At 60.8% G+C, this 57,494-nt stretch carries 41 protein-coding genes and 3 pseudogenes; 21 read left to right on the forward strand and 23 right to left on the reverse strand.

Going from position 1 to position 57,494, the window contains the following annotated elements:
* Positions 1 to 77: 77 nt before the first annotated feature.
* The 3 genes from YA0848_RS01220 to YA0848_RS01230 all read right to left on the reverse strand — a co-directional run bounded on the left by YA0848_RS01220 (position 78) and on the right by YA0848_RS01230 (position 6,191).
* Positions 78 to 3,749, reverse strand: coding sequence for a translocation/assembly module TamB domain-containing protein (locus YA0848_RS01220; protein WP_169903442.1), 3,672 nt, complete (start codon positions 3,747 to 3,749; stop codon positions 78 to 80).
* Positions 3,749 to 5,476 carry an autotransporter assembly complex protein TamA gene (locus YA0848_RS01225; protein WP_034098793.1) on the reverse strand — a complete coding sequence of 576 codons (1,728 nt, stop codon included), beginning with the start codon at positions 5,474 to 5,476 and terminating at the stop codon, positions 3,749 to 3,751. Before YA0848_RS01225 ends, YA0848_RS01220 begins: the two co-directional genes overlap by 1 nt.
* 64 nt (positions 5,477 to 5,540) lie before the next feature.
* Positions 5,541 to 6,191: a GNAT family N-acetyltransferase gene (locus tag YA0848_RS01230; protein ID WP_034098795.1), complete on the reverse strand. Its 651-nt coding sequence runs from the start codon at positions 6,189 to 6,191 to the stop codon at positions 5,541 to 5,543.
* Positions 6,192 to 6,361: 170 nt separating this feature from the next.
* Between YA0848_RS01230 and xthA the strand changes: the two genes are divergently transcribed.
* On the forward strand, positions 6,362 to 7,174 hold the full coding sequence (gene xthA / locus YA0848_RS01235) for an exodeoxyribonuclease III (protein ID WP_034098797.1): 813 nt from the start codon (positions 6,362 to 6,364) through the stop codon (positions 7,172 to 7,174).
* 109 nt (positions 7,175 to 7,283) lie between these two features.
* Positions 7,284 to 8,618: a substrate-binding domain-containing protein gene (locus YA0848_RS01240; RefSeq protein ID WP_040268751.1), complete on the forward strand. Its 1,335-nt coding sequence runs from the start codon at positions 7,284 to 7,286 to the stop codon at positions 8,616 to 8,618.
* 110 nt (positions 8,619 to 8,728) lie between these two features.
* Here YA0848_RS01240 and YA0848_RS01245 read toward each other — a convergent pair whose 3' ends face one another.
* Entirely contained in the window at positions 8,729 to 9,958 is a 1,230-nt protein-coding gene (locus YA0848_RS01245; RefSeq protein ID WP_034114234.1) for an acyl-CoA dehydrogenase, read from the reverse strand.
* A gap of 151 nt (positions 9,959 to 10,109) precedes the next feature.
* Between YA0848_RS01245 and YA0848_RS01250 the strand changes: the two genes are divergently transcribed.
* From YA0848_RS01250 to YA0848_RS01260, 3 genes are all read left to right on the forward strand, one after another.
* On the forward strand, positions 10,110 to 11,045 hold the full coding sequence (locus YA0848_RS01250) for a LysR family transcriptional regulator (protein WP_169868479.1): 936 nt from the start codon (positions 10,110 to 10,112) through the stop codon (positions 11,043 to 11,045).
* A 135-nt stretch (positions 11,046 to 11,180) separates the two neighbouring features.
* Positions 11,181 to 11,573 carry a MerR family transcriptional regulator gene (locus YA0848_RS01255; RefSeq protein ID WP_034098804.1) on the forward strand — a complete coding sequence of 131 codons (393 nt, stop codon included), beginning with the start codon at positions 11,181 to 11,183 and terminating at the stop codon, positions 11,571 to 11,573.
* Positions 11,574 to 11,589: 16 nt separating this feature from the next.
* Entirely contained in the window at positions 11,590 to 12,489 is a 900-nt protein-coding gene (locus YA0848_RS01260; protein WP_034114236.1) for a hydroxymethylglutaryl-CoA lyase, read from the forward strand.
* A gap of 548 nt (positions 12,490 to 13,037) precedes the next feature.
* Here the strand turns inward: YA0848_RS01260 and YA0848_RS01265 are convergent.
* Positions 13,038 to 18,221 carry an NEL-type E3 ubiquitin ligase domain-containing protein gene (locus tag YA0848_RS01265; RefSeq protein WP_169903440.1) on the reverse strand — a complete coding sequence of 1,728 codons (5,184 nt, stop codon included), beginning with the start codon at positions 18,219 to 18,221 and terminating at the stop codon, positions 13,038 to 13,040.
* Between the two features lie 81 nt (positions 18,222 to 18,302).
* Positions 18,303 to 19,937 carry an AMP-binding protein gene (locus YA0848_RS01270; protein ID WP_034098807.1) on the reverse strand — a complete coding sequence of 545 codons (1,635 nt, stop codon included), beginning with the start codon at positions 19,935 to 19,937 and terminating at the stop codon, positions 18,303 to 18,305.
* Positions 19,938 to 20,087: 150 nt separating this feature from the next.
* Between YA0848_RS01270 and YA0848_RS01275 the strand changes: the two genes are divergently transcribed.
* From YA0848_RS01275 to YA0848_RS01290, 4 genes are read left to right on the forward strand one after another with little or no spacing between them, the layout of a single operon-like run.
* A complete protein-coding gene (locus tag YA0848_RS01275) occupies positions 20,088 to 21,251 on the forward strand; it encodes an isovaleryl-CoA dehydrogenase (RefSeq protein WP_169903438.1) in 1,164 nt (387 codons plus the stop codon).
* A gap of 11 nt (positions 21,252 to 21,262) precedes the next feature.
* A complete protein-coding gene (locus tag YA0848_RS01280; RefSeq protein ID WP_169903437.1) occupies positions 21,263 to 22,870 on the forward strand; it encodes a carboxyl transferase domain-containing protein in 1,608 nt (535 codons plus the stop codon).
* Positions 22,871 to 22,885: 15 nt separating this feature from the next.
* Positions 22,886 to 23,692 (forward strand): gamma-carboxygeranoyl-CoA hydratase, encoded by an 807-nt coding sequence (locus YA0848_RS01285; protein WP_169903436.1) that lies wholly within the window; start codon positions 22,886 to 22,888, stop codon positions 23,690 to 23,692.
* The gene (locus YA0848_RS01290; RefSeq protein WP_169903435.1) at positions 23,689 to 25,614 is read left to right on the forward strand and encodes an acetyl/propionyl/methylcrotonyl-CoA carboxylase subunit alpha; all 1,926 of its coding nucleotides are present in this window, start codon (positions 23,689 to 23,691) and stop codon (positions 25,612 to 25,614) included. Before YA0848_RS01285 ends, YA0848_RS01290 begins: the two co-directional genes overlap by 4 nt.
* Here the strand turns inward: YA0848_RS01290 and YA0848_RS01295 are convergent.
* A complete protein-coding gene (locus tag YA0848_RS01295) occupies positions 25,611 to 26,246 on the reverse strand; it encodes a LexA family protein (protein WP_169903434.1) in 636 nt (211 codons plus the stop codon). The two genes, YA0848_RS01290 and YA0848_RS01295, sit on opposite strands and share 4 nt — an antisense overlap.
* Before the next feature lie 131 nt (positions 26,247 to 26,377).
* Between YA0848_RS01295 and YA0848_RS01300 the strand changes: the two genes are divergently transcribed.
* Positions 26,378 to 26,728, forward strand: a complete 351-nt coding sequence (locus YA0848_RS01300; protein WP_034098818.1) for a DUF6124 family protein — start codon at positions 26,378 to 26,380, stop codon at positions 26,726 to 26,728.
* A 152-nt stretch (positions 26,729 to 26,880) separates the two neighbouring features.
* Here YA0848_RS01300 and YA0848_RS01305 read toward each other — a convergent pair whose 3' ends face one another.
* Positions 26,881 to 27,093 carry a hypothetical protein gene (locus tag YA0848_RS01305; RefSeq protein ID WP_144419320.1) on the reverse strand — a complete coding sequence of 71 codons (213 nt, stop codon included), beginning with the start codon at positions 27,091 to 27,093 and terminating at the stop codon, positions 26,881 to 26,883.
* Positions 27,094 to 27,193: 100 nt separating this feature from the next.
* Here YA0848_RS01305 and YA0848_RS01310 point away from each other — a divergent pair, with 100 nt between their 5' ends.
* Positions 27,194 to 28,345, forward strand: coding sequence for a M14 family metallopeptidase (locus YA0848_RS01310; RefSeq protein WP_034138627.1), 1,152 nt, complete (start codon positions 27,194 to 27,196; stop codon positions 28,343 to 28,345).
* A gap of 18 nt (positions 28,346 to 28,363) precedes the next feature.
* Here the strand turns inward: YA0848_RS01310 and YA0848_RS01315 are convergent, their stop codons facing one another.
* The 3 genes and pseudogenes from YA0848_RS01315 to YA0848_RS01325 form a co-directional block, all read right to left on the reverse strand.
* The gene (locus tag YA0848_RS01315) at positions 28,364 to 28,903 is read right to left on the reverse strand and encodes a cytochrome b (RefSeq protein WP_034098823.1); all 540 of its coding nucleotides are present in this window, start codon (positions 28,901 to 28,903) and stop codon (positions 28,364 to 28,366) included.
* Positions 28,900 to 29,982 (reverse strand): catalase family peroxidase, encoded by a 1,083-nt coding sequence (locus tag YA0848_RS01320; RefSeq protein WP_169903433.1) that lies wholly within the window; start codon positions 29,980 to 29,982, stop codon positions 28,900 to 28,902. The genes YA0848_RS01315 and YA0848_RS01320 overlap by 4 nt, the downstream gene beginning before the upstream one ends.
* Before the next feature lie 122 nt (positions 29,983 to 30,104).
* Positions 30,105 to 30,492: pseudogene (locus YA0848_RS01325) on the reverse strand (AMP-binding protein); the annotation flags it as partial.
* Positions 30,493 to 30,768: 276 nt separating this feature from the next.
* Here YA0848_RS01325 and YA0848_RS01330 point away from each other — a divergent pair.
* From YA0848_RS01330 to YA0848_RS01345, 4 genes are all read left to right on the forward strand, one after another.
* Positions 30,769 to 31,275, forward strand: coding sequence for a sigma-70 family RNA polymerase sigma factor (locus tag YA0848_RS01330; RefSeq protein ID WP_034114253.1), 507 nt, complete (start codon positions 30,769 to 30,771; stop codon positions 31,273 to 31,275).
* Entirely contained in the window at positions 31,272 to 32,009 is a 738-nt protein-coding gene (locus YA0848_RS01335) for an anti-sigma factor family protein (RefSeq protein WP_034098830.1), read from the forward strand. The genes YA0848_RS01330 and YA0848_RS01335 overlap by 4 nt, the downstream gene beginning before the upstream one ends.
* Positions 32,010 to 32,119: 110 nt before the next feature.
* Positions 32,120 to 33,214 carry a cell division protein ZapE gene (gene zapE / locus YA0848_RS01340; protein WP_169868488.1) on the forward strand — a complete coding sequence of 365 codons (1,095 nt, stop codon included), beginning with the start codon at positions 32,120 to 32,122 and terminating at the stop codon, positions 33,212 to 33,214.
* A gap of 39 nt (positions 33,215 to 33,253) precedes the next feature.
* A complete protein-coding gene (locus YA0848_RS01345; RefSeq protein ID WP_047882702.1) occupies positions 33,254 to 34,561 on the forward strand; it encodes a protein kinase in 1,308 nt (435 codons plus the stop codon).
* Positions 34,562 to 34,723: 162 nt separating this feature from the next.
* Here the strand turns inward: YA0848_RS01345 and YA0848_RS01350 are convergent, their stop codons facing one another.
* Both YA0848_RS01350 and YA0848_RS01355 read right to left on the reverse strand, forming a co-directional pair.
* The gene (locus tag YA0848_RS01350; protein ID WP_034098834.1) at positions 34,724 to 35,431 is read right to left on the reverse strand and encodes a YebC/PmpR family DNA-binding transcriptional regulator; all 708 of its coding nucleotides are present in this window, start codon (positions 35,429 to 35,431) and stop codon (positions 34,724 to 34,726) included.
* A gap of 100 nt (positions 35,432 to 35,531) precedes the next feature.
* The gene (locus YA0848_RS01355; protein ID WP_047882689.1) at positions 35,532 to 36,389 is read right to left on the reverse strand and encodes a LysR substrate-binding domain-containing protein; all 858 of its coding nucleotides are present in this window, start codon (positions 36,387 to 36,389) and stop codon (positions 35,532 to 35,534) included.
* A gap of 110 nt (positions 36,390 to 36,499) precedes the next feature.
* On the opposite strand from YA0848_RS01355, the gene YA0848_RS01360 reads away from it, so the two are divergent.
* From YA0848_RS01360 to YA0848_RS01370, 4 genes and pseudogenes are all read left to right on the forward strand, one after another.
* The gene (locus tag YA0848_RS01360) at positions 36,500 to 37,630 is read left to right on the forward strand and encodes a 2-aminoethylphosphonate--pyruvate transaminase (protein ID WP_169903432.1); all 1,131 of its coding nucleotides are present in this window, start codon (positions 36,500 to 36,502) and stop codon (positions 37,628 to 37,630) included.
* A pseudogene (locus YA0848_RS35830) lies at positions 37,627 to 38,034 on the forward strand (HAD family hydrolase); the annotation flags it as partial. The gene YA0848_RS01360 and the pseudogene YA0848_RS35830, both read left to right, overlap by 4 nt.
* Positions 37,962 to 38,453, forward strand: a pseudogene (locus YA0848_RS35835) (HAD-IA family hydrolase); the annotation flags it as partial. The pseudogenes YA0848_RS35830 and YA0848_RS35835, both read left to right, overlap by 73 nt.
* A gap of 114 nt (positions 38,454 to 38,567) precedes the next feature.
* Positions 38,568 to 39,125 carry a cytochrome b gene (locus tag YA0848_RS01370; RefSeq protein WP_034098839.1) on the forward strand — a complete coding sequence of 186 codons (558 nt, stop codon included), beginning with the start codon at positions 38,568 to 38,570 and terminating at the stop codon, positions 39,123 to 39,125.
* On the opposite strand, the gene YA0848_RS01375 is transcribed toward YA0848_RS01370, so the two are convergent.
* Positions 39,115 to 40,005 (reverse strand): 1-aminocyclopropane-1-carboxylate deaminase/D-cysteine desulfhydrase, encoded by an 891-nt coding sequence (locus YA0848_RS01375; RefSeq protein ID WP_034098840.1) that lies wholly within the window; start codon positions 40,003 to 40,005, stop codon positions 39,115 to 39,117. The genes YA0848_RS01370 and YA0848_RS01375 overlap by 11 nt on opposite strands.
* Before the next feature lie 57 nt (positions 40,006 to 40,062).
* Positions 40,063 to 42,102: an NADPH-dependent 2,4-dienoyl-CoA reductase gene (locus tag YA0848_RS01380; protein ID WP_034114262.1), complete on the reverse strand. Its 2,040-nt coding sequence runs from the start codon at positions 42,100 to 42,102 to the stop codon at positions 40,063 to 40,065.
* Positions 42,103 to 42,313: 211 nt separating this feature from the next.
* Between YA0848_RS01380 and YA0848_RS01385 the strand changes: the two genes are divergently transcribed.
* Positions 42,314 to 43,444, forward strand: coding sequence for a carbon-nitrogen hydrolase family protein (locus tag YA0848_RS01385; protein ID WP_040268774.1), 1,131 nt, complete (start codon positions 42,314 to 42,316; stop codon positions 43,442 to 43,444).
* Between the two features lie 4 nt (positions 43,445 to 43,448).
* On the forward strand, positions 43,449 to 44,483 hold the full coding sequence (locus YA0848_RS01390; protein ID WP_040268775.1) for an AraC family transcriptional regulator: 1,035 nt from the start codon (positions 43,449 to 43,451) through the stop codon (positions 44,481 to 44,483).
* A 313-nt stretch (positions 44,484 to 44,796) separates the two neighbouring features.
* On the opposite strand, the gene YA0848_RS01395 is transcribed toward YA0848_RS01390, so the two are convergent.
* From YA0848_RS01395 to ltrA, 8 genes are all read right to left on the reverse strand, one after another.
* Positions 44,797 to 45,609, reverse strand: coding sequence for a DUF2242 domain-containing protein (locus tag YA0848_RS01395; RefSeq protein ID WP_034098847.1), 813 nt, complete (start codon positions 45,607 to 45,609; stop codon positions 44,797 to 44,799).
* Positions 45,610 to 45,777: 168 nt separating this feature from the next.
* Complete coding sequence (locus tag YA0848_RS01400) at positions 45,778 to 47,652, reverse strand: SurA N-terminal domain-containing protein (protein WP_034098848.1); 1,875 nt, start codon at positions 47,650 to 47,652, stop codon at positions 45,778 to 45,780.
* A 230-nt stretch (positions 47,653 to 47,882) separates the two neighbouring features.
* On the reverse strand, positions 47,883 to 48,155 hold the full coding sequence (locus YA0848_RS01405) for an HU family DNA-binding protein (RefSeq protein WP_003174819.1): 273 nt from the start codon (positions 48,153 to 48,155) through the stop codon (positions 47,883 to 47,885).
* Positions 48,156 to 48,303: 148 nt separating this feature from the next.
* The gene (lon, locus tag YA0848_RS01410; RefSeq protein WP_034114270.1) at positions 48,304 to 50,700 is read right to left on the reverse strand and encodes an endopeptidase La; all 2,397 of its coding nucleotides are present in this window, start codon (positions 50,698 to 50,700) and stop codon (positions 48,304 to 48,306) included.
* A 161-nt stretch (positions 50,701 to 50,861) separates the two neighbouring features.
* Positions 50,862 to 52,145, reverse strand: a complete 1,284-nt coding sequence (gene clpX / locus YA0848_RS01415) for an ATP-dependent Clp protease ATP-binding subunit ClpX (RefSeq protein ID WP_034114271.1) — start codon at positions 52,143 to 52,145, stop codon at positions 50,862 to 50,864.
* Between the two features lie 112 nt (positions 52,146 to 52,257).
* Positions 52,258 to 52,893 carry an ATP-dependent Clp endopeptidase proteolytic subunit ClpP gene (gene clpP / locus YA0848_RS01420; protein WP_034098854.1) on the reverse strand — a complete coding sequence of 212 codons (636 nt, stop codon included), beginning with the start codon at positions 52,891 to 52,893 and terminating at the stop codon, positions 52,258 to 52,260.
* Between the two features lie 91 nt (positions 52,894 to 52,984).
* The gene (gene tig, locus YA0848_RS01425; protein WP_034098856.1) at positions 52,985 to 54,295 is read right to left on the reverse strand and encodes a trigger factor; all 1,311 of its coding nucleotides are present in this window, start codon (positions 54,293 to 54,295) and stop codon (positions 52,985 to 52,987) included.
* Between the two features lie 127 nt (positions 54,296 to 54,422).
* Positions 54,423 to 56,126, reverse strand: coding sequence for a group II intron reverse transcriptase/maturase (gene ltrA, locus YA0848_RS01430; RefSeq protein WP_057711249.1), 1,704 nt, complete (start codon positions 56,124 to 56,126; stop codon positions 54,423 to 54,425).
* Between the last annotated feature and the right edge of the window lie 1,368 nt (positions 56,127 to 57,494).

Here is a 57,494-nt window from a genome sequence, read left to right on the forward strand (position 1 = left end):
ACCACAGCAAGCCCGCTCACTACAGAAAAACCGCTCACCACAGCAAGCTCCTTCTTATATTTCTATCCCCGTTGGGTTTAGAAATCGCGCTTGTAGAAGATATCCAGGGAGCTGGCCACGCCGCTGGCCACTTCCAAGTAGACCTTTTTGCTCAGCAGGTAGCGCAAGGCAATGGTGTTGGCCGGTTCGAATACCCCAACCCCATAGCGCAGGCTGAGTTTCTCGGTGATTTTGCCGCTGGCGACCACGGCGGTGTTGTTGCCGCTGCCTTGGGTGTCGAGGTCGAAGTCGCGGATGCCGAGCTTGTTGGCGATGTCCGAGGTCACCCCGGCGCTGCCCATCAGGCCAAGGCCCAGGGCGGCTTGGGCGAGCATATTGTTGTCTTCGCCGGTGGTGCTCAGCGGACGCCCCAGCACCAGATAGGACAGCGCCTGTTCCTGGCTCATGGCCGGTTCCGAGAAGATTTGCGTCGTAGGTTGCTCGGCGCTACCGCTCAGGCGAATACCGGCGGTCACGTCGTCGGTCTTGCGGATCGCCTCGATGTCCAGGTACGGCTGGTCCAGCGGCCCGGCGAACAGTAGGCGTGCACGCCGCACGTCGAGTTTCTGCCCATAGGCGCGGTAGCGGCCGTCGTTGAGCCACAGCTCGCCCCGAGTGTCCAGGTTATCGCCGATATGCACCTGGCCCTGCACCTTGGCGGTCAGACCAAAGCCGGAGAAATTCAGGCGGTCTTCACCCACCACCACGTCGATATCCATGGCCATGGCCATCGGCGGCTTGCCCTCCTCGGTCTGGCTGCCAATGATCACGGTGTCATCCGACACCTTGACCGTCGACGGCGGCAGTTCACGCACGGTGATATCGCCGCGCGGAATCTGCACCTTGCCGGCGATGGCCAGCCGGTCGTTCTTGAGGCTGATCGTCAAGTCGGGCGCTACTTCCAGCTCGGCATAGGGTTCGACGGTGACCGGCAGTTGCGCGCCTTGCAGGTGCAGGTCCACCGCCAGGGCCTGGCCCCAGTCGATCTGCCCCTTGAGGCTGCCCTGCCCGGCTTTACCGCTGCGCCAGCCGCCATTCAACTGCACACTTTCACCGGCAATCAGCGCCTGCACGTTCAGCCCTTCGAGGCTGATGGGCAGTTCGGGCCCGGACACTTCGCCGCCCACCAGGTTGACGCTGCCGTTGACCTGCGGTGCCAGCAGGCCACCGCTGATGCGGCCGTTGCCGTTGAGCTTGCCGCTGAGTTTTTCCACCATTGGCACGAATGGCCGCGCCACGGCCAGATCCAGCCCCATGAGGCTGAACTGGCCGGTGATCGGCTTGTTTTTCGGCAATGGATTGATCTGCGCTTGCAACAGCAACTCACCGAGTTTGCCGCCATGGAAGTTCAGCTGCGTGTCGATGCGCCGGGGGTTGAGGGTGGTTTCCAGCTTGAGGGTGTCGTAGGGAAAGTCCAACCACTGGGCCTTGTCCTTGACGCGCAAGGTGCCACCGCTGGCATCCACCGACACCACCCCTTTGGGGCCACTGGCGGGCAGGTCCAGTTGCAGGTCGGCATTGAGTCGGCCCTGCCAGGCGAAATCCTTGGGCAAAAACGCCGCCAGGCTGTCGATGGGGAACTGCTTGAGGTGGTAGCGCAACTTCGGCTCGGGCATCAGCCGCTGGTCTTCGCCGCACAGGCTCGAGGCTCCGGAGACCCAGCAGTGCGCCGCAAATGTCAGTCGGCCATCGGCCAGGCGTTCGATTTTGGCCGGGGACTGCAGCCGCCAGTCCTGGCCACCGGCCTGCACATCGCCGCTGGCCAGACGCCCGCGCCAGTTGCCCTTGTCGAGAGTGCCGTCCAGGGCCAGAGCCAATTTGACCAGGGGCCCGGCCAGGTCGAGCTGGACCTTTTGCTGGCGGATGTCGCCCTGGGCGCTGGCGGTAAGCGTGCCGACCTGGGTGTCACCGCTCTGGATGCCGCTGCCCTTGAGGTCGATTATCGCGCGCTGGGCGCTATCCAACCTGGCATCGAGGCTGAGGGCTTGCAGGCGGTTGTCGGCGAACGCCAGTTGCTGGCCCTTGAGGCCGAGCTTGCCCTGGGGCGCCTTGAGCGTACCGGCCACGTCGAGCCGGCCGTTGATCTGACCGCGCAACTGCGGCCACAACTGAGCCAGGCGTGCGAGCTTGATATCGATCTGCCCGGCCAGACGCTGTTGAAGGCTGCCGCTGCCCTGGATGCGGTTGTCGCCCAGGCGCAAGTCGAGATTGGCCAGGGTCCACTGCTCGCCGGCGCCATCGGCCTTGGCCGCCAGCACCGCAGTTTGCCCGCGCAGGCGGCCTTTGAGGTCGAGGTCGGCGTTGAGTTTGAGCTGCTCGTTCTTGAATTCGCCCTTGCTGCGTAGCGGGCCGGCCAGGGTGCCGGGCAACTCAGCCACCCAGTACGCCGGGTTCAGCGCCGACAGGTCCAGCGCAGTGTCCCAGGCGATGCCATCGGCGAATTGCAGGTTCAAGTGACCTTCGGCCTTGCCCTGGCCGGCGCTCAGTTTCAGCTCCGGCAGGAACACCTGCGTAAGGTCGCCGCTGAACGGCGTGACCACCGAAAATGGGCCGGCCGGGCCATCGAGGTCGGCCGTGAGGTTGCCGAGGTAATTACCATCTTTATAAGCAACCTCGCCATTGAAGGTACGCAACGTCACCTGGGGCTCGTCGATCAGCGGGTACAGGCGATGCCACGGGAAATCCAACCAGGCGATTTTGGCATCGGCGCTGAAGCCTTGCTGCCAGTCCAGGTTGGCGCTGAGTTTGAGGTTCTGCTTATCGCCGGCGTTTATCTCCAGGCCGGCGATCTGTGCACCCTTGGCATCCACCTGGCCTTGCAGCAACAGATCAACCGGGCCTTTTTCCGCCGGCAACACAGCCTTGCCTTGCAGTTGGTAGCCACGGCTCAAGTCGCCCTTGGCGGTAAGGTCCAGTTGATTGAGCTGCAGGGTGTCGGGCAAATCGGCGCTGGGCTTGAAGCCATCGGCGGTGATGTGTAATTGGGCGGGCAGGTTTTCCGCCAGGGGTTGCAGTTCGCCGCTGAGTTTGGCCGGCAGGTAGCCGCTGCTGTCGGCGTCGAGTTTGAGGGTTTTGAGCAGGTCGCCGTCGACCTTCAGCGCCACTGTCCAAGGCGCACCGCCGGGTGCGTAAGGCAGGCTCAGGTTGCCGCTGGCGGTCAACGGCCAATCACCGCTGGGCTGCAACAAGCCGCTCAGGTCCAGTACCAGATCGTCGCGCTGCAGGTGCACGGCGTCGATCTGCATGCCCGCCGCCGTCCAGTGCGCCGCCAGTTGCAGGCCCTTGAGCTCCTCGCTGCCGTTAAACAACAGGCGACCGACGCGAACCTCGCCCAATTGCAGGGCTATCGGTAGTTTCAAGTCCGGCAGTTGGATCGGTCCGCTGCCCTCGTCGCCACTGGGGGGAAATTGCAGGCTGACCTGTTCCACCTCCAGTCGGTCGATGCACAAGGTCATGCGCAGCAAGCAAGCCGGCGACCAGGCAAACGTCGGCGCCTGGAGTTCGACGCGGCTGCTGCCCTGCTCCCAGAGCAGATGGTCGGCGCGCCATTGGCCGCCCAAACGGCCCTGGAAATTCTCCACGCTCAACCCCGGCACACGCGCCAGCGCCCAACGGCTGCCGGCCTGGGTGCCGAGTATCGCCCAACCCGTCAGCACCCCTATGGCGAGGACGGCCACCACGGCCAGCCCGGCTATTTTCACACCACGCATCACAACTCAGGCCCCATGGAAAAGTGCAAACGAACGCCGCCCGGATCTTCCAGGGCATGGGCCAGGTCCAGACGAATCGGCCCGACCGGCGAGACCCAGCGGATGCCGACGCCGACGCCGGTCTTCAGGCTGGGCAGCTCCAGGTTGTTGAAGGAGTTGCCCTGGTCGATAAAGGTCGCGATCCGCCATTTTTCGGCGATGGAATATTGATACTCGGCACTCAGCGCCACCATGTAGCGCCCACCGATGCGATCGCCGCGGTCGTTTTCGGGGGACAAGGTCTGGTACTCGTAGCCGCGCACGCTTTGGTCGCCACCGGCAAAAAAACGCAGCGACGGCGGCACTGATTTATAGCCATTGGTGGCACTGCCGCCCACTTGGGCACGGGCGAGGAAGCGATGGTTGTCCCACAAGGTGGTCAGGCCTTTGACCATTGCTGTGCCGTACAGCAAATTGGTGTCTGAACCCAGCCCTTCCTTGGCCACCTTGGTGTCCAATTGCAAGCGATAGCCATGGTGCGGGTCTATGCGATTGTCACTGCGCAGGTAGGAATAACTGACGCCCGGCATCAACAGGTTGCTCAGACCCGAATCGTCACCCAGGCGATACTCTTCGCGCTGCCATTTGAGCGAGATCACCCGCGTCCAACCGCTGGGCAGCTTGCTGTGCCATTCCGGGCCGAGGGTGAGCAATTTACTCAGGGTGTCGGTGTTGGCGATTTCTTCGTTCTGGTAGCCGCCGGCAAAGCGCAGTTTGTCGGTGAGCGGCGGGTCGAGGGGAATGTCATACCAGAGGCCAACGTTCTGCCGCGGCGCCGACAGTTCGGCTTCCCAGCCATAGCTATGGCCCTGAGGGTTGACCCAATGTCGCGTCCAGTTGGCCTTGCCGCGCGGGCCTACGTCGGTGGAGTAACCCAGGCCCAGGCCCATGGTGCGCGGCTTGCGTGTGTCCAACTGCACGGCTACCGGGATCACATCATTGGTGGAGGCGGCGGGCGCGGCGTCTACGCGCACGCCTTCGAAAAACCCGCTGGCCTGCAAGTTCTGGTTGAGTTCGGCAATAAGTTCGGAGTCGTAAGGGTCGCCGCTTTTGAACGGCACCATGCGGTGCAGCAGGTCTTCGTCGAACGGCGTATCGCCGGCGAAACTGACTTTGCCGAGGGTGTAGCGCGGGCCGCTGTCATACACCAGTTCGATATCGGCGACGCCGGCCTGGGGGTCCACCGCGAGTGTCTGCCGGGTAAAGCGCCCGCTGAAAAAGCCGTACCGCGAAGCCTGGTTCTGGATCAGACGCTTGGCGTCTTCGTAATGACCGTGGTTGAGAATGGCGCCGGATTTAAGGTCGTCGCTGGCGGGTACGCGAAACGCTTTGAGGTTCGCCGCCGGGCCGTCGACCCGAATGGTCACATCACGCAAGTGCACCGGTTCGCCGGGGTCGACGTTGAGGATCAGGCGCGGGTTCTTGCCCCCCTGCACGTCGCTATCGATGCGCGGTTGATAAAAGCCCAGCGCCTGAGCGGCTTTGCGCGCCTGCTCCTCGGCACCACGGCTGAACCGCAGCAGGGCCTCTTCATCACGATCGCCCACGCCGCCGATGTAGCCTTCAATATTGGCTTTCAACGCGTCGTTGGCGGGTTTGATGCGCACGTCCAATTCGCTTTGCGCCAGCGCGCCGCAGCTTGTAAACAGCAGAATCAAGCTGCTGGTGAATCTTCCTGGAAACTTCATAGGCGCGGATGCTACACGAGCGGGCGAGAAACGTAGAACTCGGAAAGTTCTGAAAAAATCTGCATCACGCCGTGGCGGCCTGCAATACCTGGGGGTTGGGGTGAAAAAAAACATGTTCCAACACCGGCCCCACTGCCACTTCACCGATTTCCTCATAACCCTGGCGTTTATAAAACTCCAGGTAACGCGAATTGCCCGTGTCGAGCACCACGCCGGACGAATGCGGGTCTTCGGCGCACCAGTTATGCACCGCCTGCAACAACTGCTCACCGTAATGCTTGCCCTGGAACTGCGGATGAATCCCCAGCAGCGGCAGCATATGCACCGACTCGCTGGGCAAGCACGCCAGCACGGCATGATGATAATCCAGATAACGCCGCGTGCCGCGCACCCCGGTGCTCAGCCACATGCGCAATTGCCAGGCCCAGCTCTCGGTGATTCCCAGGCGCCGTTGCGGCGGCGCAATCAGCGCGATGCCGATCAGACGGTCATTCACAAACAGGCCAATGGCCGGCAGCTTCTGGAAGAAGTGCTGCTTGACCAGCTCACGCACGGTGGCGCGCACCCGCTGTTCATAGCCGGGACGCTCGGCCTCAAAGATATAGGCGAATGTCGGTTCGTGGCGGTAAGCCTGGTACAACAGGGAACGGGCTTCGCGGGAATAGCCGCTGTTGAGCACACGGATGTCGGCGATGGCAGTCGAAGTCTCAGGCATACAATCAATCTCAGTGGGCGCCACTCAAAGGATGGCGTTCTTATGGGTACGAACCTACGCAGCACCAGTCGTTCCCAGACATTAGCAGCGCATCTGCCCTACCGCCACGCTGGCCCCCGTCTGACTTGTCGGCTAGCATCGCCCTTTTTGCCAAGACCGGACTGCCGACCATGAAAATCGTCTCCTTCAATATCAACGGGCTGCGCGCCCGCCCTCATCAGTTGGCGGCGCTGATTGAAAAGCATCAACCGGATGTGATCGGCCTGCAGGAAACCAAGGTTCACGACGACCAGTTCCCCCTCGCCGAAGTGCAAGCCCTTGGCTATCACGTGTACTACCACGGGCAGAAAGGCCACTACGGCGTGGCCCTGCTCTCGCGTCAGCCAGCGTTGAGCGTGCATAAAGGCTTTGCCAGCGATGAAGAAGACGCCCAGCGCCGCTTTATCTGGGGCACCTTTGCCGACGAGAACGGCCAGCCGGTCACCATCATGAATGGCTACTTCCCCCAAGGCGAAAGCCGCGACCACCCCACTAAATTTCCGGCCAAGCAGCGCTTCTACGAAGACCTGCAGCAGTTGCTGGAAAGCCAGTTCAGCAACGACCAGGCGCTGGTGGTGATGGGCGACGTGAATATTTCCCCGGAAGACTGCGACATCGGCATCGGCGCCGACAACGCCAAACGTTGGCTCAAGACCGGCAAATGCAGCTTCCTGCCCGAGGAGCGCGAGTGGATGGCGCGCCTGAAAAACTGGGGCCTGGTGGACAGTTTCCGGCACCTGAACCCGGACGTGAGCGATCGTTTCAGCTGGTTCGACTACCGCAGCCGCGGCTTTGAAGATGAGCCCAAGCGCGGCCTGCGCATCGACGTGATCATGGCCTCCACGGGCTTGCTGCATCGGGTCAAGGATGCGGGGGTGGATTACGAATTGCGTGGTTTGGAAAAACCCTCGGACCATGCGCCGATCTGGCTTGAATTGAGCTGACGGGTTGTCGGGCTTGATCAGATCTGGGCGTGTCCGCCAGCCAGTCATATTTATGCAACCTGACTGACTTAATCTCGCGGCACTCCCTTTGGCTTGAGAAGGTGCCGGCATGACGCTGCGCGTTCTGTTCCTGTTGTGTTGCCTATTGCCCCTCGCCGCCGTGGCCGCTCCACTGCCTGTTCCCGATCATGGCCCAGCCTTGCGCATCCAAGGTTCCAACACCATTGGCGCGGCATTGGGCCCGGCACTGGTCAAGGGGTTGATGGCGCAGCAGGGTTTGCAAGACGTACACAGCGAGCCGGCCGACGGAGCCAATGAACAGCGGATCGTCGGCAAAACGCGCCAAGGCAAGACGGTGACCGTCGAGGTGGCGGCCCATGGTTCCAGCACCGGTTTTGCAGCGCTTAAAAAAACCAGCGCGGACCTGGCAGCTTCGTCCCGTCCCATCAAGGACAGCGAACTGGTGGACCTCGAACCCCTGGGCGACCTGAAAAGCCCCGACGCCGAACAGGTGATCGCCATCGATGGCCTGGCCATCATCCTTAACCCGCGCAACCCGCTGACGACGTTGAACACCGTGCAACTGGCACAGATCTTCAACGGCGAGATCAGCACCTGGGAGGCGCTGGGCGGGGTCGGCGGGCCGATCCATGTGTATGCGCGGGATGATCAGTCGGGCACCTACGACACCTTCAAGGAGCTGGTACTGCGCCTGCGCGGCAAACCGTTGGTGGCGAGCGCCCAGCGTTTCGAATCCAGCGAGCAGTTGTCCGACGCGGTCAGCGGCGATCCCCAAGGCATCGGCTTTATCGGCCTGCCCTACGTGCGCCAGGCCAAGGCGGTGGCGGTTGTCGATGGGGATTCGCAACCGATGCTGCCGTTGAACAGCCTGATCGCCACCGAGGATTACCCGCTGTCACGCCGTTTGTACTTTTACTTGCCACCGTCGAACCGCAACCCCTGGGCCGATGCGCTGGTGGACTTTACCCAGAGCCCCAAGGGCCAGGCGATCGTGGCGGCCAACGGCTTTATCGCGCAGCAGGTGCAAGCCATGGCAGTGACACCGCGCCCCACGATGCCCGACGACTACCAGGCAATAGCCCGCGACGCCCAACGCTTGAGCGTGAATTTTCGCTTCGAAGAAGGCAGCGCCAGCCTCGACAACAAGGCACGCCAGGACCTGCAACGGGTGGTGGCGTACCTGAAACGTCACGACAAGCTCAATAAGCAGGTCACGCTGGTGGGCTTTGGCGACGCCAAGAATGACCCGCAACGCGCAGCATTGCTGTCCAAGCTGCGTGCCATGGCGGTGCGGCGGGAGCTGGTTCGCAGCGGCGTGGTGCTGCGCGATATCCGTGGGTTCGGGGCGCAGATGCCAGTAGCGGCGAATACGGCGGATGAGGGGCGGATCAAGAATCGGCGGGTGGAGGTGTGGGTGTATTGAGGCTTGGGTGTTGGGTTGTTGGCACTGGCCTTATCGGGGGCAAGCCCCCTCCCACACTGAAACACGATCACTGGTGGGAGGGGGCTTGCCCCGATGCAGGCGCTGCGGTGTTACTGCCCGCCGCGCATCAACTCCCGAGGCACGTACTTGCCGATCTCGAACTTGCCGATCGCCGCGCGGTGCACTTCGTCCGGGCCGTCGGCCAGGCGCAGGGTGCGCTGCATGGCGTACATGTAGGCCAAGGGGAAGTCGTTGGACACCCCGGCACCGCCGTGGATCTGGATCGCGCGGTCGATCACCTTCAGGGCGACGTTCGGCGCCACCACTTTGATCTGGGCGATTTCGCTTTTTGCCACTTTGTTACCCACGGTGTCCATCATGTACGCCGCCTTCAGGGTCAGCAGGCGTGCCATGTCGATTTCCATGCGTGAGTCGGCGATCTTGTCGATATTGCCGCCCAACCGCGCCAACGGTTTGCCGAATGCGGTACGGCTGACCGAGCGCTTGCACATCAATTCCAGCGCGCGCTCGGCCATGCCGATCGAGCGCATGCAATGGTGGATACGGCCCGGGCCAAGGCGCCCCTGGGCAATCTCGAAGCCACGCCCTTCACCCAACAATACGTTTTCATAAGGTACGCGCACGTTGTCGAACAGCACTTCGGCATGGCCGTGGGGCGCGTCGTCGTAACCGAACACCGGCAGCGGCCGCAGGATTTTCACCCCGGGGGTATCCACCGGCACCAGGATCATCGAGTGCTGCTGGTGACGCGGCGCATCGGGGTTGCTCAGGCCCATAAAGATCAGGATTTTGCAGCGTGGATCGCAGGCGCCGGAAGTCCACCATTTCTTGCCGTTGATCACCCACTCGTCGCCCTGGCGTTCGGCGCGGGCGGCCATGTTGGTGGCGTCCGAGGAAGCCACGTCCGGCTCGGTCATGGCGAATGCCGAGCGGATCTCGCCGCGCAGCAGTGGTTCGAGCCAGCGCTGTTTCTGTTCGGCATTGGCGTAGCGCACCAGCACTTCCATATTGCCAGTATCCGGCGCCGAGCAGTTGAACGGCTCCGGCCCCAGCAGCGAACGGCCCATGATTTCCGCCAAGGGCGCGTATTCGAGGTTGGTCAGGCCAGCGCCCAGTTCGGACTCGGGCAAGAACAAATTCCACAGGCCCTCGGCTTTAGCCTTGGCTTTGAGTTCTTCCATGATAGCAGTGGGCTGCCAACGGTCGCCTTCGCTGACCTGGCGTTCAAACACCGGCTCGGCGGGGTAAACGTATGCGTCCATGAACGCAGTGACGCGTTCACGCAGTTCCTGAACCTTGGGCGAATAGGCGAAATCCATGAGCAGCTCCCTTCTTGGAGAGGTTGTTTAGGTCATGCAATCGATGCTAGAACAGCGTTGATAATTTACCTAGCCTATTCTCGGCGTGTATTAACATTCATCACCGATATATGATCGGCGTATGAGCACCTAACAATAAGAGCGCAACGAAATGAATCTGAGCAAGGTCGACCTCAACCTCTTCATCGTCTTTGACGCGATCTACACCGAAGCCAACCTGACCCGCGCCGGGCAGATTGTCGGCATCACCCAACCGGCGGTGTCCAACGCTCTGGCCCGTCTGCGCGAGACCTTCAACGACCCGCTGTTCGTGCGCACCGCCCAAGGCATGGTGCCCACGCCGATGGCGCAGAACATCATCGGCCCGGTGCGCAATGCGCTGTCGCTGCTGCGGGTGTCGGTGCAGGAAAGCCGCATCTTCAACCCGCAACAGGCGGCCAAAACCTACCGCATCAGCATGACCGACCTTACCGAGGCGGTGATCCTGCCGCCGCTGTTCCAGCGCCTGCGCCGCCTGGCGCCCACGGTGGTGATCGAGAGCTTCCTGTCCAAGCGCCGCGAAACCACCAAGGAACTGGCCGCCGGGCGCCTGGACTTTGCCGTGGACGCGCCGCTCAATACCGACCCGCAGGTACGTCACGTCAAGCTGATGGAGGACCGCTACGTCTGTGCCATGCGCAAGGGCCACCCGATGGCGGGCAAGGACAAATTCATCTTGGACGATTACCTGTCGCTGACCCATATCCATATCTCCAGCCGTCGCAATGGTCTGGGCCACGTCGACCTGGCGCTGGGCAAAATGGGCATCCAGCGCAAGATCGCCCTGCGCTCCCAGCATTACCTGATGGCCTCGCAAGTGCTGCAGCAGACCGACATGGTGATGACCGTGCCCGAGCGCTTTGCCCGACGCCATGAACTGCACTGGTTCAACTTGCCGGTCAACGACGTACCGCCGGTGGAAACCCACTTGTACTGGCACGAAAGCACCGACCAAGACCCGGCCAACCGCTGGATGCGCGAGCAGATGATCGAGCTGTGCCAACAAGTCACCGCCCACGAAAAGAAGCTCGACAAACAACAAGCTTGAGCGCCCCTCCCGTGCAATGGACTACCAAGGAGCCCTTTATGGGAGGGGGCTCGCCCCCGATGGTCCGCGCAGCGGACCTTGACGTTCACGTCAACCTACCTTTAGCTTAGCGCCAGAACTTTCTTGAGCGCCGCCATGAGCACTACCTACAGTATTTCCGACCTCGCCCGCGAGCTGGATATCACCACCCGCGCCATTCGTTTCTATGAAGAACAGGGCCTGCTGGCCCCTGAGCGGCGTGGCCAGGAGCGCATTTACAGCGCGCGGGACAAGGTCAGCCTCAAGCTGATCCTGCGCGGCAAGCGCATCGGCTTTTCCCTGGCCGAGTGCCGCGAATTGATCGAACTCTATGACCCCAGCAGCGGCAACCACATCCAGCTCAACAGCATGCTGGCCAAGATCGCCGAGCGCCGTGAGCAGTTGGAACAGCAACTGCTGGATATCGAACAGATGAAGCTGGAACTGGACACCGCCGAAGAGCGTTGCACCCAGGCCCTGGCCCAAACCATGCGCCAGGCCGGCGATTGATCAGAAGGTGACCGCCATGACCCTCCCCTCCCACGTCCGCCTGGTTGAAGTCGGCCCGCGCGACGGTTTGCAGAACGAAGCCAACCCCATCAGCGTCGCGGAAAAGGTTCAATTGGTCGACGCCCTCAGCGCCGCCGGCTTGAGCTATATCGAAGTCGGCAGTTTTGTTTCGCCCAAGTGGGTGCCGCAAATGGCCGGCTCCGCCGAAGTGTTCGCCCAGATCCAGCGCAAACCCGGCGTGACCTATGGCGCATTGGCACCGAACCTGCGCGGCTTCGAAGACGCGCTGGCCGCCGGGGTCAAGGAAGTGGCAGTGTTCGCGGCCGCGTCCGAGGCGTTTTCCCAGCGCAATATCAACTGTTCCATCAGCGAAAGCCTGGAACGTTTCGCGCCCATCATGGCCGCAGCCCAGCAACACGGAGTCAGTGTGCGCGGCTATGTGTCCTGTGTATTGGGCTGCCCCTATGAAGGCGAGATCGCCGCCGAACAGGTAGCGGTAGTGGCGCGGGAGTTGTATGCCATGGGCTGTTATGAAGTGTCGTTGGGCGACACTATCGGCACCGGCACGGCGGGCGCCACCCGCCGCCTGTTTGAAGTGGTCGGCGCGCAGGTGCCACGGGATAAGTTGGCCGGGCATTTCCACGACACCTATGGCCAGGCCATCGCCAATGTGTACGCCGGGCTGCTGGAAGGCATCCAGGTGTTCGACAGCTCTATTGCCGGGCTTGGCGGCTGCCCGTATGCCAAGGGCGCCAGCGGTAACGTCGCGACCGAAGACGTGCTGTACCTGCTCAATGGCCTGGGCATTCACACCGGGGTCGACTTGGACGCCTTGATCCTCGCAGGCCGGCAGATCAGCCAGGTGCTGGGGCGCCCCAGCGGTTCGCGGGTGGCCAAGGCGCGTAACGCCGTGTGAGTAGCACGCCTGTGACAATGTGTTACCCAAGCCCTACACATCGAGTAACACGGGAACATATTTTGTCGTATTTGCCCCCGGTCATTTCCTACACAAAAATCAACCCCTTGATTTTAAAGGTATTTTAAAAGTTGGCACGGCTTCTGCTATCTCTATGGCATAACAAGAATAAAAAGCGCCAAACCTAATAAAAATAAGACGAAACGACTCTGACATAACAAAAACAACACGGCAGAGACGCAGCTAACAGATTTTTTTGGAGAAGATGTGCTTCGCAGGGTACGGCGTGCCGAGACCCGCAACCGGATAGAGAAAAATAAACTACCTTCAGGTAGCTACCCACTGGTTGGATCGCTTGCGAAGAAGCAGATCAGCGCTCAAAAAAATACGTTTGCTCTTGATCCCGGATGGGGATCGCCAAAAACAGCGGTAAAGGGTAACGGTTGCCAAAAACAACAATAGACCGCCCCTCAATAATAAAAAAAGAGCAGGCAACGCACATTAAAGGGGACCTTCGGGTCCCCTTCGTGTTGTGGGCGTTCGGCTCCTCACACCGATGTGCCTTCGCTGGCCATGAAATTGTTCAGCACCTTTCGAGTCAGGCGCTGCAATGCCTGTGTTTGCTCTTGCTGTCGCGCCGCCGCCAGTTGCTTGAGTTCCCCGTCGAAGAACGCACTGGGCATGGCGCCATCGACCAGAATGTCGTCTTTGCTTTTGCCCAACAGGCGCGCCAGCCTGTCGACCGCCGCGTCATGACGGCTCTGCCAGTCCGCTTGCGCCGCCAGGTCCGCCCCCGTGTCTTGCTCGCCTTGCACATCCGAAAGCTCGAACAACGCCGAGCTTTTTTCCTCGATCAATTCAATACCCGGGCCCATCAATGCCTGGAGCTCCTGCGGGTATCGGCTGCGCAGGTGTTTCTCCCAGAATTCGCGTCCCACGAAAAAAGCGCTCTCGTCAGCGGTAACACTTTCGTTCCTGAGCACTTGCCGATAAGCACTGTCGAGGGCTTGCTGGCTCACATTGGCCTGCTGGGGAAACAGCATTTCACGGGTGTTTATCGGCAGCCCCAGCCTGTCCGCCAGCCCGATCCGGTAGGCCAGGATCACTTCGACCTGCTCGGTAAAACCCGGCCCGCGAGAAGCAACGTCCTGTTCAGCCACGGCGTCCACCAGCGTCAGACGGAACAACTGGCGGGCGATGCTGATCAGTGAGCCTTCGCTGTCCGCTTCCCCCGCCTGCTCAAGCGCCTTCAACGCCAACAGCTCACTCTCAAGGTTCATGAACTCCACCGTACTGCCATCCCCGCAGGTGACACGATCATCGGCGATGCCAAACAGCGACTCGCGAATGGCCTGGCTTTGACTGGCGGCCTCCAACAAGTCCCACACCCGCTGGGTCAATGCGGCGCGGGTGACCGGCGAGGCGTATTCGGCGCTGCGGGTAGTGTCGGCCAGGACCGTGAACAGGGCGGCCGAATCAGGGCAAGCCTTCACGTCGTCCCACAGCCGGGCGCGGTGCGTCTGTTCGGCGGCAGGCACCTCTCGCAACCACAGGGTCCGAGCCTCGTCCAACGTGACGTGGTCGGCCCACTGCGCCGGATCCACCGGTGCCTCCAGGCCAAGGCGTTCGCGGGTGGCCGCCGACAGCGGGTTCTCATGCACGTTGATCCGGTCCAAGTGCTGATACGCATAGTCGGGCAAGGTTGTGATCCGGTTCGAGTGCAGGTCGATCCTGGCCAAGGACGTCAATTGCTCAGCCCCCGCCGGAAAGGTCGTGGTGCCGGTGTCGGCCAGATAAAGTTGATTGAGGCTGCGCATGCCCCGCAGATCGGCGGTCCAGCCCAAGCGGCGATTGTCGGACAGATCGAGGATTTTCAGGTCTCGCATCCCTTCGAGGCGCGCACGACTGGCGTCGGTCAGTTGCAGGTCATTGCGACTCAGGTTGAGCTTGGTCAGCCCCGCCCCGCCATGGGTGAACTCCGGCAGTTGCGTGAGGTTGTTTTCGCGCATATTCAGCCAGCGCAGGCGGCCGAATGCGTTGAGAAAGGGGAGCGACTCGTCCGACAGTCCCATTCGACCTAAATCCAGGCTGCCCACATGATCCATATTCGCCGTTATCGGCGGCAGTTCACCCACCAGTTCGTCCGATAGATCCAGAATGTGGCCAATCGGTGTTTGATCCGCCGCATACGCTTGCGGCGACTGGCGCTGCCACGCGGCCATAATCGTCCCCGCGACCCTGCGACGAATGCGGCCGTGACCCGGCTCTGCGTCCTGATGCCAGGCGTCCAGCGTCTGCTTCAACTGGTTGTATTCCTCTTCGAGGCTGCTGAGGCGGGCTAGAACCTGGGCATCAGTCAAGCCTTGAAGCCCATACAGGGCTTCGACTTCTTCAAGTGACTTCGACGGGTACAGATACATGGCTTTCATGGTGCAGATAAACGGCCGCCGCCCCGCGCCTCCAACTGGGCTGAGCGGGTACCCAAACCGCCCGTCCGCCAGGCGCATAGGCGACTTGAACCCCGGTTTGATGGCTTGCAAGCCAAGGGCCTGGCGCGTGCCCTCTTCGCTCAAGGGCTGTTGTGCGAGCTGCTCCTTCAACGCCTGGGTGGAGGCTTTCAGTTGCCGCCAATCCGTGCGCCCGCTGTAACCCACCCGCCAGAGCGCGGTGTAGAAAGCATCTTTGTCCGAGCGCCAATACTCCAGATCATCGGGACCGCTGAACAGCTTCCATTCGTTGAGGCTGATGCGCACGAGGCGTAACTGCCTGGGCGCGTCAGCACGCCCGACGCGGTCCAACAGTTCACCGTCATAGGTGTCAGCGCGTAACTCAAGACCCACGCCGTCAAGACGACCCGGCAGCGTCGCCAGCTTGTGCAGCGCCAGGCGCACACTGTCCGGGGTGAGTTCGTTATCGAACAATAGATCGGTATGGGCGCGCAGGGCTCGGACCCTCTGCCCATAGCAGCGCGCCTCTTCAGCCAAACGCAACGGCACACGGGAGGTTTCGCCCATACGCGCCAACTCTTGGTCGGTGGCGTGGGCCAACAGGTCTTCGGCGATCAGTTTGGGCAAGCCTGGAAAGTCGCGCTGGAGCAGTTGCACGTTCGCCTCACTGGACACGTCCCCGGCCGCGATTTCAAGGCCAAACAACCTGGCTTTGCTGTCCTGCGCCAACTCGCGCAATCGGTCGCGGTAACGCAGCGCCCTCGCCTGGGGTGTGCGCTGCTCGCTCATCATGCGTTCAACCAAGCGATCCGCGTACGCCTTATCGGCGGCCGTCGCCAGAAAGTCGGAATCAATTCTGCCGGTCAGCATCAGTTCATAACGCAGCGCTCGCTCGACGGCCGGCTCGTCCAACAGGTGCCGGATCTGCTCTTCGCTCAATTGGCTCAGCAGCGACGGCAGAATCACGCCGTCCCGGGTCGCCGCTTGGGCCAGATCGAGCTTGACCACCTGACTGCGTTGGGCGACTGCGGCCGAACGCCAGACGATATCGCCGTCGGCATCCAAGGCGACCAGCACCCTGGATTCAGGCCACTTGCCGCTGTCGAGCAATAACCTCATTTGCAAGCTCCAGTCGACACGCCCAAAGACGGCAGGGTCGGTGCTGCTCAGGCGATCAATGAAGCCTTGGTAGCGACGGGCAGATTCGAAGCGCCGTAGCGCTTCTCTGAACAGCGGCGGCGGCAATTGCTGATCGACATAAACCCGGCGCAATTGCTCATCCGTGACCCCACTCAGCGCTCGGACCTGCTCCAATTGAGCGTCGCTGAAAGCGTCGACGCTGGGGCCGAGACGTCGCAACAGGGTCTTGCGATCCCACGTCAGGGGTTGTTCGAATTCATGCACCCAGGCACCCGCCCCGTTGTGGCGTACCCTGGGCCAGTAACGGGCGTCGCCATCCGGGTGGACGAGCCTGAAATCTCCCTCGGCGATGGCTTGCACCTTGTAGTGACCGCCGTGGGTCGACGGCAGGTACGTGGCGCCTTGATGCTCATACAAGCCCAGGCTGTTCGGCTTCAGCTCAGCGGGCAGGCTGATCGAGTGGGTGTACCGCGTCGGATCGAAGTCAAACAAACGGCTGCGCCCGCCGAAGTCGACATGCACCAGACGCTTGATAAAAGCGGTCTCTTTGAACGCTGCCAGCGCGGCGGGCACCGCCAGCCCCGCCAAGTTCAGACCCACCGCCGAGAAGTGCGCCCAGACCGCGCGCGCATCGCCCTCGGACCACGCCTGTATGCCTTCTGCCACGTCGTCGACCATTTGCACCGCCGCAACTATCAGCATCACTTCGCCAAGGTACGGCACCACGAATGCCGCCACGTTCAGCACATCCAGTATTTTTTTGCCCCACGACCACAGCCAGGCTTTCTCGGCATGGTCCGTGGCCTCTTGCGTGGACACGGCGCTCGCCTGAGCGTTTTCCATGATCGAGCGAACCCGCTGTTGCGCGCTGTCGATCCACACGTCACGCCAAGGCGGTGCGTAGGTGCCCTGGCGGTGAAGCCGGGCTTTGAGCGCCGGATCGAAGTTCTGCGTGGCGGTGTAAACCTCGTCGGGGTCCAGTAGTGCCTTGAGTTTGGTAAAGAACATTTCTTGCCGGGAAAGCGGGACGAACTGACTGAAGAAGGTACGGTAGTCAGCACGGCACAGGCGCGTGGTCAGGTGGTCGACGAAGGCGGTGAGGTTGTCGTAAGCCTTGAGCGGGTGCAGCGGATCACCGGGGATGTAGACCATGCACGGTCGCGGCAGGACCGTGGCATTTCGCGGATGGGGCTGCCACACCACCGGCCCGATGATCAGCACCTGCTCGATCACGACCGTGCACAACTGCAAGGGCGAAAAGCTGACGTCATCCTCTGCCCATTTGTGCCCGGTCTGTTGAGTCAGAATCGCCTGGATCAAGCGATGGTCCTGGGGCTGGATATGGCCCTGCATCAGGGCAATTTCGGCGGCCAATTCCAACTGATTGCGGTGCGCGGTGATCAACGTGCTGTACAGCTTGCCGGTCAGGGCGCCGGGGGGCTTGGCCAGAATCGGGGCATTGATAATGCCGCGCACATGCTCGTAGTACGACTGCCCCAGGTCCAGCGTTCGGCACAGGGCGGCAAACTCGTTGGGTTTGATCGACAGTTTGAACGACTTGACACTCGCGGGTGCATGCTTCTTTGCGCTGGAATATTGGTGGAAGTTATAGCGGGTGATCAAACGACAATCCAAGCAGATCGGCTTGCTTGCGTCGTCCTCGGTGAAATTCATCAAGGCCGCTTCAAGCAGGCTGACGCCCTTGTAGAAATACAGCGGCGACGACGCTGACGACACGGTGGTGGTCGACAGTTCTTCCGAATCGGTGCTGCACGATCTCTGCTCCATCTTGCGCGCGTAGAACACGCTCGTGACGTCGAGGCGCAGGCCGAACTTCTCTTCAATGGCCGCCACCAGCAAGGGTTCGGCATAGTCGGCGGGGCTTTTGAGTTGGCTGAACCATTGATCCAGCTGGTTTAACGAAGTCCGGCTGCGGTCGTGGACCGCCTTCAATCGGTCTTTCGCTGTTGAGTCGGCGTTGGTGTACCAGGGCGGGATAACCAGCTTGAGGTTGGCCAATTCGGTCTTGCGCCCTGCCAGCGCATCGGTATACCAAGCGGGGGTGTTGTCCTGGATGGGCCCCACATGGGGGCTTGGCTCATCGACATCGGGCAGGGCAAGCGGATCAGTGAGCAGATCGGTCATGGGCATCGCCTTCGAGTAGCGGAATAATCCGCCACTCTAGGCAGCTGGCGCAGGCCGAACGCGGTAGCCCAGCACCCCGTTTCAGCGCTCGGTGCTCAACTCCTGGAGGCTGATCTCGCGCATGCGAAACTTCTGGATCTTGCCCGTGACGGTCATCGGAAACTCATCCACGAACTTGAAGTGCTTAGGCGTCTTGAAGTGCGCAATGCGACCCTTGCACCAGCCCTGCAAATCCAGCTCATCGGTCGCGTGGCCCGGGTGGAGTTTGATCCAGGCGACGATTTCTTCGCCGTAGCGCGCATCCGGAATGCCGATCACCTGCACATCGGCCACCGCCGGGTGGGTGAAGAAAAACTCCTCCAACTCGCGCGGGTACACGTTTTCGCCGCCGCGAATGATCATGTCCTTATTGCGTCCAGCGATGCGCACATAGCCGTGCTCATCCATGCTTGCCAGATCGCCGGTGTGCATCCAGCCGGCCTCGTCGATGGCCTCGCGGGTTGCCTCGGGATTATTCCAGTAGCCGAGCATGACGCTGTAGCCTCGGGTGCACAGCTCGCCGATTTCACCGCGCGCGACGGTGTTGCCATCGATGTCGATGATCTTGGTTTCCAACTGCGGTTGGGTGCGGCCGACGGTGGTGACCCGGCGCTCCAGATCATCCTGTGGCCCGGTCTGCAAGGACACTGGGCTGGTTTCGGTCATACCGTAGGCGATCTGCACTTCGCCCATGTGCAACTCGCTGATCACGCGGCGCATCACTTCGATGGGGCACGTGGCGCCGGCCATGATGCCGGTGCGCAGGCTGGACAGCTCGAACTCACCGCGCCGCGGGTGATCAAGCAGCGCGATAAACATGGTGGGCACGCCATACAGGCCGGTGGCGCGTTCTTCGGCGACGGCGCTGAGGGTCAGCAATGGGTCGAAGCCGTCGTTCGGGTAGATCATGGCGGTGCCATGGGTGATACAGCCCAGGTTGCCCATCACCATGCCAAAGCAGTGATACAGCGGCACCGGGATCACCAAGCGATCTTGGGCGGTCAGGCCCAGGCTCTCACCGACCATGTAGCCGTTATTAAGAATATTGTGATGACTGAGCGTGGCGCCCTTGGGGAACCCGGTGGTGCCGGAGGTGTACTGGATATTAACGGCTTGATCGAAGTGCAGGCTGGCCTGGCGCTGGTGCAGTTGCTCGGGCGTTACCTCGGCGCCGAGGGTGGCCAGCGTCGACCAGGGCATAAAGCCTGCCGGCGGGCTGGGATCGAGGCTGATGATGCCGCGCAGGTCGGGTTGCAGTTCCTGGAGCATTCCGTGGTAATCGGAACCCTTGAACGCCCCGGCGCACACCAGCCACTGACAACCGGACTGTTTGAGCACGTAGTCCAGCTCGCTGGTGCGGTACGCCGGGTTGATATTGACCAGGATCACGCCGAGCTTGGCGCTGGCAATCTGGCTGATCAACCACTCGGCGCAGTTCGGCGCCCAGATGCCCAAGCGGTCGCCGGTCTGCAGGCCCAAGGCGAGGAAAGCGCGGGCGTGCAGGTCGACGGTATCGGCCAGTTGCCGCCAGGTATAACGTCGTGACTGATGACGCACCACCAGCGCTTCGCCATCGGGGAATTGCGCCACTGTGTGATCGAAGGCCTGGCCGATGGTCATGGCCAGTAAGGTCTTGTCCTGGGAGCCACGGCTGTAGCTCTGATGCGGTTGATCCATAACGACCCCTGTTATCTTTTTTGTAGGTTGACGTAAACGTAAACTACGATTGACAGCGTCACAACGCAAGCTTACGTTAACGTAAAGGTGAGCGCCCTCCCCTGGCGCGCCGACCACACAACAACAAAGCTCACATTAAGGTGCCTGTCCATGAGTTACCCGTCCCTGAACTTCGCCCTCGGCGAAACCATCGACATGCTGCGCGACCAGGTGCAGTCCTTCGTGGCCAAAGAGATCGCACCGCGCGCGGCGCAAATCGACAGCGACAACCTGTTCCCCGCCGACCTGTGGCGCAAATTCGGGGACATGGGCCTGCTCGGCATCACCGTGCCGGAAGAGTACGGCGGCGCCGGCCTGGGTTACCTGGCGCATGTGGTGGCCATGGAAGAAATCAGCCGAGGCTCGGCATCGGTGGCGTTGTCCTACGGCGCTCACTCCAATCTCTGTGTGAATCAGATCAACCGCAACGGTAACCACGCACAGAAGCTCAAGTACCTGCCCCAACTGATCAGCGGCGAACACGTCGGCGCCTTGGCCATGAGCGAGCCGAACGCCGGCTCCGATGTGGTCTCGATGAAGCTGCGCGCCGACAAGCGCGGCGACCACTATGTGCTCAACGGCAGCAAGACCTGGATCACCAACGGTCCCGATGCCAACACCTATGTGATTTACGCCAAGACTGACTTGGAAAAAGGCCCACACGGCATCACCGCGTTTATTGTCGAGCGCGACTGGAAGGGCTTCAGCCGCAGCAACAAGTTCGACAAATTGGGCATGCGCGGCTCCAACACCTGCGAGCTGTTTTTCGATGACGTCGAAGTGCCCGAAGACAACATCCTCGGCGTGCTCAATGGCGGCGTGAAAGTGCTGATGAGCGGCCTGGACTATGAGCGAGTGGTGCTCTCCGGCGGCCCCACCGGGATCATGCAGGCGTGCATGGACCTGATCGTGCCGTACATCCACGACCGCAAGCAGTTCGGCCAAAGCATCGGCGAGTTCCAGCTGATCCAGGGCAAAGTCGCCGATATGTATACCCAACTCAACGCCAGCCGTGCCTATCTGTATGCGGTGGCCCAGGCTTGCGAACGTGGCGAGACCACCCGCAAGGACGCCGCCGGGGTGATCCTCTACAGCGCCGAACGGGCCACGCAAATGGCCCTGGATGCGATCCAGATTCTCGGCGGCAACGGCTACATCAACGAATTCCCCGCCGGGCGCCTGTTGCGCGATGCCAAGCTGTACGAAATCGGCGCCGGCACCAGTGAAATCCGGCGGATGCTGATCGGTCGCGAACTGTTCAACGAAACTCGCTGAGGGCACGTGCCATGGCCACCTTGCACACCCAGCTCAACCCGCGCTCGGCGGAGTTCGCCGCCAACAGCGCGGCGATGCGCCAACAGGTCGACGCCCTGCACACTCTGCTCGCTCACGTGCAGCAAGGCGGCGGCGCCAAGGCTCAAGAGCGGCACACCTCACGGGGCAAACTGTTGCCGCGCGAACGCATCAATCGCCTGCTCGATCCGGGCTCGCCGTTTCTTGAACTCAGCCAACTCGCCGCCTATCAGGTCTACGGCGAAGACGTGCCCGCGGCCGGCGTCATCGCCGGAATCGGGCGCGTCGAAGGCGTGGAGTGCATGATTGTGGCTAACGACGCCACGGTCAAAGGTGGCTCCTACTACCCGCTGACCGTAAAAAAACACCTGCGCGCCCAGACCATCGCCGAGCAGAATCGCCTGCCGTGCATCTACCTGGTGGACTCCGGCGGTGCCAACCTGCCGCGTCAGGACGAGGTGTTTCCCGACCGCGAGCACTTTGGGCGGATCTTTTTCAACCAGGCCAATATGAGCGCCCAAGGCATCCCGCAGATCGCCGTGGTGATGGGCTCATGCACCGCCGGCGGCGCCTATGTGCCGGCCATGGCCGACGAAGCCATCATGGTGCGCCAGCAGGCCACGATCTTTCTGGCCGGCCCGCCGTTGGTGAAGGCCGCCACCGGGGAAGTGGTCAGCGCCGAAGACCTTGGCGGCGCGGATGTGCATTGCAAAATCTCGGGCGTGGCCGACCACTATGCCGACAGCGATGAACACGCCCTGGCCCTGGCCCGCCGCAGCGTGGCCAACCTCAATTGGCACAAACAGGGCCAGTTGCTGCAACGTATGCCGGTGGCACCGCTGTACAGCGGCGAAGAGTTGTACGGCGTGATTCCGGCCGACCCCAAACAGCCGTTCGACGTACGCGAAGTGATCGCGCGACTGGTGGACGGTTCGGTGTTCGATGAGTTCAAGGCGCTGTTCGGCACCACGCTGGTGTGCGGTTTCGCCCATCTGCACGGCTACCCGATTGCGATCCTGGCCAATAACGGAATCCTGTTCGCCGAAGCCGCGCAGAAAGGCGCGCACTTTATCGAACTGGCCTGTCAGCGCGGCATCCCCCTGCTGTTCCTGCAGAACATCACCGGCTTTATGGTCGGCCAGAAATACGAGGCCGGCGGCATTGCCAAGCACGGCGCCAAACTGGTGACGGCAGTGGCCTGCGCCAAGGTGCCCAAATTCACCGTGATCATCGGCGGCAGCTTTGGCGCCGGTAACTACGGCATGTGCGGTCGCGCCTATGACCCGCGCTTTTTGTGGATGTGGCCGAACGCGCGTATCGGCGTGATGGGCGCCGAACAGGCGGCCGGCGTGCTGGTGCAGGTCAAGCGCGAGCAGGCCGAACGCGCGGGCGCCGGGTTCAGTGCCGAGGAGGAAGCGGCGATCAAGCAGCCGATCCTCGACCAGTACGAAACCCAGGGGCACCCCTACTATTCCAGCGCGCGCCTGTGGGATGACGGTGTGATCGATCCGTTGCAGACCCGCGACGTGCTGGCCCTGGCCCTGTCCGCGGCCTTGAACGCCCCCATCGAGCCGAGCCGCTTCGGCGTGTTCCGCATGTAAATGGAGCAGCACCCCATGAGCGATTTCAACACCCTCGAACTGATCGCCGACCGCCGTGGCTTTGCCACGCTGTGGCTCAGTCGTGAAGCCAAGAACAACGCGTTCAATGCCGAGATGATCCGCGAGCTGATCATCGCCCTCGACCAGGTGCAGGGCGATGCTTCCCTGCGGTTCCTGGTGCTGCGCGGGCGCGGTAAGCATTTCAGCGCTGGGGCCGACCTGGCCTGGATGCAGCAATCGGCCGAGCTGGATTACCACACCAATCTCGACGACGCCCGCGAACTGGCGGAACTGATGTACAACCTGGCCAAGCTGAAAATCCCCACCCTGGCGGTGGTGCAAGGTGCAGCCTACGGCGGCGCCCTGGGCTTGATCAGTTGCTGCGACATGGCCATCGGCGCCGACGATGCGCAGTTCTGCCTGTCGGAAGTGCGCATCGGCCTGGCGCCGGCGGTGATCAGCCCGTTCGTGGTGCAAGCCATCGGCGAACGCGCGGCACGGCGCTATGCCCTCACCGCCGAGCGCTTCGGCGGCCAGCGCGCGCGCGAGATCGGCCTGTTGGCGGAAAGCTACCCGGCGGACGAGCTGGAGATTCACGTCGAACACTGGATAGCCAACATGCTGCATAACAGTCCGGCGGCGATGCGCGCCAGCAAGGATCTGCTGCGCGAAGTCGGCAACGGCGCCCTCACCCCGGCGTTGCGCCGCTACTGCGAAAACGCCATCGCCCGCATCCGCGTCAGCCCCGAGGGCCAGGAAGGCTTGCGCGCCTTCCTGCAAAAACGTCCACCGAGCTGGCAAGCGCAGGAGCCGCGTTCATGAGTACTTTGACCCGCATACTGGTGGCCAACCGGGGTGAAATCGCCTGTCGCGTGATGCGCACCGCCAAGGCCATGGGGCTGACCACCGTGGCCGTGCACAGCGCCATCGACCGCGATGCGCGCCATTGCCGTGAAGCGGATATCTGCGTCGACCTGGGGGGCAGCAAGGCCAGTGACAGTTACCTGCAAATCGACAAACTGATCGCCGCCGCCCAGGCCAGCGGCGCCCAGGCGATTCATCCGGGCTACGGGTTTCTCTCGGAAAACGCCGGGTTCGCCCGCGCCATCGAAGCCGCCGGTTTGATCTTCCTCGGCCCGCCCGCCTCTGCCATCGACGCCATGGGCAGCAAATCCGCAGCCAAAGCGTTGATGGAAACCGCCGGCGTGCCCCTGGTACCGGGTTACCACGGCGAGGCCCAAGACCTGGAGACTTTCCGCGACGCCTGTGCCCGCATCGGTTACCCGGTGCTGCTCAAGGCCACGGCCGGCGGCGGCGGCAAAGGCATGAAAGTGGTCGAGGATGTCAGTCAATTGGCCGACGCCCTGGCCTCTGCCCAACGCGAGGCGTTGTCGTCATTTGGCAACGCCCAGATGCTGGTGGAGAAATACCTGCTCAAGCCCCGTCATGTGGAAATCCAGGTTTTCGCCGACCAGCACGGGCACTGCCTGTACCTGAATGAACGGGATTGCTCGATTCAGCGCCGTCATCAGAAGGTCGTGGAGGAAGCTCCGGCCCCCGGTTTGAGCGCTGAACAGCGCCGTGCCATGGGCGAGGCTGCCGTGCGGGCGGCCCAGGCGATCGGCTATGTCGGCGCCGGCACCGTGGAGTTTTTGCTCGACGCGCGCGGCGAGTTCTTCTTTATGGAGATGAATACGCGGTTGCAGGTCGAACACCCGGTCACCGAAGCGATTACCGGTCTGGACCTGGTGGCCTGGCAGATCCACGTGGCCCAGGGCCAGGCGCTGCCGATCACCCAGGCACAGGTACCCTTGATCGGGCATGCCATCGAAGTGCGTCTGTATGCCGAGGACCCGGCCAATGATTTTCTGCCCGCCACCGGGCACTTGGCGCTGTACCGCGAATCCGCCCCCGGCCCTGGGCGCCGCGTGGACAGTGGCGTGAGTGAGGGGGACAGCGTTTCACCCTTCTACGATCCGATGTTGGGCAAGTTGATTGCCTGGGGCGAGGACCGTGAACAGGCGCGCCTGCGCTTGCTGAGCATGCTCGACGAATTCGCCGTGGGCGGGCTGAAGACCAACCTGGGCTTCCTGCGGCGCATTATTGGGCACCCGGCATTCGCCGCAGCGGAACTGGATACCGGGTTTATTCCGCGCTATCAGGAACAATTGCTGCCGCCGACCGGTGCGCTGAGTGATGATTTCTGGCAGGCCGCAGGTGCCGCGCTGATGCACAGCCTGCCCGCCGGGGACGGCCCGTGGGCAAACACCCGTGGCTTTCGCGCGGGGTTGCCCGCTGAGGTTTCGTTGCACTTGAGCTGCAACGGGCAGGACCGACTGGTGACCCTGGCGCCAGACATTACGCAGTTGCACGGCGAGCAGTTGAGCATCGAGCGCGATGGCGTGCGTCGCAGCTATCTGGCGGTCCGGCACGACGGCGGCGTGTTTGTACGCTGGGACGGTGAAATGCATGGGGTCAGCCTGTTCGACCCGATTGCCGCCGTGGAAGCCAACCAATCCCATCAGGGTGGCCTGACGGCGCCCATGAACGGCAGCATTGTGCGGGTGCTAGTGCAAGCCGGCCAGGCGGTCGAGGCCGGCACCCAACTGGTGGTGCTCGAAGCGATGAAGATGGAACACAGCATCCGTGCTCCCGAAGCCGGGGTGGTCAAGGCACTGTTCTGTCAGGAAGGCGAAATGGTCGCCGAAGGCTGCACGCTGGTGGAGCTGGAAACGGCGGACTAGAACCTCGCCATGGCCTGCACCACCACACCGAGGATGCGACACGCCTCGGTGAACAGCTGTTTAGGGTACGTGGGGTTGAGCGGCACCAGGTAGAGTTGGCCGCTCTCCTCCCGTAACTGGCGGAAGGTCGCGTGAGGGTTGTCGGCCCATTGCGCGACCACCAGTTTACCGGGGCCGGCATTGATGGCCGGGTCTACCAGGATCATCATGCCTGCGCCGATGCTCAAGCCACTGGGCGCGGTCATGGCATCGCCCGTGACCGGCAGCCAGAAGGCGTCGCCCCTGGCGTAATAATCCGTGGTTTCATAGCGCGCGCCAGCATAGGCCGGGCGCTCCTCGCGGGCTTCGCCCAGGCCTCTCCATTCGTTGACGGGGTAGCGGAAAAACGCCGTGTGCCGTGGCGTCGGCACTGCCGGTTCCGCGCGACGCTCGCGCACTTCCTGCACCACTTCCAGATCCCCCAGACCCAATGCTTCCAGCACCCGGTTCATGTCCTCCAGGCTCGGCACGCGACGCTTGTTGAGCCAATGACCGACGCCCCCCTGGGACATGCCCAAGCGCTCAGCCAGTTCACCTTGCGTGACCTTGCGGTCTTTCATGTTGGCCCTGACCAACGCGATCCATTTATCCATGGGGCCAGACAATACGTCAGGTATTTTTCAGGGCAATAAACAGTTTGTAGTAATCCATAAAACGACATAAATACGATACGTACTATTATCAGGCATAAGGTTTTCAACACCCACCCAGAGTACTGCCCCTTATGACGACGAGCCCGTACCTCCTGCCTGAACCCGCTGAAAACGATGAGCTGCAAGACTTGCGCAGCAGCGGCGCCGCCCAGCGTGCGCTGGATTTCTACTTGAAAGAAGAGATGTCGACGCCGGTGGCGAACGAGGCGTTGTTCGCCATCAAAGCAGGTATCAGTCAGGAAGAAGCCTTGATACATGCCTCGGACCTGCTGCGCAGCGCGGCGGCCACTGCGTATGAATCCGCGAGCAACCACCAGGGTAATCAGCGGGACCTGGCGTTTTCAGTGGTGTATTTGATCGATATGGCGAAGGCGATGGTCGAGCGGTCGTTGCAGGTGCGCGAAGCGCAGGCGGACAGCTGATAGGCGCAAAGGAAAAATATTTCTATCCCACGGATAAAAACATTTGACTTGCAAATGATAATGATTATTATTGGACCCAGCTGATCGCGAGATCAGTCGATAGACCAAGAGACCTTAGGTCGGACTCTTGGAATATCTCCTCATCAGGCTAATCACGGTTTTTGACCCGGCTCTTTGGCCGGGTCTTTTTTTTGCCAGTTTTCCTGGCATGGCTTCAGGCTAATGAAGACTGTGTGTTGCGTGATGGCGCGCATGGTAGCAAAAGACCATCGCCGAATGAAAGCCACCCAAAGGCTCTGGCTCACATCTTTGGGAAATAGCGCTTGAGAATCAATCTCATAAATTCTAAGCTGCGGCGGCGTCAAGGATGATGCCCCCCTCCCTGCGCAACAATTTTGCATCCAGGCTTTACCGGACTCCTGTGTAATATAGCCGCCACAATACTCATAATCAGGCAACCAGACTATGACAGTGGCCTTGACCTCCATCAGAATCAGTACCGACTTCGACAGTGGCAATATCCAGGTGCTGGACGCCAGCGATGCCTATCAATTGCTGCTGGCGATCAAACCCGACACACGCAGCCAGCATTTCCAGTGGTTTCACTTCAAGGCCGAGGGTATGCATGTGGGCCATACCCACACCTTCCGCCTAAGCAATGCCGGGCGCTCTTCATATCCCCATGCCTGGAGCGGCTACAACGCCGTAGCCTCCTACGACCACGTCAACTGGTTCCGCGTGCCGACACGCTTCGATGGCGAAATCTTGCACATCAGCCTGGAGACTCGCGAGAAGCACGCCTGGTTCGCCTACTTCGAACCCTACAGCCGCGAACGTCATGACGGCTTGATCGAGCAGGCGCTCAAACACACCGGCACCCAATTGCTGGCCACCGGCAAGAGTGTCGAAGGCCGCGACATTCAGTTGCTGCGCCGGGGCAAAGGCGGCGAAGGACGACGCAACGTATGGATCATCGCCCAGCAACATCCGGGCGAACACATGGCCGAATGGTTTATGGAAGGGATCATCGAACGCTTGCAACAGGACGGCGATGCCGAGCTGAAAAAACTGCTGGCGGTGGCTGACCTGTACCTGGTGCCGAATATGAATCCAGACGGCGCCTTCCACGGGCACCTGCGTACCAACGCCATGGGCCAGGACCTCAACCGCGCGTGGCAGAGCGCAAGCCAGGACCTCAGCCCGGAAGTGCTGTTCGTGCAACAGCAGATGGAACAGTACGGCGTGGACCTGTTCCTGGATATCCACGGTGACGAAGAAATCCCCTATGTATTCGCCGCTGCCTGCGAAGGCAACCCAGGCTACACGCCGCGCATCGAAGCCCTGGAAAAGCACTTTCGCAGCCACCTCAGCGGCTTGACTCGTGACTTCCAGACCACCCATGGCTACACCCGCGACCTGCCGGGCGAAGCCAACATGACGTTGGCCTGCAATGCGGTCGGCCAAAAGTACGATTGCCTGTCGCTGACCTTGGAAATGCCCTTCAAGGACAACAACGACGCGCCCAACCCGAAAACCGGCTGGTCGGGCGAGCGCTCGAAACAGCTAGGCAAGGATGTGCTGAGCAGCGTCGCCGATATCGTCGGCCTGTTGCGCTGACAGCAACGAACCCCGGCATCAGTCCTTGGTGCCGGTCATGCTCTGCAACACGCCATCGCGTCGGATCAGCCCATGAAACAACGCCGCCGCCAGGTGCACCAACACCGTGAGAAACAGCAGGTACGCCAGGTACCCATGGGCCTTACGCAGCAACGCGAACAACGGTGCGTTCGCCTCCACTAGCGCCGGCAGTCGTACGGAGCTGCTGAGCATCACCGGGTCGCCCGCCGCTGAAATCATCGCCCAACCCAGCAGCGGCAACGCCAGCATCAGACCATACAACATCAGGTGCGATGCCTTTGCCGCCAGCACTTGCCACTGCGGCAGGTCCTGGGGTAGAGGCGGTTGCTGCGTGGAAAAGCGCACCACCAGCCTGACGATAACCAGCGCCAGAATCGCAATACCCAACGGTTTATGCAGTTGGATCAGCCAAGCATGCCGCTCCGAGACCGAGGCCGCCAAGCCCGCGCCGATAAACAGCATGGCGATGACCATCAGCGCCATCAGCCAGTGCAGCAGGCGCGCCAAGGGAGCGAAGAATTGTGGAGAGGCCTTCATGGTTTCGACTCCTGTAGAGCATGGTGCAAGGGGCTGACCTCGCCGGCGCGGCGCAGGTAAGAACTGGCGTATGCCGCCGAGCGGGCCGCCAGCAAGGGGTCATTGGAGGCTTGAATACCGCTGGGCAGAATCAACGGATCGAAGTTGATATCGCGGCAGTCGCCGTCGGCCTGGGGCTGGCTGCTTTGCACCACCAGGGTACCGGCGTTCAGCACCGTATGGAGGCCGGGCCAGGGTTTGCTGGCATCGTCCAGCACGTCGCCGGGGTTGGCCAGGGTCATGTTCAACTGCCAGCGCAGCGGCCCGGCGGCCAGGCGCTGCACTAGGTCTTTCTCCAGGAAGTCCGCACCATCTGCGGCGGTATCACCCACCGCGCCTTGGCTTTGGGGCACCACCGCCCAGCGCACGGCTTGACGCTTGCCCTCGGCGTTCACCAGATAAAACGCATTGATGCCGTTATAGGTTTCGGTCGCGTAACTGGCCGACGGTTTGGCGGTCTTGACCCATGTCAGGAACGGTGCGGCCTCCGGATGGGCGGCAAAAAACGCCGGCATGTTCGCTGGGTTCGGCTTGCCGGTGGCCGGGTCCGGCGCGCCCGCCTTGAGCAACTGATAGAACGCCTCGGGCGTGCCCACCGGGAACACCGGCATGCTGTTCATACCGGTGCGCCATTGCTGGCCGTTGGCCTGGCTGAACTGCACGGCAAAACTGCGGATCGGCACGCTGCTATCAGGCGCGTACGGGTTGCCGCTGGGCAAGGCGAAGCGGCCGATCAACGGGGTTTTGGTCTCGCTGAACACCTCGGCGCTGGAATAGGCGCGCGCCTCGGCAGAGCTTTGGAAGTAACCCGCCACGCACACGCCTTTGGCGTGGTTGCGCCGATAGCCAGGGTGCACGCCGTTGTTGGTCTCCAGGGCATTGACCAAGGTTTTAGGCCGCAGCCGCTGCGGGTCGAGTGTGCCATTGACGTAGGCAAACGCCGCGGCCAAACCGGCCACCACAACGCCGATGGCGGCAAGACGCGCCACCAGGCTTGCGGTACTCAAGGCAGGACGGGGCGGTGATGGGTGATCCAGCATAAAAACTCCAGGGCCGAGGGCCGCAGGGGGAAAGTGCTATGAGACGAAACCCACGCAGGCTTATTCCCACTTCACTGTAGTTTTTTTCAGCGTTACGACCTTACATACCGCGATTCAGAAAGCCCACGCACCTTGACCTGGTCATCCACCCGCCCCAGGTGTTCGAGCCGGCCATCTGCCGTCCAGCGTCCCAGGTCGCGGGTGCGGAACATCAGGTTGTCGCCGCCCAGAACCGGATCGGGGCGATATCGCTTTTGGGTCAACGCCGGGTTGTTCAAGTAGCCGGTCGTGACACCCGCCCCTCCGGCCTACATTTCCCCAGGTTGGCCCAGCTCACAGGCGCACCCCTTGTTCGTCGAGCACATACACCGTGTTGTTCGGGGTTGGCCGACCGATGGTCAGCAAGGCGCTAGGCTCATGCCGGTGCAAGGTATTGACGATGGTGGTTTCGGTGGGCCCACAACCGTTGTAGAACGTGCAGTGCGCCGCCCACTGATCGGCCAGGGCCTGTGTGCGAAAATCACTTGCTGCGCCGCCGGCAAATGCGCCAGTTCCGGCCGGAAGTAACATGCTTTGCCTGTCGGTGAATTCATCAACACGCCCTCTTCATTGCGGCCGATCCTGTACCGGTAGCCACGAGGCTGGATTAAGGCGGGCGTGGGGCATTACAGGCCTGTGGGCTATCCAGAGAGGGCGCCCCCACAAGGGCAAGGTTTCTTTCAGGTAGGCATGGAATAACCTACGCGGGCGAACGTCTACTCTTACAACTGGCTAGACTGACCCACCATGCATGAACTCGACGAACCGCTACGCGAACTCCTGCCCCGGCTGCGGCGCTTTGCCGTGTCCCTGACGCGCAACACCAGCAGCGCCGACGATCTGGTGCAGGCCACCTTGGAGCGTGCAATCACCCGCTGGGGCGACAAACGCCCGGAAGGCGACCTGCGCGCATGGCTGTTCTCGATCCTCTACCGGCAGTTTCTTGATGCCCAGCGCCGTACCCGCCGTTATGCGCGCATGCTCGACTTCTTTACAGGACGCGAAGACGTGCAGCCCTCGGTCGAACGCACCGTGATGGCCCAGTCGACCCTGCAAGCCTTCGATCAATTGAACACCGAGCAACGCGCGCTGCTGCTGTGGGTGTCCGTGGAAGGTTTGAGCTACAAAGAAGTCGCCGAGATTCTCGACGTACCCCTCGGCACCGTGATGTCGCGGTTGTCACGGGCGCGCCAGGCCCTGCGTCAACTCAGCGATGGCGAAATTGCCAGCCCTTCTCTGCGGATACTCAAATGATCAGCCTGCCTCCCAACGAACATGACTTACATGCCTACGTCGATCATCAGCTTTGCGAGAATGACCGGCGTGCCCTGGACACCTGGCTGGCGACCCACCCGGAGGTGGCGGCCCAAGTGCAGGCCTGGCAACAGGACGCACACGCATTGCGCGCAGCCTTGGGCGGCGCCCTGCAACAGCCCGCCAACCCGCAGTTGGACCCCGCGCTGATCCGCCAGCGCGTCCGGCACAATACGCGTCGCCACTTGGCCACGGCAGCGCTGTTGCTGGTGGCGGTGAGCCTCGGCGGCTGGGGCGGCTGGCAGGCCCGCGAGGCGACTCAACCGCCGCTGCAACCCATGGCCGATGCCATGCAGGCGTTCCGCCTGTTCGCCCAGGATGGCATCCTGCCCGCCGACTACCGTGCTCAGGACAGCGGCACCATGCAAGCCTGGCTCGACCGGTACTTCCAACAGGCCCAGCGCTTGCCGGACTTGAGCCAGTCGGGCTTCACGCCGGTCAGCGGGCGTCTGCTCACCACCGATCAAGGCGCCGCTGCCATGGTGCTGTACCAGGACGCGCAGGGGCGGCGTATCAGTTTCTACATCCGCCCGCCGGGCCCGGACAACGGCTTCCTGCCCCGTGGCAGCCGCACCGCCGATGGGCTACAAGCGCAGTACTGGTCCGGTGGCGGCTATAACTACGCGGTGGTCAGCCCGGTGGATCACCCGGTGGCGCCGCTGCAGACCTTCTAGTCGTGGGGGGGTCATGCGTTTTCGAGATGGCCGATGCGCGCCTTCGCGATTGGTCAAAACGTGAAGAGCATCCTAAAGTGAGCGACCTTTGACCCACAGAGTGATCCGCAGTGGCCGTGCCGACTTTGATCCGTCGCCTGCTTGGTAAACAACGCGCGCCACGCAGCGACGCCTCCATCCCCGAGTTTTTTGCGCACAAAGCCCAACAACAGGGCTACACCCTCAGCGCCGGGCAGACCCAAGCGATTGCTGCCATGGCCCGCGAGACCGGCCACCTGCTCGACGGCCAAGCCACCCGTGGCCTGTACCTGCACGGGCCGGTGGGGCGCGGTAAGAGCTGGCTGTTGGACGGTTTCTTTCAGGCGCTGCCGCTGGCCGAGAAACAGCGGGTGCATTTCCACGATTTCTTCGCGCGCCTGCACCGGGGCATGTTCCAGCACCGTGAACAGGATGACGCGCTGGGCGTTACCCTCGATGAGCTGTTGGCAGACTGCCGGGTGCTGTGCTTCGACGAGTTCCACGTCCACGATATCGGCGATGCCATGCTTATCAGCCGATTGTTCAAAGCCCTGTTCCAGCGCGGCATGCTGGTGCTGGTCACCTCCAACTACGCGCCCGAAGGACTGCTGCCCAACCCGCTGTACCACGAGCGCTTCAAGCCGGTGATCGATCTGATCGCCGCGCGCATGGACGTGCTGGAAGTCAGCTCGCCACAGGACTTTCGCAGCCTGCCCCAGGCCCATGCCACGCAGCGCTTTACCGCCGGCGTCTACCTGTGGCCAGGCACGGCCGCGCAGCGTGCGGCCCTCGGCCTGCCGGCGCCCCAAGGCCCAGCGCAGCAGTTGCAGGTGGGCAATCGGCAACTGGTGTGTCGCCACCACCAAGCGCGCACCATCGTCTTCACCTTCGCCGATCTTTGCGAGCAACTGACGGCGGTGATGGACTACCTCTTGCTATGCGAGACGTTCGATCACTGGATCATCGACGGCCTGCCCCACCTGGCGCAGTGCCCGATTGCCGTACAACAACGCTTCATCAATCTGGTGGACGTGCTCTACGACCGCGACAAACGCCTGACCCTGATCGGCACCGAGCCTCTGGCCGACTGCCTGGCGGGCGAGGCCATCGACCTGGCCCGCACCGCCAGCCGCCTGAGCCAATTGCAACAGGTCGACCCGCAACTCGTGCCCGACCCGGTATCATGAGCGCCCTTTACGCCCCCTTGCCGAGTGACCGCGCCGTTCATGACTACCCTCGCCCAACTCAAGGCCGGCCAATTGGCCGGTATCACGCGCCTGGATCTTTCCTGCGGGCTCACCGAGTTTCCTCGGGAAATCTTCGAACTGGCCGACACCCTGGAAATCCTCAACCTCAGCGGTAACGCCCTGAGCCGCTTGCCGGACGACCTGCATCGCCTGCCGCACCTGCGCGTGCTGTTCTGCTCGGACAACGCCTTCACCGAACTGCCGACCTGCCTGGGTCAGTGCGCGAAATTGAGCATGATCGGCTTCAAGGCCAACCGGATCAGCCAAGTGCCCGCCGCCGCCCTACCGCCGCAGCTGCGCTGGCTGATCCTCACCGACAACTGCATTCGCCAGTTGCCCGAGGCGTTGGGTGAACGGCCATTGCTGCAAAAGCTGATGCTGGCCGGCAATCAACTGGAGCAACTGCCACGCAGCTTGGCTCAGTGCCACAACCTGGAGCTGATCCGCATCGCCTCCAATCGCCTCACCCACCTGCCGGACTGGCTGCTGTCACTGCCAAGCCTGACCTGGCTGGCTTATGCCGGCAACCCAGTGGAAATGGCAGTGGAAGTCCAGGCAGACGACACCACGCCGGATATTCCCTGGGGCGAATTGGCATTGGCCGATGTCCTTGGCGAAGGGGCTTCCGGCGTGATCCACAAAGCCTTGTGGAAACCCCAGGCCCTGCCGGTGGCGGTCAAGCTCTACAAAGGCACGATTACCAGCGACGGTTCACCGCTGCACGAAATGCAGGCGTGCATCGCCGCCGGGCGGCATCCCAACCTGATCAAGGTGCAAGGTCGCGTGGTCGGCCACCCCGATGACCAGGCCGCCTTGGTGATGGACCTGATCGAGCCGAGCTACCGCAACCTGGCCGCCCTGCCCAGCCTGGCGTCCTGCACGCGCGATATCTACGCGCCCGACACCCGCTTCAGCGCCGATGTCGCACTGCGTATAGCCCGTGGCATGGCTTCGGTGGCGGCGCATTTACACCGTCACGGCATCACCCATGGCGACCTGTACGCCCACAATATTCTGTGGAACGCGACGGGCGATTGTTTGCTGGGGGATTTTGGCGCGGCGTCATTCCATGCCGCGGCGGACACCGTGGAAACCCGGGCATTGCAGCGCATCGAAGTGCGGGCCTTCGGGGTGTTGTTGGGGGAATTGTTGGAGCGGATCGAGGGGGAACCCGTAGATGCGGCACTGGCGGCGTTGCAGGCGCGCTGCTGTCAGCCGGACGTGCTGGCGCGGCCGGGGTTCGAAGAGATCGAGGCGTTGCTGCACGCCATCTGCAACTTTGACTAATTAAGGCAATGTCAGAGGGGCTTCAAAACAGCTCGGATAGAAAATTACTGGATCAAAATGTGGGAGGGGCGGTGCGACAGTCAGCCCCGCTTTCACTGACACACCGTAATCGGGGGCAAGTCGAATCGTCGCACCGCCCCTCCCACCTTGCTCAGCCGTCGATCAGCCCGCCAGGCCGACGAACATGTCCTGCACGTCGTCGTGGTTGTCCAAGCCTTCGAGGAAGGCTTCGACTTCAGCCATCTGCTCGTCGGTCAAACCACTCACCGGATTCTTCGAGATGTAACCCAGCTTGGCCGATAGCACGGTAAAGCCTTGCTCCGGCAGGGCTTTCTGCACGGCGTCGAGGTCGGTGGTTTCGGTGATGAACAGGGTGGTGCCTTCTTCTTCGCCGTCCTCGAAATCCTGGGCGCCGGCTTCGATGGCGGCCATTTCAGGATCGGCGTCCGGGCTGTCCGGTGAGGCTTCGATCAAGCCGACGTGGTTGAAGTCCCAGGCTACCGAACCGGAAGCGCCCAGTTGGCCTTTGCGGAATGCCACGCGGATTTCCGCCACGGTGCGGTTGATGTTATCAGTCACACACTCGACGATCAGCGGCACCTGATGGGGCGCGAACCCTTCGTAGGTCACGCGGTGGTATTGCACGGTTTCGCCGAGCAGACCGGCGCCTTTCTTGATGGCGCGGTCCAGGGTTTCCTTGGGCATCGAGGCTTTTTTGGCCTGCTCCACCACCAGACGCAGGTGGGCGTTGGTCGCGGTGTCAGCACCGTTGCGCGCGGCGATCGTGATTTCTTTCACCAGCTTGCCGAAGATTTTGCCCTTGGCATTGGCTGCCGCTTCTTTATGTTTGACTTTCCACTGTGCGCCCATGACTCGCTCTCTTCTCGTCCATCGCGCCGAAACGTCTACTGGCCGGCGCTTTGGGGGCAGAGTTTATAGCGCGAGAACGCATCGTTCCACCAAAAAACCGTCACGGCGCCAGCTCGAAAAACGCTTGGATCAGGCGCAGGGAACGGCGTCGCTCCATGCAGCCGAGACTGTGCCGGTTCAGTAACCCCGCGCCGCGGATCGGCACCGCCCGCACCCGCGGGTCCTGGCTGACCTCCATCGACGACACCACGCCGACGCCCAATTGCGCGGCGACCGCCTCGGTCACCGCCTCACGGCTATCCAGTTCCAGCAGCACCTTGGGCTGCACAGCGGCGGCTTGGCAGGCGGCATCAAAGGTGCGGCGGGTGATCGAACTGGGCTCGCGCAGCACCATGATCACCTCATCGAGTTGCTTCAGCTCGATGCCGTTGGGCAGTTCCGTCCACGGGTGGTTGGACGGGACCAAGGCGCAGATATGCGATTCGCCCAAGGGCTGTAAATGCATGCCAGGGCGGGGTTCCACCTCGGTCAGCACCGCCACATCGGCATGCTCGGCCAACAGCGCGGCCAAGGTCTCCTGAGCATTGCCCAGCCGCAGGTTGACGGTGATGCCCGGGTACCGCGCGCGCAGGCTGGCAATCATCGGCATGACCAGGTGCGGACCGTCCGCCGCCACTTCCAGGCGCCCGCTGAGTAACTGGCGATTGGCTTCGAGCAGGGCCTGGGCCTCGTCCACCAGACCGAAGATCGCCCGGGTGATCGCCGCCAGCCGCGCGCCCTCCTCTGTCAACTCGACCCGCCGCGCCGTGCGGCGCAACAGCGGAATCTGATAGTGCTCCTCCAGGGCCTTGATATGCCCGGTCACCGCTGGCTGGCTGATAAACAGCCGCGCCGCCGCACGGGTAAAGCTGCCCTCGCGGGCCACGGCATCGAATGCACGCAGTTGAAACAGGTTCATACTTATCGGCCTCGCTGATAGCTCGCATAAAAACAAACAATTTGATTGATATCACGCTAAACCGCAACGTAAGCGCCGTAGATTCAACCCAACGCTGAAGAGAACCCACGATGCTCCTTACCGCGCCGATGCTGTTGACCCCAGGCCCCCTGACCACGTCTGCCCGCACCCGCCAGGCCATGCTGGTGGACTGGGGTTCCTGGGATGAGCGCTTCAACCAACTCACCGCCAGCGTCCGCGCGCAGTTGCTGGCAATCATTCATGGCGCCGACAGCCACCACTGCGTGCCCTTGCAGGGCAGCGGCACCTTCGCCGTCGAGGCAGCAATCGGCACTTTGGTGCCACGGGATGGCAAGGTGCTGGTGCTGGTCAACGGCGCCTACGGCAAACGCCTGGCGAAGATATGCGAAGTGCTCGGCCGTGCATTCAGCACCTTTGCAACCGCAGAGGACGAACCCACCACCGCCGCCGATGTGGACCGCCTGCTGCACGCCGATCCGTCGATTAGCCATGTCGCGCTGATCCATTGCGAAACCAGCACCGGCATTCTCAACCCGCTGCCGGCCATCGCCCAGGTGGTAAAAAGCCACGGCAAGCGCTTGATCGTCGACGCCATGAGTTCCTTCGGTGCGCTGCCGATCGATGCCCGCGAAGTGCCGTTCGACGCGCTGATAGCGGCCTCAGGCAAGTGCCTGGAAGGCGTGCCGGGCATGGGTTTTGTCTTTGTCGATAAACAGGCGCTGGCCACTGCTCAAGGCAACTGCCACTCCCTGGCGATGGACCTTTTCGAGCAGCACCGTTACATGGCCGAAACCGGCCAATGGCGCTTCACCCCGCCCACCCATGTGGTGGCGGCCCTGCACGAAGCGCTGCTGCAATACCACGAAGAAGGCGGTCTGCCCGCGCGCCATCAGCGCTACGCGCACAATTGTCAGACGCTGCTTGAGGGCATGGCCGAACTGGGCCTGCGCAGCTTTCTACCGGCGGCGATCCAAGCACCGATCATCGTCACCTTCCACGCCCCGCAACACCCGCGCTACCAGTTCAAGGACTTCTACGAACGGGTCAAGGCCAAGGGTTTCATCCTTTACCCCGGCAAATTGACCCAGGTGGAAACCTTTCGCGTCGGCTGCATCGGCCATGTCGACGCTACCGACATGCGCGCCGCCGTAACCGCCATCGCCCAGGTATTGCGCGCCATGGACATCCCTCTTCTCTCTGCGTCTGGAGTACCCGCATGAACTATCAAAACCCGACCAAGCTCCAGGCCGCGATCCTGGATTGGGCCGGCACCGTGGTCGACTTCGGTTCCTTCGCGCCCACGCAGATTTTTGTCGAGGCCTTCGCCGAGTTCGGCGTGCAGGTGTCCATCGACGAAGCCCGGGGCCCGATGGGCATGGGCAAGTGGGACCATATCCGCACCCTGTGCAATCAGCCGCAGGTGGCCGAGCGCTACCGCCAGGCATTCGGGCGCACGCCCTCCGATGACGACGTGACGGCCATTTACAAGCGCTTTATGCCCCTGCAGATCGAGAAGATCGCCGAGCATTCGGCGCTGATCCCCGGCGCGCTCGACACCATCGCCACATTGCGTGCCCAGAACATCAAGATCGGCTCTTGCTCCGGCTACCCCAAGCAGGTGATGGACAAAGTGGTCGCCCTGGCCGCGCGCAACGGCTACGTCGCCGACCATGTGGTCGCACTGACGAAGTACCCAATGGCCGTCCATGGCCCGCCCAGGCTCTGGCGAATGTGATCGCCCTGGGCATTGACGACGTGGCGGCGTGCGTAAAAGTCGACGACACCGTACCGGGCATCCTCGAAGGCCGCCGCGCCGGCATGTGGACCGTGGCGCTGACCTGCTCCGGCAATGCGCTGGGGCTGACCTATGCGCAATTTCGCGCCCTCGACGCCGCCACGCTGGCCAGCGAACGCAGGCGAATCGAAGCGATGTTCGAAGGCTCGCGGCCCCACTACTTGATCGACACCATTACCGACCTGCCGGCGGTCATCGCCGACATCAACCAACGCCTGGCCCGCGGCGAAATACCGCAAAGCCACTGATTGAGGTCAAAACAACGGCCATCGCAGCGGGCAAATCGTTGGAAACAGGCTTACAGTAGAAATACTTCGTCACAAAAGAACGAAGGCATGCCCTGACCGATGAGGATCCCAGCGATGCCGTGGAAAAATTCCGATACGCGCTACAGCACCATGTCGATTGCGCTGCACTGGTTGATGGTGGTGCTGCTGGCGGTGGTTTACGCCTGCATTGAGCTACGCGGGCAGTTCCCCAAGGGCAGCGGCGCACGCACGTTGATCGTGGAAATGCACTTTATGTTCGGCCTTACCGTGTTCGTGCTGGTGTGGCTGCGCCTGTTCGCCCGGAGCCTGGGGGTCGCGCCAAAGATCATCCCCACCCCGCCGCCATGGCAGAGCCTGCTGGCCACACTGATGCACTGGGCGCTGTACGCCTTGATGATCGGCATGCCGATTGCCGGTTGGCTGATCGTCAGCGCCGAAGGGCATTCAGTGATGTTCTATGGTCTTGAGCTGCCACCGCTGATCGCTGAAAACAAGGCGTTGGCCAAAGAGATCGAAGGTTGGCATGTGCTGTTCGGCAAAATCGGCTACTGGCTGATCGGCCTGCATGCGCTGGCGGGAATCGTGCACCACTATGTGATTCGCGATAACACCGCGCTGCGGATGATGCCGGGTAAGCGCGCTAACCTGTGAACCCGCGACGGCCCTGCAAGCCACCGGTGTGCACAAAGATCAGACGCGTGCCGGGCGAGAACCGCCCGGCCTCGATCTGCTGCTTTAACGCCAACAGCGCCTTGCCGGTATAGAGCGGCTCCAGCGGCAGGCCAGTGGCGCGTTCGGTGGTTTGCATAAAGTCGAGCAATGCCGCGTCGACCTTGGCGAACCCACCGCGGCTGGCCTCCAGCAATTCGTAGCCACCCGCCACAATCGCCCCCACATTCTGGGCCACGCCGTGATCATCCGGCACCGCCATCGCACCGTACACCGGGTGCGCGCCCGCTTCCGCCAGGGCCAAACCTGCCAGGGTCGTCCCCGTGCCGGCGGCCAGCCACCAAGCGTCGTAAGCGTTCCAACCCAGCTTGCTCAATTGCCCACGGACCTGTTCCACCAGCACCGCGCAACCCAGCGCACCGGCAAGCCCGCCGCCGCCTTCGGGCACCGGATACAACTGCGGGTATTGCTCACGCCACGGCAGCCAGAAGTCCGCCCCGTGGCGCGCGCGATAGCCGGCGTAGCCCAGCCAATGCAGGTGCATGCCAAAGGCTTTCAGGTCGAGGACGGTGGGGGTGTCTTGAGGATGGCCGCGCAACAGGCCGACAGTGGCGAAACCAAAGCGCTCACCCGCTGCCGCCAAGGCATGCAAATGGTTGGAGTAAGCCCCGCCCAGGCTGATGATGCCACGGGCACCGGCCTGTTCTGCCTGCCTCAAATGCTCGGTGAGTTTGAACCACTTGTTGCCGCTGATCAGGGGGTCTATACGGTCCAGGCGCAGCACAGCCAGCTCGATGCCGTTCAGCCAATCGAGGTGCAATGGTTCAAGGGGAGCGATGGGAAGCCAATCGAAGGGGCCCATGGGGGTGGATCTGCCTGGCAAACGGGGCGGTAGTCTAGCACCGCCCCGCTCAGGGCCTTACAGCTCGGCGGCGAGGCGCGAACCTTGGTTGATCGCGCGCTTGGCGTCCAGCTCGGCCGCCACGTCTGCGCCGCCGATCAGGTGCACGTTCTGCCCGGCGGCGACCAGGCCGTCCTGCAAGTCGCGCAGCGGGTCCTGACCGGCGCAGATGACGATGTTGTCCACCGCCAGCAACTGCGGCTCGCCCTCGGCGCCGATACGGATATGCAGGCCTTGGTCATCGATCTTCAGGTACTCGACGCTGTTAAGCATCTGCACCTGCTTGTTCTTCAAGCCGGTGCGGTGGATCCAACCAGTGGTCTTGCCCAGGCCATCGCCGACCTTGGAAGCCTTGCGTTGCAGCAGGAACACTTCTCGCGCCGGCGCATGGGGCTGGGGCTTGATACCGGCCACACCGCCACGGGCCTGCAGTTGGGTGTCGATGCCCCATTCCTTCCAGAACGCCTCACGGTCCAGGCTGGTGGACACGCCCTGATGCACCAGGAACTCCGATACGTCGAAGCCAATGCCGCCGGCGCCGATCACCGCCACGCGCTGGCCGACCGGCTGGCGTTCGAGGATCACGTCCAGGTAGCTCAGCACCTTGGGGTTGTCGATCCCTGGGATGGCCGGGGTGCGCGGCGCAATGCCGGTGGCCAGGATGATTTCGTCATAGCCGCCGGCCGCCAGTTGCGCCACGTCCACGCGGGTATTGAGGCACACCTCGACATGGGTGGTCTGCAATTTGCGTTTGAAGTAGCGCAGGGTTTCGAAGAATTCTTCTTTGCCCGGTACGCGTTTGGCGATATTGAACTGACCGCCGATCTCGCTGGCGGCATCGAACAGGGTCACTTGGTGCCCACGCTCGGCGGCCACCGTCGCCGCCGCCAGACCGGCGGGGCCGGCACCGACCACGGCAATTTTCTTGATCTGTTTGACCGGCAGGTAGTTAAGCTCGGTTTCGTAGCACGCACGGGGGTTGACCAGGCAGGTGGTTAGCTTGCCGCCGAAGGTGTGATCCAGGCACGCCTGGTTGCAGCCGATGCAGGTGTTGATCTCATCGGCACGCCCGGCGGCCGCCTTGTTGACGAACTCGGGGTCGGCAAGGAACGGCCGCGCCATCGACACCATGTCGGCATCGCCTTCGGCGAGGATGCGCTCGGCAATCTCCGGGGTATTGATGCGGTTGGTGGTGATCAGCGGGATCTGTACCGCACCGCGCAACTTGGCGGTGACTTTGCTGAACGCGCCACGCGGCACTTTAGTGGCAATGGTCGGGATGCGTGCTTCGTGCCAGCCGATACCGGTGTTGATGATGGTCGCACCGGCCTGCTCGATGGCCTTGGCCAGTTGCACGATTTCTTCCCAGGTGCTGCCACCTTCCACCAGGTCGAGCATCGACAGGCGGAAGATAATAATGAAATTCGGCCCCACCGCTTCGCGCACACGACGCACGATTTCAACGGCCAGGCGCATGCGGTTCTCGTAGCTGCCGCCCCAACGGTCGGTGCGGTGGTTGGTGTGCGCGGCGAGGAACTGGTTAATGAAGTAGCCTTCAGAGCCCATGATTTCTACGCCGTCGTACTCGGCGACCTGAGCCAGCCGCGAGCAAGTGACGAAATCCTGGATCTGTTTTTCGATGCCTTCCTCGTCCAACTCCTTGGGCTTGAACGGGTTGATCGGCGCCTGGATCGCGCTCGGTGCCACTTGCTTGGGGCTGTAGGCATACCGCCCGGCGTGGAGGATCTGCATGCAGATCTTACCGCCCGCCGCATGCACCGCTTGGGTCACGATTTTGTGCTTCTGGGCTTCTTCCTCGGTGGTCAACTTGGCCGCGCCGGCGTACACACCACCCTCATCGTTGGGGCCAATACCGCCAGTGACCATCAAACCCACGCCACCCCGAGCGCGCTCGGCGAAATAGGCGGCCATGCGCTCGAAACCGCCGGGTTTTTCTTCCAGGCCGGTGTGCATCGACCCCATCAGGGTACGGTTGCGCAAAGTGGTAAAGCCCAGGTCCAACGGGGCCAGCAGGTGCGGGTAAGCAACGGCGGTCATGGTACAGCTCCACGGCAGGTCATCACGGGACGTGGCCGGCTCGAATGGCCAACCATCGGTTTATGCCCCACAGACTAAGAGGCGGTTACCGACTGCTCAATGACTGAAACTGACAAGTTATTGATCCAAATGTACAGCGCCCCTTGGCAAGCCAAGGCATGGGCCCTACCCTAGACGCCGAACCCAGCACCCGGTCTGTTGTCTGTTGCCCATGCGTAAACTTCTAGCGTTCACCGTTACCCTGGCCCTGGTTGCCGCCGTCACCGCGTATCTGGTCTGGACCCAGGAGCGCCCTGTGGCGCATTACCTGTCGGACCTACGCATCACCCTGGCCGTCAACGAAGGCGTACCAGCCGACCGAGGCAACCTGCTAGGCATCCAGCCTGAGCTGTTTCCCGCCGACTACCAGAGCCTGGAACGCCTGCACCTGAAACTCGCCGCGTATCTGCAAAACGCCCGCGACCAAGGCCTGATCAACGACAAGACCATTGTGGTGCTGCCCGAACACATCGGCACCTGGCTGATGCTCACCGGCGAAAAGAACGAGGTCTATCAAGCGCTGCACCTCAAGGAGGCGATGAACTGGCTGTCGATCAGCAACCCGGTGCAGTTCGTGCGCGCCTGGATCAGCGCCACCGGAGCCGACCGCATGGACGACGCCTATCTACGCATGAAAGCGCCCGCCATGGCTCGCGACTATCAGGTACTGTTCGGCGGGCTGGCCAAAGAGTTCGGCGTGACCCTGGTGGCCGGCTCCATCGCCCTGCCCAACCCGAGCATCAGCCAACGGCAACTGCAGATCGGCCACGGCGCCCTGTACAACGCCAGCGTGGTATTCGCTGCGGACGGCTTGCCCATCGGCGATCCCCAGCGCCAGCTCTACCCGATCTACGACGAGCGCGAATTTATCCAGCCCGGCGATGAAAACGTGGTTAGCGTGGTGGATACGCCAGCCGGTCGATTGGGCGTGTTAGTGGGCAGCGACAGCTGGTACCCGGATAACTACCGCAAGCTCAACGAAAACGGTGCCCATCTGATCGCCGTACCGGCGCTGGTCACAGGCCGTGACACCTGGGACCGGCCATGGCGCGGCTTCAAGAGCGTTTCCACGCCGCCGGAAGTCAGCCTCAAGCCCGAGGAACTCAGTGAGGGCGAGGCTTGGCGTCGACTCACGTTGATCAGCCAGCAACCCGTCAGCCAGGCCAGCGCCGGCATGAGCGTGTTTCTACGCGGGCAGTTCTGGGACCTGGGCACTGCAGGGCACAGCTTTCTCAGCAGCAACGGGCAGATCAGCGCCGATGGCGACGCCCGTGGCGCGCGCATGCTGAATATCTGGCTGTAACGCCGTGAAACCAGTGCGCCTGGGGGACTTGTCGGTGGGCTTCGTGCACACCTTGGCCGACGCGGTGCACAGCCATGGCCTGGACCCGCAACCCCTGCTGCTGCAATACGGCCTCGACCCGGCGCGGTTGGCCGAAGCCGGCGCGCGCTTATCTATACCCCGCTATATGCGTCTGGGCCACGCCGCCATACAGCTCACTGGCGACCCTGCCCTGGGCCTGCGCATGGGCCAGCTCAGCCGTCTGAGCCAGGCTGGACTCGCCGGTGTCACCGCCGCTCAAGCACCCACCGTGCGCGAGGCCGCACGCACGCTGACGCGCTTTGAACCGCTGTACGGCTCCAACTACCGGGGGCAATCGAGCTTTCACGAGGACGCCCAAGGCGCTTGGCTGCGTTTCTACTCCATCAGCCCATATAACGCCTACAACCGCTTTGTGGTCGACTCGATCATCGCTGGCTGGCTGCATCAATTGTCCAGCCTGGCCCAGCAACCGGTGCAGGCCCAGCGGATCGAGATCGAATTTCAAGCCCCCGACTACAGCGAACGCTATAGCCTGCTGGGCGATAGCCCTGTGCATTTCGGTGCTGACCTTAACCAACTGCGTCTGAGCCAAGCCACCCTGGCCTTGCGCAACCCGCAACATTGCCCAAGTACCTGGCACCTGTTGCTGCAATTGTGCGAACGGGAGTTGGAGCAGTTGACGCGCACTCGCAGCCTGAGCGAGCGCATTACCCGTTTGCTCGGGCCGATGCTCAATGGCGGTCGGGAACCCGACCTGGAAGAAGTGGCGGCACGCTTGAAGCTGCCGACCTGGACCCTGCGACGCAAACTGACGGAAGAAGGCACCCAGTTTCGCGCGATTCTCAATGACACCCGCCGCGACCTGGCCATGACCTATATCCGCGATACGGAACTGGCCTTCGGCGAAATTGCCTACTTGCTCGGCTTTGCCTCAGCCCAGGCCTTTCAACGCGCGTTTAGGCGATGGAACAACCAGACCCCAGGGGAGTTTCGCCGCAGTCAGCGGCATTCCGCCTGAGGTCGGTGTTACAGCTCGGTGGCATCGTCGGCCGGATCCAAAGGGTCCAGTTCAAACGCCTGATACTCCAACAGCTCTTCTTGATAATCGTCCATGGTGTGCTCCCTGTTTTGGATGAGAAAAGCCGGTGTAGAGCGGCCTTAGCAAATGACCCGAATACTCAGCCTAAAGTGCCGTGATGACGAAAAAAAGTCAGCGCCATGACGTTTCTGCACTTGAGGATTAAACGTAGCAGCAGGTCGGCGATTTAGCCCAGGGAGGCAGTGGAGGCACTCGCCGCTACGGGATCAGCGTCGATCCCGTAGCGTGTTGATTACTGTGCAGGCGTAGGCAGCGGGGGAATGGCTTCTGTCGGCGCGGGCAGGTCGGGATTGGTCGGCGCGGGAGCAGGCGTAGGTTCTGGCGCGGGGGCTGCTTCGGGCGCCGCCTGAGGCGCAATCGGCGCGGGTTCTGCCGGTGGAGCGAGCGGTTGCGAGGCGGCAGGCACAGCAGGCTGATCCTTGGGAGCCTCGACTTTCTCGGCGGCCGGTTCGGTTTTAGGCTCCGGCACCCCCAGTTCAGCCTTCGGCTTCTCCGGAATATGCTCGGCCTTCTTCACTTCCTGGGGCAGGAACACGTCCACCAGCGCAAAGTAGCGCTCATAGAACTTGGGCGCGGACACCGTTTCACTGGCGACCTTGACCATTGAGTCATCGGTGGAGCCGATCGGCATCGACACCGAACCCAGCACCCCCACTCCCAGGCTCGCCGAGTTGTTGACCTTCTTCAGCGCGTAGCGGTCCTGCAAGGCGTTGGCAAACATCGTTGAATGTTTCTTGCCTTTGCCGTCGTCGGCACACACCACGTTGAAACTGATCTGCAAATGGGTTTCGCCACTCTGCTGGAAGCTCTTATTGCCCACCACCAGTTTTGGGTCGCTGCTGGTGATGATGTAGCCCTGGCTCAGCAACGCACGCCGTGCGGCTTCGCACGCCGCCACATCGCTGACCGGGTAGTCCCGGGAAAAGGTGCCGGAATCGTCGAAGTTCTCATGTTCATAAATAGCGGTCTTGGGTGACGAGCAGCCCGCGGCGCCCGCCAACACCAACGCCAACCCGAGGCTGCGCAAGTGAAATGATGTCGACATTGATAATCCTGAGGAAAACGATCTGGGCGGTATTGTGCAACAGAACGAGGGACTGGCGCGCGTATTCCTGTCGGTAAAACGTCACAGGTTGACTACGCCCCCCTGAACGAACGCCCACGAAAAAGCCCCCGGACTTTTCAGGCCGGGGGCTTCTTGTTCAAGCCGGCATCAATATTTCTTGATGTCAGCCTTGGTTTCCAACTGTTTACGGTAAGCCGCGAAGTCCTGTTGACCGACACGGGAAGCGAGGAAGCGGCGGTACTGCGCCTTTTCTTCGTCCGATGGAGCGGCGGCTTCGTTGACACCGTTCAACCGCACGATCATCAGGCTACCATCGGCCAGGGTCACGGTGGTGAAGGTCGGCTTGTCCTTGGACGCAGGTTTTGGCATGCGGAACAAGGCTTGCAGCACGGCAGGATCAATCCCTTCCTGGCCACGGGTAGCCGCTTCGGTAACTTTCCACGCCTGACCGTCAATCGGCTGGTTCAGCGGGGTCTTGCCATCACGCAGACTGGCAATCAGCTCGTCGGCATGGGTCTTGGCCGCCGCGCTGGCGCGCTCCTTGGTCATCTGTGCACGGATTGCCGTGGCAACGCTCTCCAGCGGCAATTGCGCTGGTTTGCGGTGCTCCTTGGCACGCAGCACGATGATGGTTTCAGGGTCCAGCTCGATGGCGCTACTGTTAGCGCCTTCATCCAGCACTTCCGGGCTGAATGCGGCGGTCACCACTGCCCTGTTAGCCGCGACCCCTTCACCGCCGTCACGGCCAAATGGCGCCGAGGTGTGCACAGTGAGCTTGAGGTCAGACGCCGGCTGAGCCAGGTCGGACGCTTCGAATGCCGCATCCTCCAACTGCTTGGTGGCTTCGACGAAACGCTGCTCGACCTGCTGAGTCTTTAGCTCGCGGGTCAGCTTGTCCTTCAAGCTGGCGAAAGTCGGCACTTCAGGTGCTTCAACCCCCAGCAGCTTGATCAAGTGCCAGCCAAAGGTGGTGCGCACCGGTACCGAGACCTGGTCTTTGTTCAAAGCGTACAGGGCGGTTTCGAAATCCGGATCGTAAACGCCAGGGCCGGCGAAACCGAGGTCGCCGCCGTTGCTGGCCGAACCAGGGTCCTGGGAGAACTCCTTGGCCAAGGCTTCGAACTTCTCACCTTTGGCCAGGCGTGCCTGGATTTCTTCGATCTTCGCTTTCGCCTGAGCGTCGGTGACCTTGTCGTTGACTTCAATCAGGATATGCGCGGCACGACGCTGTTCAGCGAGGTTGGCGATTTCCTTTTGATAAGCCGCCTGCAGCTCGTCGTCCTTGACGTTGACCTGATCAAAGAAGGACGACTTCTTCAACTCAAGGTAATCAATGACCACTTGGTCAGGGGTCATGAACTCTTTGGCGTGCTGATCGTAGTAGGCCTTGACCTCCTCGTCGGTCAGCTTCACCGCTGCAGGATTGGCCTTGATGTTGACGGTGGCGAAATCGCGGGTCTGTTTCTCCAGACGGGCAAAAGCCAGCACCTCGGCGTCGGTAACGAAACCACTGCCGGCAATACCTGCGCGAACCTGGCCGATAAGCATTTCTTGCGTCAGCATCTGACGGAATTGCAAACGGGTATAGCCCAGCTGACGAATCACCTGATCAAATCGTTCTGGACTGAATTTGCCATCCACCTGGAATTCCGGTGTCTGCAGGATCACCTGATCCAGCGCGGCTTCAGAGAAGCCAAACTTGGAATCGGCGGCACCTTGCAGCAGCAGCTTGCGATCGATAAGGCCCTTGAGGGCCGCCTCGCGCAGCAGTTTTTCGTCCAGCAGCGAAGCATCGAAATCTTTGCCCAGCTGTTGCATCAGCTGGCGCCGTTGCATGTCGACGGCCTGGCTCAGTTCGGTCTGGGTGATGGTTTCACCGTTGACCTTGGCCACGTCCTGCTTGGTGTTGGTCGAAGCCTGGAAAATCGCTTCGATACCGGTGAACGCCATCAATGCGACGATGATCCCGATAATGGTCTTGGCAATCCAGCCTTGTGAATTGTCCCTGATATTTTGCAGCATGCGTCCCCCAGAAACGGTTGAACTTCAAAAATTGGCAACCGTGGAGCGTGGGTAGAGTCCGGATAGAAGAAAGGCGCATCCGAGGATGCGCCTTCTCGTAACTGGCGGAGCGGACGGGGGTTTGAACCCACACCCCCGGCGTGGCGACCCAATGGATACGTGGGTCAGCTGCCGCTCCGCTGCCAGGCCAGACCTGCGTCTGACCCGGGTAGGTAAGGCTTGATCGAAACTTAGTTGACGGCTTCTTTCAGGGCTTTACCGGCTTTGAAACCTGGTTTCTTGGCAGCAGCGATTTGCAGTGCTTTGCCAGTCTGTGGGTTGCGGCCAGTGCGAGCTGGGCGGTCAGTCACAGAGAAAGTACCGAAGCCTACCAGTACCACGGAGTCGCCGGCCTTAAGAGCGCCAGTGACGGATTCGATTACTGCATCCAGCGCACGGCCAGCAGCAGCTTTCGGGATATCAGCGGATGCAGCGATAGCATCAATCAGTTCCGACTTGTTCACTCTAAGTCCCCTTATATATCTATTGAGTATGATTCTAAGTTTTTTGGTGAAAGCAAAAACCAGTGCTGAATGGCCTACAGACACTTAAGAGCCGCTTTATAACAAGGGCTCTAAAAAGCTGTCAAGGAAGCCTCCAGGCTTATTCGCATTAATGCGTGCTAATTCTTTCCTTGGAATCAGACTCTCGTTTTTCGTCCTTAGCAACTATCTCCGGGGCCACATCCGGCAAGGGCTCCGGCGCGTATTGCAGCGCAATTTGCAGGACCTCGTCAATCCATTTAACGGGTTTAATCTGAAGATCTTGCTTGATATTGTCAGGAATTTCCTTCAAGTCGCGAACATTCTCTTCAGGAATGATCACGGTCTTGATTCCACCCCGGTGCGCGGCAAGCAATTTCTCTTTCAGACCACCAATGGCCAATACTTGACCACGCAGAGTAATTTCCCCGGTCATGGCTACATCAGCGCGTACCGGAATACCGGTCAATGCCGACACCAGCGCGGTGCACATGCCCACGCCGGCGCTTGGACCATCCTTCGGGGTTGCCCCTTCCGGCATATGGATATGGGTGTCGTGCTTCTCGTGGAAGTCCAAGGGGATCCCGAGGCTCCGAGCGCGGCTGCGCACCACGGTCTGCGCGGCGGTGATGGACTCGACCATCACATCCCCCAGGGAACCGGTCTTGATCAACTGGCCCTTGCCAGGGATCACGGCAGCTTCAATGGTCAGCAGCTCACCACCCACCTGAGTCCACGCCAAACCCGTCACCTGCCCGACCTGATCCTGCTGTTCAGCCAGCCCGTAACGGAATTTGCGCACGCCCAGGAAGTGCTCCAGGGAGTCGGACGTGACCTTCACCGCGAAGCGTTTTTCCAGAGCATGCTCTTTGACCGCCTTGCGGCAGATCTTCGCGATCTGGCGCTCAAGCCCCCGCACACCGGCCTCGCGGGTGTAGTAACGCACGATGTCGCGAATCGCTTCGACCTCGAACTCAATCTCGCCCTTCTTCAGGCCATTGGCCGATGTCTGCTTTGGCGCGAGGTACTTGACCGCGATGTTGATCTTCTCGTCTTCGGTGTAACCCGGCAGACGAATCACCTCCATCCGATCCAGCAGCGCTGGCGGAATATTCATGGAGTTGGAGGTGCACAGGAACATGACGTCGGATAAGTCGTAATCGACTTCGAGGTAATGGTCGTTGAAATTGTGGTTTTGCTCAGGATCGAGAACCTCGAGCAAGGCCGAGGCCGGATCGCCACGCATGTCGCTGCCCATCTTGTCGATTTCATCGAGCAAGAACAGCGGATTGCGCACGCCGACTTTGGTCATCTTTTGAATCAATCTTCCTGGCATCGAACCGATATAGGTGCGGCGATGGCCACGAATTTCCGCTTCATCCCGCACGCCACCCAGGGCCATGCGGACGAATTTACGGTTGGTGGCATTGGCGATGGATTCGGCCAGAGAGGTCTTGCCCACGCCAGGCGGCCCAACCAGACACAGCACCGGCCCGCGGATTTTCTTCACGCGCTTCTGTACGGCGAGGTATTCAAGGATGCGCTCCTTAACCTCTTCAAGGCCGTAGTGGTCGGCGTCGAGAATGTCTTCGGCGCGGGCCAGGTCCAGGCGCACCTTGGTCTGAGCCTTCCACGGCACCTGCACCAGCCAGTCGATATAGGAGCGCACCACGGTGGCTTCGGCCGACATCGGCGACATTTGCTTGAGCTTGTTCAGCTCGGCGGTGGCTTTAGTCAAAGCATCTTTAGGTAGACCCGCGGCATCGATGCGCTTTTTCAGCTCTTCGATTTCGTTGTGGCCTTCCTCGCTGTCGCCGAGCTCTTTCTGAATGGCCTTCATCTGCTCATTCAGGTAGTACTCACGCTGGCTGCGCTCCATCTGCTTTTTAACGCGGCCACGAATGCGCTTTTCAACCTGCAGCAGGTCGATTTCAGCATCCAACAACGCCAGCACATGTTCGACGCGAGCCGGCAGGTCGATGATTTCGAGGATGTCCTGCTTCTGCTCGATCTTCAGCGCCATATGGGCAGCCATGGTATCGACCAGGCGGCTGGGTTCATCAATGCTATTAAGAGAAGATAGGACTTCAGCCGGGACTTTCTTGCCCAACTGTACATACTGCTCGAATTGCGAGAGCAGACTGCGTACGAACACTTCAGACTCGCGCTCCGGGGCCTCGATCTCATCGATCAACGCCACCTCGGCACGTAGGTGGCCATCCACCTCCATGAAGCGTTCCACCGCGCCGCGTTGCTCGCCTTCCACCAGCACCTTGACGGTGCCGTCCGGCAGTTTGAGCAATTGCAGAACAGTAGCAACAGTGCCGACCCGGTACAGGGCGTCTTCGCCTGGATCATCATCAGCTGGATTTTTCTGGGCCAACAGCAGGATCTGCTTGTCGCCCGTCATCGCGGCCTCGAGGGCTTCGATAGACTTCTCGCGCCCCACGAACAGCGGGATAACCATGTGCGGATAGACGACAACATCACGCAACGGCAGGAGAGGCAATTCGATGGTGGTCTTCATGATTTCGCCTCTATGACAGTTCAAAAGTAAGCATGAAGCCAAGATGGGGGCTGCATGCAAAAAAAACAAGCTTATTGCCGGCAGTTAAACGCAGTAAAAACCTACAAAAAAACAAAGGGGCCCCTGGAGGCCCCTTTGTCTGTACCGAAACCGCGAAACGCTTACGCGTCTGGCGCAGCCTTGGCAGCCGGCTCACTGTTTTCATAGATATACAGTGGCTTGGACTTACCTTCTATAACGCTTTCGTCGATCACCACTTTACTCACCTCGGACTGCGAGGGGATTTCATACATGGTGTCGAGCAACACACCTTCGAGGATCGAGCGCAAACCGCGCGCACCGGTCTTACGCTCCAGTGCCCGCTTCGCTACAGATTTGAGCGCATCGGTACGGAACTCGAGGTCTACTCCTTCCATTTCGAAAAGCTTGGCGTATTGCTTGGTCAGGGCGTTTTTCGGCTCGGTGAGGATCTGAATCAGAGCAGTCTCATCCAGCTCATCCAACGTAGCCAGGACCGGCAGACGGCCGACGAATTCCGGGATCAGACCGAACTTGACCAAATCGTCAGGCTCGACTTCACGCAGGGACTCGCCCACTTTCTTACCTTCTTCCTTGCTGCGCACTTCCGCACTGAAACCGATGCCGCCACGGGTGGAGCGGTTTTGAATAACCTTTTCCAGACCGGAGAACGCACCGCCACAGATGAACAGAATATTACGCGTATCAACCTGAAGGAATTCCTGCTGCGGGTGCTTGCGGCCACCTTGCGGCGGTACGGATGCAACCGTGCCTTCAATCAGTTTCAACAGCGCTTGCTGCACACCCTCGCCGGACACGTCTCGAGTAATGGACGGGTTATCGGATTTGCGCGAAATCTTGTCGATTTCGTCAATGTAGACAATACCCATCTGGGCCTTCTCTACATCGTAATCACATTTTTGCAGCAATTTCTGAATGATGTTCTCGACGTCCTCGCCCACGTAGCCAGCCTCGGTGAGGGTGGTCGCGTCAGCGATGGTGAAGGGAACGTTCAGCAGGCGAGCGAGGGTCTCCGCAAGCAGGGTCTTACCCGAACCTGTAGGACCGATCAGCAAGATGTTGCTCTTGCCGAGTTCGACCTCTTCACCTTTCTTGTCACGCTGATTCAAGCGCTTGTAGTGGTTGTACACCGCTACGGCCAGAATCTTCTTGGCACGCTCTTGACCGATCACATACTGGTCAAGAATGCCGCTGATTTCTTTGGGCGAAGGCAATTTATGCGCGCTGCTTTCGGCCTGGGCTTCCTGCACCTCCTCGCGGATGATGTCATTGCACAGGTCGACGCACTCGTCGCAGATAAAGACCGAGGGGCCGGCAATCAATTTGCGTACTTCATGCTGGCTTTTGCCACAGAAGGAGCAATAGAGCAGCTTGCCGTTGTCCTCGCCGTTGCGGGTGTCAGTCATTCGTTCGATCCAAATCCGATAGGCTTGCAACACAAGATGAAGGCTTATGCGGGCTTTTTCAAGCCCGCCGATGATCGGCTACGCCGACCCACCTTATTTTGAGCGGCTTATATTATGCGGGGCGGTGGTCAATCACTGCGTCGATCAACCCGTATTCACGCGCCATTTCCGCACTCATGAAATTGTCACGGTTGGTATCACGCTCGATTTCTTCCAGCGTGCGACCACTGTGCTTGGCCATCAGCGTATTCAAACGCTCGCGGATGAAGAGGATTTCCTTGGCGTGGATCTCGATATCCGACGCCTGACCTTGGAAACCACCCAATGGCTGGTGAATCATTACGCGGGAGTTCGGCAGACAGAAACGCTTGCCCGGAGCACCCGCAGTCAGCAGGAATGCGCCCATGCTGCACGCCTGGCCGATACAAGTGGTCGACACGTTTGGCTTGATGAACTGCATGGTGTCGTAGATCGACATGCCCGCAGTCACCGAACCACCCGGCGAGTTAATGTAAAGATGGATGTCCTTGTCCGGGTTTTCCGCTTCAAGGAACAGCAGTTGCGCGCAAATCAGGTTGGCCATGTAGTCCTCTACCGGACCAACCAGAAAGATCACTCGCTCCTTGAGCAGGCGCGAGTAGATGTCGTAGGCGCGTTCGCCACGAGCGGACTGCTCGACAACCATCGGGACCAGGCCGCCGGCGGCCTGGATATCAGAGTTCTGCTGAATATAGGAATTACGGAACATGCTCTGCAGTTACTCCCAAATAGTCATGTCTTGAAAACGCATAAGCCAGCGCGAGGCTGGCTTATGGTTGTATTTCCAACGAGTTGGACAATCAGTCGGCTTGTGCTGCTTCCGCCGGTTTGACTGCTTCTTCGTAAGAGACCGCTTTATCGGTCACCTTAGCCTTCTGCAGAACAGTATCCACAACTTGTTCTTCAAGCACAACCGAACGTACTTCGTTCAGCTGCTGGTCGTTCTTGTAGTACCAAGCCACGACCTGCTCAGGCTCCTGGTAGGCCGAAGCCATCTCCTGGATCATTTCACGAACGCGATCTTCGTCAGGCTTGAGGTCGAATTGCTTGACCACTTCAGCCACGATCAAACCCAGCACTACGCGACGCTTGGCTTGCTCTTCGAACAGCTCGGCAGGCAGTTGATCAGGCTTGATGTTGCCACCAAACTGCTGAACGGCTTGAACGCGCAGGCGATCCACTTCATTGGACAGCAGAGCCTTAGGTACTTCGATCGGGTTGGCGGCCAGCAGACCGTCCATGACCTGGTTCTTCACCTTGGACTTGATGGCCTGGCGCAGCTCACGCTCCATATTCTTGCGAACTTCGGCGCGGAAACCTTCGATGCCGGTTTCTTTAATACCGAACTGAGCGAAGAACTCTTCATTCAGCTCTGGCAGCTTAGGCTCGGAAACGCTGTTAACGGTCACGGTGAACTCGGCGGTTTTACCGGCCAGGTCCAGGTTCTGATAGTCAGCCGGGAAGGTCAGGCTCAAAACGCGCTCTTCGCCGGCTTTAGCGCCAACCAGGCCATCTTCGAAACCAGGGATCATGCGGTTGGAACCCAACACCAGTTGAGTGCCCTTGGCAGAACCGCCAGCGAATACTTCGCCGTCAACCTTGCCAACGAAATCGATGTTCAGTTGGTCTTCGTTCTGGGCGGCACGCTCGACCACTTCAAAACGGGTGTTCTGCTTGCGCAGGATTTCCAGCATGTTGTCGAGATCGGAATCAGCCACTTCAGCGCTCAGGCGCTCGATAGCGATACCCTCGAAGCCGGCAACTTCGAATTCAGGGAACACTTCGAATACGGCTACGTATTCCAGGTCCTTGCCTGCTTCCAGGGACTTAGGCTCGATCGAAGGCGAGCCGGCTGGGTTCAGCTTTTGCTCGACAACGGCTTCGTAGAAAGAAGCCTGAATGACGTCACCAACAGCTTCCTGACGCGCATCGGCACCAAAACGACGCTTGATTTCGCTCATCGGCACTTTGCCTGGACGGAAACCAGCGATCTTGGCCTTCTGGGCAGTCTGCTGCAGACGCTTGTTGACCGCAGTCTCGATACGCTCTGCCGGCACGGTGATGCTCAGGCGGCGCTCGAGAGCAGTAGTATTTTCAACAGAAACTTGCATGGATATTCCTCGTTGCACAGACGTTAGCCGGCCATTTCCGACCCCAATGTCGGGTAGAGATGGGCCATTACTGACCCACCTCCCCCTAAGAACCGTACGTGCGAGTTTCCCCGCATACGGCTCGGGCCTAATCAAAACCCCCGGTAAGGGGAGCCGGTTTGTTCACTGTCAATCCGCGAGCGTGTAGCCGCTGGTGACAAAGGGGGTGCAATAGTACCCGGTTATTTAGGGAGTCTCCACCGCCTTTTGTGCGGTACAGAATGTGGTGATCATGCCACCCCGTCTCCTTCGTAATCGGCAACTTACACATCGGACACAATCCTTTCTGACTCTGGAAAAGGTTCAAGATTTGCTTACGGTACGCCAGCCTTTTGAGCATCTGTTCCATACGCCTTTTCTCACCCATTTTCTCCATAGAAGGATCGAAGGGGTTGTACTCCCCACTTACCTTCTTGTGTCGCTCAATCGGAGTGCTCGCTAGCGAGTACAACTCGATCGTTTGCATCTCTCCCTTGTCATTCATCGTCGCGGTAGCAAACACCCCTTTCCGCCCCTTCATGGGTTTGAAGTACTTCGCTCCTATCCACTGGAGTGTTTTCTTAGGGTGTCGCCGTTTTGCCCAACGCCATAGAGCCAGAAAGATCATGTAATCCATGCGGCTATACGCTTTCTTGGCTACCACAGGCTGGTGATAGAACGCCCAGCCTCGCAGTATCGGATTCAGCTGTCGGATCAGATCCTCCTGCCTTACCGTTTTGTTGGTACTGATGACCTCCCTTACCTTGCTATAGAACGCTTTCACGTTTTTCTTGCTTGGCTTGATCAAAAGCTTCCCATCGTACTTGCGGAAATTCCAACCTAGAAAGTCAAAGCCTTCCTTTATATGGACGACACGCGTCTTCTCGAGTGACAGCTGCAGCCCCCGTACCGCGAGGAACTGCTCTACCCAAGGTCTGACTTCAGTTTCCAGAACCTCTCTCGAGGTTCCAGTTATCACAAAGTCATCCGCATAACGCACCACATTGATTTTCAGCTTCTTGGCCTTTGTCACACCCAGGTGTTGCTTAAGTTGTGACTCCAGCCCATCCAGTACCAGATTCGCCAAGCTGGGCGAGATAATCCCGCCCTGTGGCGTGCCGGCATCCGTTGCCTGTAGCTGGCCTTTATGAATCACGCCAGCTTTCAACCATTTTCGGAGAACCACCTTATCCGTTGGGACGTTGGTGATAAGCCAATTATGATTGATATGGTCAAAGCAGCCTTTGATGTCCGCCTCCAAAACCCATTGGGCCGAAACCCTCTTGGATAGGCACACGAACAATTGCCCCATTGCATCCGCCGTAGATCGCTCGACCCTAAAGCCGTAGCTGTTTGGATCACCGGTGGTTTCTGCGATGGGCGCCAGAGCAAGCAAATACAACGCCTGCATTGCCCTGTCCGTCATGGTCGGAATGCCCAAAGGGCGCTCCTTTCCATTTGACTTCGGGATAAACACACGCCGTAAAGGCCGTGGCTTATAACCGTGGCGCTTCAACCCATTTGCCGCATTCCATTTGGCATTGGGTGTATCCCAGAGCACGCGGTCGACTCCCGCCGTGCGCTTACCCTGATTTTCAGTGACTCGCCGTACGGCCAAGTATCTGGCCGAGCGTGAGCGGGTCAGCATCCGTTGCAAGGCTTTCACCCTGCGCCAGTTGCCTTCCCGACAAGCCTTCGCAATCCGTATCTGCATCGCCCGAACATTCCGCTGAACACGCCACCAATCGATGTCATGCCATTGTTGCGGAGTGCCGGAAGGCGCAGACACGGCCAACTGGCTACGCTCTAACATGCTGCCTTCCTCTCAAGTTGCCCTAAGCGAAAGACGCGCACATCCCCTGACGGGAATGGACGCTCCCGCCAGGGTTGGATTAATAGAAGATCCGTTACAGCTGGATCTCTAGGTTTATTGAGACAGGTTCACTCAGAGTTCATGCGACGAAAGACCACGCAGAAGTCTGCCCGGTTTCCCGTGGAGCAATGTTCCAGCCCCTATCCGAGCCATTACAGCCCGACGTTCGCTTTCTCTGCGATCCCATACCCGCACAGCCAACGGATCACCTTGCGGCTCACCTGCCCGAAGGCAGCTATACGGGCTTACCACGTTCCCTGCCCGTCACACGACTGGGTTAGGGTCTGCCTATTCGCCGGCGACCTTATGTGACGACGTGTTCCGACCCTTGACCAGAACAACCGGTCGCATCACCTTTTTTGGTTAATGCCTATCAGCAGATTAGGCACCGTAATGCTGACGACGTTTATTAGCAGTTCACTTGTGTTACCCATACCAGCCAGCCTAGCGCCTCAACCCGGTACTGCTCCGAGCATCTGCGCTCCGCCTCACGGCGAAGACACACCCATACGGGGGCTACATTGTTGGAAGAGCTTCACACCCCACCGTTACCAGTGACGCATGTCTTCCTAGGCTATCGTTGGTCGCACAACGAGTCCGCTGCCACTCCAGACAGGCAATGGTTGGACAATGACAGACAGAGCTTTCGCTCATGTCTCCGGTTTGATGTGAACAGGGACTGCCGAAGCAGCATGCTCAAAGAATTGTTACCTCCTGTTTCAAAAGCAGGAGGGAACCCCAGCGGGGATTCTCTCCCGCATGGGTTTAGCCCTAAATAGGGCTGATGTGTAGTAGGCGCTCCAATACCGTAAGATCCGGTATTGTGGTCGAGCCTCCGAGCGCTAATCGACCTTGGGTTTGCCACCGCCGCTGCGGCAAGTCCTTGAAGGCATTGGACTTCTGGGAGGGTTTTGCTTCTTGGGATTGGGCACCCAAGCTCTCGGCTCTCTTTCGAAAACCCTTCAAGATGACTCTACACCTCGAAGTTTAGGAGACACGCCACGCGTGTCGCACCAAGGGCATGCATTCTAGTGGGTCAAACTCAAGAAGTCACCCTACTGGAAATATGCTCGCAAACAGCCGGCAATTTATCGGCACGAGAGCACTGCTGCACCTCGCCCCGCTGACAAATACAGCCAATCATGCCAGGGCTCTGTGCCGCCTCTTCTATATATAGGAGAGGCCATCACTTCCATCCCTGACACTGCGACCCGGTAGCTACGGCCGCCCACGATCCGAACCGCCAAAACCAAAAAAGGCGCCAGACTGTTAAATCTGGCGCCTTTCGAATATGGGGTGGACGAAGGG

Source organism: Pseudomonas sp. S4_EA_1b, assembly GCF_016307435.1.
GTDB classification, from domain to species: Bacteria; Pseudomonadota; Gammaproteobacteria; order Pseudomonadales; family Pseudomonadaceae; genus Aquipseudomonas; species Aquipseudomonas rhodesiae.

Coding starts and splice junctions, on each gene's coding strand:
- YA0848_RS01300 (WP_034098818.1), top strand. CDS start 26,378: ATGACGACGAGCCCGTACCTCCTGCCTGAACCCGCTGAAAACGATGAG.
- YA0848_RS01295 (WP_169903434.1), bottom strand. CDS start 26,246: ATGGATAAATGGATCGCGTTGGTCAGGGCCAACATGAAAGACCGCAAG.
- YA0848_RS01280 (WP_169903437.1), top strand. CDS start 21,263: ATGGCCACCTTGCACACCCAGCTCAACCCGCGCTCGGCGGAGTTCGCC.
- YA0848_RS01255 (WP_034098804.1), top strand. CDS start 11,181: ATGAGCACTACCTACAGTATTTCCGACCTCGCCCGCGAGCTGGATATC.
- YA0848_RS01350 (WP_034098834.1), bottom strand. CDS start 35,431: ATGGGCGCACAGTGGAAAGTCAAACATAAAGAAGCGGCAGCCAATGCC.
- YA0848_RS01355 (WP_047882689.1), bottom strand. CDS start 36,389: ATGAACCTGTTTCAACTGCGTGCATTCGATGCCGTGGCCCGCGAGGGC.
- YA0848_RS01375 (WP_034098840.1), bottom strand. CDS start 40,005: ATGGGCCCCTTCGATTGGCTTCCCATCGCTCCCCTTGAACCATTGCAC.
- YA0848_RS01285 (WP_169903436.1), top strand. CDS start 22,886: ATGAGCGATTTCAACACCCTCGAACTGATCGCCGACCGCCGTGGCTTT.
- YA0848_RS01395 (WP_034098847.1), bottom strand. CDS start 45,609: ATGTCGACATCATTTCACTTGCGCAGCCTCGGGTTGGCGTTGGTGTTG.
- tig (WP_034098856.1), bottom strand. CDS start 54,295: ATGCAAGTTTCTGTTGAAAATACTACTGCTCTCGAGCGCCGCCTGAGC.
- YA0848_RS01260 (WP_034114236.1), top strand. CDS start 11,590: ATGACCCTCCCCTCCCACGTCCGCCTGGTTGAAGTCGGCCCGCGCGAC.
- YA0848_RS01335 (WP_034098830.1), top strand. CDS start 31,272: ATGATCAGCCTGCCTCCCAACGAACATGACTTACATGCCTACGTCGAT.
- YA0848_RS01315 (WP_034098823.1), bottom strand. CDS start 28,903: ATGAAGGCCTCTCCACAATTCTTCGCTCCCTTGGCGCGCCTGCTGCAC.
- YA0848_RS01230 (WP_034098795.1), bottom strand. CDS start 6,191: ATGCCTGAGACTTCGACTGCCATCGCCGACATCCGTGTGCTCAACAGC.
- ltrA (WP_057711249.1), bottom strand. CDS start 56,126: ATGTTAGAGCGTAGCCAGTTGGCCGTGTCTGCGCCTTCCGGCACTCCG.
- YA0848_RS01380 (WP_034114262.1), bottom strand. CDS start 42,102: ATGACCGCCGTTGCTTACCCGCACCTGCTGGCCCCGTTGGACCTGGGC.
- YA0848_RS01370 (WP_034098839.1), top strand. CDS start 38,568: ATGCCGTGGAAAAATTCCGATACGCGCTACAGCACCATGTCGATTGCG.
- xthA (WP_034098797.1), top strand. CDS start 6,362: ATGAAAATCGTCTCCTTCAATATCAACGGGCTGCGCGCCCGCCCTCAT.
- YA0848_RS01265 (WP_169903440.1), bottom strand. CDS start 18,221: ATGACCGATCTGCTCACTGATCCGCTTGCCCTGCCCGATGTCGATGAG.
- YA0848_RS01320 (WP_169903433.1), bottom strand. CDS start 29,982: ATGCTGGATCACCCATCACCGCCCCGTCCTGCCTTGAGTACCGCAAGC.
- YA0848_RS01290 (WP_169903435.1), top strand. CDS start 23,689: ATGAGTACTTTGACCCGCATACTGGTGGCCAACCGGGGTGAAATCGCC.
- YA0848_RS01220 (WP_169903442.1), bottom strand. CDS start 3,749: ATGCGTGGTGTGAAAATAGCCGGGCTGGCCGTGGTGGCCGTCCTCGCC.
- YA0848_RS01250 (WP_169868479.1), top strand. CDS start 10,110: ATGAATCTGAGCAAGGTCGACCTCAACCTCTTCATCGTCTTTGACGCG.
- YA0848_RS01385 (WP_040268774.1), top strand. CDS start 42,314: ATGCGTAAACTTCTAGCGTTCACCGTTACCCTGGCCCTGGTTGCCGCC.
- YA0848_RS01275 (WP_169903438.1), top strand. CDS start 20,088: ATGAGTTACCCGTCCCTGAACTTCGCCCTCGGCGAAACCATCGACATG.
- lon (WP_034114270.1), bottom strand. CDS start 50,700: ATGAAGACCACCATCGAATTGCCTCTCCTGCCGTTGCGTGATGTTGTC.
- YA0848_RS01310 (WP_034138627.1), top strand. CDS start 27,194: ATGACAGTGGCCTTGACCTCCATCAGAATCAGTACCGACTTCGACAGT.
- YA0848_RS01270 (WP_034098807.1), bottom strand. CDS start 19,937: ATGGATCAACCGCATCAGAGCTACAGCCGTGGCTCCCAGGACAAGACC.
- YA0848_RS01360 (WP_169903432.1), top strand. CDS start 36,500: ATGCTCCTTACCGCGCCGATGCTGTTGACCCCAGGCCCCCTGACCACG.
- YA0848_RS01245 (WP_034114234.1), bottom strand. CDS start 9,958: ATGGATTTCGCCTATTCGCCCAAGGTTCAGGAACTGCGTGAACGCGTC.
- clpP (WP_034098854.1), bottom strand. CDS start 52,893: ATGTTCCGTAATTCCTATATTCAGCAGAACTCTGATATCCAGGCCGCC.
- YA0848_RS01240 (WP_040268751.1), top strand. CDS start 7,284: ATGACGCTGCGCGTTCTGTTCCTGTTGTGTTGCCTATTGCCCCTCGCC.
- YA0848_RS01400 (WP_034098848.1), bottom strand. CDS start 47,652: ATGCTGCAAAATATCAGGGACAATTCACAAGGCTGGATTGCCAAGACC.
- clpX (WP_034114271.1), bottom strand. CDS start 52,145: ATGACTGACACCCGCAACGGCGAGGACAACGGCAAGCTGCTCTATTGC.
- YA0848_RS01330 (WP_034114253.1), top strand. CDS start 30,769: ATGCATGAACTCGACGAACCGCTACGCGAACTCCTGCCCCGGCTGCGG.
- YA0848_RS01225 (WP_034098793.1), bottom strand. CDS start 5,476: ATGAAGTTTCCAGGAAGATTCACCAGCAGCTTGATTCTGCTGTTTACA.
- YA0848_RS01345 (WP_047882702.1), top strand. CDS start 33,254: ATGACTACCCTCGCCCAACTCAAGGCCGGCCAATTGGCCGGTATCACG.